The 57,671-nt window shown below is 41.9% G+C and carries 42 protein-coding genes and 1 other annotated feature (2 of these 43 cut by a window edge); of the genes, 14 read left to right on the top strand and 28 right to left on the bottom strand.

Annotated features, from left to right (window positions below):
* Both ACN0T8_RS08625 and ACN0T8_RS08620 read left to right on the top strand, forming a co-directional pair.
* A protein-coding gene (locus ACN0T8_RS08625; RefSeq protein WP_417880224.1) for an ABC transporter ATP-binding protein crosses the window boundary here: on the top strand, positions 1-273 show its 3' portion. It extends 807 nt beyond the left edge of the window; 273 of the gene's 1,080 nt are visible here — the last part of the coding sequence; the start codon falls outside the window, past its left edge; it ends in the stop codon at positions 271-273.
* 33 nt (positions 274-306) lie between these two features.
* Complete coding sequence (locus ACN0T8_RS08620) at positions 307-645, top strand: HopJ type III effector protein (RefSeq protein ID WP_417880223.1); 339 nt, start codon at positions 307-309, stop codon at positions 643-645.
* A gap of 249 nt (positions 646-894) precedes the next feature.
* Here the strand turns inward: ACN0T8_RS08620 and emrD are convergent, their stop codons facing one another.
* The 15 genes from emrD to hemL all read right to left on the bottom strand — a co-directional run bounded on the left by emrD (position 895) and on the right by hemL (position 25,618).
* Complete coding sequence (gene emrD, locus ACN0T8_RS08615; protein ID WP_417880222.1) at positions 895-2,100, bottom strand: multidrug efflux MFS transporter EmrD; 1,206 nt, start codon at positions 2,098-2,100, stop codon at positions 895-897.
* A 374-nt stretch (positions 2,101-2,474) separates the two neighbouring features.
* Entirely contained in the window at positions 2,475-3,887 is a 1,413-nt protein-coding gene (locus tag ACN0T8_RS08610) for a phosphoglucomutase/phosphomannomutase family protein (RefSeq protein ID WP_417880221.1), read from the bottom strand.
* Positions 3,888-4,063: 176 nt separating this feature from the next.
* On the bottom strand, positions 4,064-6,469 hold the full coding sequence (locus ACN0T8_RS08605; RefSeq protein WP_417880220.1) for a GH36-type glycosyl hydrolase domain-containing protein: 2,406 nt from the start codon (positions 6,467-6,469) through the stop codon (positions 4,064-4,066).
* 50 nt (positions 6,470-6,519) lie between these two features.
* Entirely contained in the window at positions 6,520-8,439 is a 1,920-nt protein-coding gene (locus ACN0T8_RS08600) for a beta-N-acetylhexosaminidase (RefSeq protein WP_417880219.1), read from the bottom strand.
* Positions 8,440-8,480: 41 nt separating this feature from the next.
* Positions 8,481-9,380 (bottom strand): BadF/BadG/BcrA/BcrD ATPase family protein, encoded by a 900-nt coding sequence (locus tag ACN0T8_RS08595; protein WP_417880218.1) that lies wholly within the window; start codon positions 9,378-9,380, stop codon positions 8,481-8,483.
* Complete coding sequence (locus ACN0T8_RS08590) at positions 9,373-11,136, bottom strand: glycoside hydrolase family 9 protein (protein WP_417880217.1); 1,764 nt, start codon at positions 11,134-11,136, stop codon at positions 9,373-9,375. The genes ACN0T8_RS08595 and ACN0T8_RS08590 overlap by 8 nt, the downstream gene beginning before the upstream one ends.
* 120 nt (positions 11,137-11,256) lie before the next feature.
* Entirely contained in the window at positions 11,257-12,258 is a 1,002-nt protein-coding gene (locus tag ACN0T8_RS08585; protein ID WP_417880216.1) for an ABC transporter ATP-binding protein, read from the bottom strand.
* Positions 12,259-12,341: 83 nt separating this feature from the next.
* Positions 12,342-13,340, bottom strand: coding sequence for an ABC transporter ATP-binding protein (locus tag ACN0T8_RS08580; RefSeq protein WP_089124852.1), 999 nt, complete (start codon positions 13,338-13,340; stop codon positions 12,342-12,344).
* A 1-nt stretch (position 13,341) separates the two neighbouring features.
* Entirely contained in the window at positions 13,342-14,367 is a 1,026-nt protein-coding gene (locus ACN0T8_RS08575) for an ABC transporter permease (RefSeq protein WP_417880215.1), read from the bottom strand.
* Between the two features lie 2 nt (positions 14,368-14,369).
* Entirely contained in the window at positions 14,370-15,356 is a 987-nt protein-coding gene (locus tag ACN0T8_RS08570) for an ABC transporter permease (protein ID WP_417880214.1), read from the bottom strand.
* 166 nt (positions 15,357-15,522) lie between these two features.
* Positions 15,523-17,205: an ABC transporter substrate-binding protein gene (locus tag ACN0T8_RS08565; protein WP_417880213.1), complete on the bottom strand. Its 1,683-nt coding sequence runs from the start codon at positions 17,203-17,205 to the stop codon at positions 15,523-15,525.
* An 876-nt stretch (positions 17,206-18,081) separates the two neighbouring features.
* Complete coding sequence (locus ACN0T8_RS08560; protein WP_417880212.1) at positions 18,082-21,465, bottom strand: response regulator; 3,384 nt, start codon at positions 21,463-21,465, stop codon at positions 18,082-18,084.
* 287 nt (positions 21,466-21,752) lie between these two features.
* Positions 21,753-22,775: a 16S rRNA (guanine(1207)-N(2))-methyltransferase RsmC gene (rsmC, locus tag ACN0T8_RS08555; protein ID WP_417880211.1), complete on the bottom strand. Its 1,023-nt coding sequence runs from the start codon at positions 22,773-22,775 to the stop codon at positions 21,753-21,755.
* Positions 22,776-22,905: 130 nt separating this feature from the next.
* Positions 22,906-23,991, bottom strand: a complete 1,086-nt coding sequence (locus ACN0T8_RS08550) for an AI-2E family transporter (protein WP_417880210.1) — start codon at positions 23,989-23,991, stop codon at positions 22,906-22,908.
* 334 nt (positions 23,992-24,325) lie between these two features.
* A complete protein-coding gene (hemL, locus tag ACN0T8_RS08545) occupies positions 24,326-25,618 on the bottom strand; it encodes a glutamate-1-semialdehyde 2,1-aminomutase (RefSeq protein WP_417880209.1) in 1,293 nt (430 codons plus the stop codon).
* A 372-nt stretch (positions 25,619-25,990) separates the two neighbouring features.
* Here hemL and erpA point away from each other — a divergent pair, with 372 nt between their 5' ends.
* Positions 25,991-26,332, top strand: coding sequence for an iron-sulfur cluster insertion protein ErpA (gene erpA, locus ACN0T8_RS08540; protein ID WP_086961842.1), 342 nt, complete (start codon positions 25,991-25,993; stop codon positions 26,330-26,332).
* Between the two features lie 123 nt (positions 26,333-26,455).
* Here erpA and ACN0T8_RS08535 read toward each other — a convergent pair whose 3' ends face one another.
* Positions 26,456-27,745, bottom strand: coding sequence for a peptidoglycan DD-metalloendopeptidase family protein (locus ACN0T8_RS08535; protein WP_417880208.1), 1,290 nt, complete (start codon positions 27,743-27,745; stop codon positions 26,456-26,458).
* Between the two features lie 139 nt (positions 27,746-27,884).
* Here ACN0T8_RS08535 and tyrS point away from each other — a divergent pair, with 139 nt between their 5' ends.
* Positions 27,885-29,072, top strand: coding sequence for a tyrosine--tRNA ligase (gene tyrS, locus ACN0T8_RS08530; protein WP_417880207.1), 1,188 nt, complete (start codon positions 27,885-27,887; stop codon positions 29,070-29,072).
* Positions 29,073-29,165: 93 nt separating this feature from the next.
* On the opposite strand, the gene ACN0T8_RS08525 is transcribed toward tyrS, so the two are convergent.
* The 6 genes from ACN0T8_RS08525 to gltB all read right to left on the bottom strand — a co-directional run bounded on the left by ACN0T8_RS08525 (position 29,166) and on the right by gltB (position 38,115).
* Positions 29,166-29,786 (bottom strand): TRIC cation channel family protein, encoded by a 621-nt coding sequence (locus tag ACN0T8_RS08525; protein WP_417880206.1) that lies wholly within the window; start codon positions 29,784-29,786, stop codon positions 29,166-29,168.
* Positions 29,787-29,865: 79 nt separating this feature from the next.
* Positions 29,866-30,708 carry a helical backbone metal receptor gene (locus ACN0T8_RS08520; protein ID WP_417880205.1) on the bottom strand — a complete coding sequence of 281 codons (843 nt, stop codon included), beginning with the start codon at positions 30,706-30,708 and terminating at the stop codon, positions 29,866-29,868.
* A 107-nt stretch (positions 30,709-30,815) separates the two neighbouring features.
* The gene (gene mtnN / locus ACN0T8_RS08515; RefSeq protein WP_417880204.1) at positions 30,816-31,511 is read right to left on the bottom strand and encodes a 5'-methylthioadenosine/S-adenosylhomocysteine nucleosidase; all 696 of its coding nucleotides are present in this window, start codon (positions 31,509-31,511) and stop codon (positions 30,816-30,818) included.
* 58 nt (positions 31,512-31,569) lie between these two features.
* Complete coding sequence (locus tag ACN0T8_RS08510) at positions 31,570-32,007, bottom strand: DUF1499 domain-containing protein (protein WP_417880203.1); 438 nt, start codon at positions 32,005-32,007, stop codon at positions 31,570-31,572.
* Positions 32,008-32,108: 101 nt separating this feature from the next.
* Complete coding sequence (locus tag ACN0T8_RS08505; RefSeq protein ID WP_417880202.1) at positions 32,109-33,578, bottom strand: glutamate synthase subunit beta; 1,470 nt, start codon at positions 33,576-33,578, stop codon at positions 32,109-32,111.
* Positions 33,571-38,115, bottom strand: a complete 4,545-nt coding sequence (gene gltB, locus ACN0T8_RS08500; protein ID WP_417880201.1) for a glutamate synthase large subunit — start codon at positions 38,113-38,115, stop codon at positions 33,571-33,573. The genes ACN0T8_RS08505 and gltB overlap by 8 nt, the downstream gene beginning before the upstream one ends.
* A gap of 603 nt (positions 38,116-38,718) precedes the next feature.
* Between gltB and arcB the strand changes: the two genes are divergently transcribed.
* Complete coding sequence (gene arcB / locus ACN0T8_RS08495; RefSeq protein WP_417880200.1) at positions 38,719-41,085, top strand: aerobic respiration two-component sensor histidine kinase ArcB; 2,367 nt, start codon at positions 38,719-38,721, stop codon at positions 41,083-41,085.
* Positions 41,086-41,173: 88 nt separating this feature from the next.
* Here the strand turns inward: arcB and arcA are convergent, their stop codons facing one another.
* The gene (arcA, locus tag ACN0T8_RS08490; RefSeq protein ID WP_417880199.1) at positions 41,174-41,890 is read right to left on the bottom strand and encodes a two-component system response regulator ArcA; all 717 of its coding nucleotides are present in this window, start codon (positions 41,888-41,890) and stop codon (positions 41,174-41,176) included.
* Positions 41,891-42,480: 590 nt separating this feature from the next.
* Positions 42,481-42,607: a sequence feature (Thr leader region), on the top strand.
* A gap of 33 nt (positions 42,608-42,640) precedes the next feature.
* Between arcA and thrA the strand changes: the two genes are divergently transcribed.
* Genes thrA through thrC form a run of 3 tightly spaced genes read left to right on the top strand, consistent with a single transcriptional unit; the run spans position 42,641 to position 47,363 of the window.
* On the top strand, positions 42,641-45,100 hold the full coding sequence (gene thrA / locus ACN0T8_RS08485) for a bifunctional aspartate kinase/homoserine dehydrogenase I (RefSeq protein ID WP_417880197.1): 2,460 nt from the start codon (positions 42,641-42,643) through the stop codon (positions 45,098-45,100).
* 8 nt (positions 45,101-45,108) lie between these two features.
* Entirely contained in the window at positions 45,109-46,077 is a 969-nt protein-coding gene (gene thrB / locus ACN0T8_RS08480) for a homoserine kinase (protein WP_417880283.1), read from the top strand.
* A complete protein-coding gene (gene thrC / locus ACN0T8_RS08475; protein ID WP_417880196.1) occupies positions 46,074-47,363 on the top strand; it encodes a threonine synthase in 1,290 nt (429 codons plus the stop codon). The genes thrB and thrC overlap by 4 nt, the downstream gene beginning before the upstream one ends.
* 124 nt (positions 47,364-47,487) lie before the next feature.
* On the opposite strand, the gene grcA is transcribed toward thrC, so the two are convergent.
* Positions 47,488-47,865, bottom strand: a complete 378-nt coding sequence (grcA, locus tag ACN0T8_RS08470; RefSeq protein WP_417880195.1) for an autonomous glycyl radical cofactor GrcA — start codon at positions 47,863-47,865, stop codon at positions 47,488-47,490.
* A gap of 332 nt (positions 47,866-48,197) precedes the next feature.
* Here grcA and ung point away from each other — a divergent pair, with 332 nt between their 5' ends.
* Entirely contained in the window at positions 48,198-48,896 is a 699-nt protein-coding gene (ung, locus tag ACN0T8_RS08465; RefSeq protein WP_417880194.1) for a uracil-DNA glycosylase, read from the top strand.
* Positions 48,897-49,024: 128 nt separating this feature from the next.
* Positions 49,025-49,564, top strand: coding sequence for a hemerythrin domain-containing protein (locus ACN0T8_RS08460; protein WP_417880193.1), 540 nt, complete (start codon positions 49,025-49,027; stop codon positions 49,562-49,564).
* A 107-nt stretch (positions 49,565-49,671) separates the two neighbouring features.
* On the opposite strand, the gene ACN0T8_RS08455 is transcribed toward ACN0T8_RS08460, so the two are convergent.
* On the bottom strand, positions 49,672-49,857 hold the full coding sequence (locus ACN0T8_RS08455) for a DUF3545 family protein (RefSeq protein ID WP_417880192.1): 186 nt from the start codon (positions 49,855-49,857) through the stop codon (positions 49,672-49,674).
* A 715-nt stretch (positions 49,858-50,572) separates the two neighbouring features.
* On the opposite strand from ACN0T8_RS08455, the gene ACN0T8_RS08450 reads away from it, so the two are divergent.
* Positions 50,573-52,000, top strand: coding sequence for an alanine/glycine:cation symporter family protein (locus ACN0T8_RS08450; RefSeq protein ID WP_417880191.1), 1,428 nt, complete (start codon positions 50,573-50,575; stop codon positions 51,998-52,000).
* 97 nt (positions 52,001-52,097) lie between these two features.
* Positions 52,098-52,871 (top strand): peroxide stress protein YaaA, encoded by a 774-nt coding sequence (gene yaaA, locus ACN0T8_RS08445; RefSeq protein WP_417880190.1) that lies wholly within the window; start codon positions 52,098-52,100, stop codon positions 52,869-52,871.
* Positions 52,872-52,969: 98 nt separating this feature from the next.
* Here yaaA and srmB read toward each other — a convergent pair whose 3' ends face one another.
* Positions 52,970-54,193 (bottom strand): ATP-dependent RNA helicase SrmB, encoded by a 1,224-nt coding sequence (gene srmB, locus ACN0T8_RS08440; RefSeq protein ID WP_417880189.1) that lies wholly within the window; start codon positions 54,191-54,193, stop codon positions 52,970-52,972.
* A 121-nt stretch (positions 54,194-54,314) separates the two neighbouring features.
* Positions 54,315-55,022: a tRNA1(Val) (adenine(37)-N6)-methyltransferase gene (locus ACN0T8_RS08435; RefSeq protein ID WP_417880188.1), complete on the bottom strand. Its 708-nt coding sequence runs from the start codon at positions 55,020-55,022 to the stop codon at positions 54,315-54,317.
* Between the two features lie 327 nt (positions 55,023-55,349).
* Here ACN0T8_RS08435 and brnQ point away from each other — a divergent pair, with 327 nt between their 5' ends.
* Positions 55,350-56,678 carry a branched-chain amino acid transport system II carrier protein gene (brnQ, locus tag ACN0T8_RS08430; protein ID WP_417880187.1) on the top strand — a complete coding sequence of 443 codons (1,329 nt, stop codon included), beginning with the start codon at positions 55,350-55,352 and terminating at the stop codon, positions 56,676-56,678.
* Positions 56,679-56,763: 85 nt separating this feature from the next.
* Here the strand turns inward: brnQ and fldB are convergent, their stop codons facing one another.
* Positions 56,764-57,282: a flavodoxin FldB gene (fldB, locus tag ACN0T8_RS08425; protein ID WP_417880186.1), complete on the bottom strand. Its 519-nt coding sequence runs from the start codon at positions 57,280-57,282 to the stop codon at positions 56,764-56,766.
* Positions 57,283-57,429: 147 nt separating this feature from the next.
* Here fldB and xerD point away from each other — a divergent pair, with 147 nt between their 5' ends.
* On the top strand, positions 57,430-57,671 hold the beginning of the coding sequence (xerD, locus tag ACN0T8_RS08420; protein WP_417880185.1) for a site-specific tyrosine recombinase XerD. Its footprint extends 655 nt past the window's final position; only the first 242 of its 897 coding nucleotides appear in the window; the start codon lies at positions 57,430-57,432; the stop codon falls past the right edge of the window.

Raw genomic sequence — 57,671 nt, 5'->3', positions numbered from 1 at the left:
TTTGATACGGTACTTGGTGAATTACAGGTAGTCGGTGATGATTCGATAGCGGTAGGACAAGGTTGTGAAATTTTATTAAGGCCGCAGCAAGTATTATTGCAATTGGATGAGAGTAGCGAGAATCGAGTGATTGAACAGCAGTTTATGGGCGATCATTGCCGTTATGTGGTAGATGTACAAGGCGTGCAATTACTTGGTCAATCACATCATTTACTCGAAGTAGGGGAAAAGGTGTCAGTGAGTATAGATTGTGATGGTGCTTTGGTATTCTAGTTTAAATAATTTGGTTTTAAGGAGAAAATGACAATGGAATTAACGGAATTTTTGCATCAAGTGACCACTGAGCCGCTATCGGTAGAGTTTGAGCTGACCATCGCTACGATTGATGCGAACTATAGCTTTACTCCAACCGCCTTTACCAATGGTGAGGTAGAAAATAAAGCAGGGCAAAATAATGGCTCTTGTAAGATCTTTGCCTTCGCTCAAATGCATAATTTAACGCAAGCGCAAACTCTAGCTTGTTTTGGTAAGTTCTACCGTGAAGATGTATTACAGCACCCAGAAAACGATGATCATCAAAATATTCGTAATTTTATTGAGCATGGTTGGGATGGCATAACATTCTCATCGCCAGCGCTGAATTAATTATACCAATCAAATTAATTAGGTGGGCAAAAATTGCGAAGAAAAAAGCCTTGAGAACAAGGCATAAATTTCGATAAGTAGTTGCTCTACAATCAAAATTTATAACGCAGTTATCGAGGCTTTTAACAAGCAAGAATGATCATATCATTAGTGCGATTGGTATTAGCGCGGTTAATAAAAAGCCAGATAAACTAAAGCCGCGTAGAATGATTTCTTGCGCGGCTTTTTATTGTGTTCAGGATTTAGTGATTAGAGCGTGCTACCTAATACATCTGGCGGCATCGGTGTTTTATTGACTCTATGTAGGCCGATGACTGCTAGTAATGACATCGCAAGCATTAACGTTCCTAGTGGAAGCTGGTTTTGTGCTGGTATCATTGCTGCCAATAATGTTGCCATTCCCGCGCCGAAGTTCTGTATCCCGCCTAATAGTGCTCCTGCCGTCCCTGCATGTTGAGGAAAGGGGGAGATAGCACCAGTTGTCGCTGCTGGGAATAACACACCAGCGCCTAAGAAGTAGATAGTTGCGCCACCCACTAAACTTACCGCATTGGTGAAGCCAAATACTCCCGGAATAAATATTACCAATGAGCCAATCGCAATCGCGACTAAGCCGAAGTTAAGCGCTCGTTTTTCTGAGTGTCGAGAAGCAATCCAGCTCGACATTGCCGCTCCTAACAAGTAGCCGGGAATCGGTACAATGAATAGTAAACTAACCGTGGTCGCGGCCAGCTTGAGTTTACCACCAAGTAGTACCCCTGCCGCCGCTTCAAATAATGCCACGCCAGCAAAAGTCGCGACTAGACATAGTAAGTAACCTTGGAATTGACGGTTGCCCATTACATAACGGTAGCTGGTTGCCACTGAATCATAGCGGCGTGATTCTTTTGGTAATGTTTCCGTCATGTGAGTGAACATAATAATGGTCACGCCAATGCTAAATAGAGCTAGAAACAAGTAGCTGCTGCGCCAATTAAATGCTTCCGTTAAGTAACCACCTAATAGCGGAGCCATTAATGGTGAAAACATTAGGCACATGCTGATCAGGCTATTGACCTTATGTAAGTCTTGCCCAGAAAAACAATCACGACTTAATGTTCTTGCCATCGCGCCGCCACAACCAATCCCCATACCTTGGATAAAACTTGCTACCAAGAATAAATGAAAGTTATGAGAAAATAGCGCCAAAATAGAGCCGGCAACGTAGATGACTAAGCCGACTAAAATAATAGGTCGACGACCTAAGCGATCCGATAATGGCCCATAAATAAATTGCGATAATCCATAAGGGATTAAATAGCAGGCCATCACCGCTTGCATTGAGGCTGCAGATACATGAAATTCATGTGCCATGTAACCCATTGATGGTACATACATGGTTTGCGTCATTTGGCCAACAGCCGCCAAAATGGCGATTAAGAAGGTTAGTTTGATTAAACTAAAAGGTGCAGACATGCATCTTCTCCACGATAAATTTAAGTAAGGGAAACGGCCAAATAATTGCCCCTGAATTTGACGTGGATATTAGAACTTAATGATTTCTTCAGCAATAAAAATATGAGTATCTTCACAAGAAGAAAATCAATGTTATGGATTAGTTTTTATAATGGTAATCGAGGCTAGGTCGCTTCGCTGCTAGGTCGCTTCGCTTATTCGAAATAATGAATGCTTTTGCTTTTGCTTTTATCTTTTTCGAGCAACGAGCAACGAGCAACGAGCAACGAGCAGCATAGCGCCCGAGAGTCGAGAAACGAAAAAAGAGATCGCAGCTTTCACCGCGATCTCTTCCAAACCTAGGGACTAGGAACTCGCACCTAGTAACCCTATACCTATAACGCTAAAAACGCTTTCATTTGGGCAACAACACTTTCCGCGGTTTGTTTATCTTCCATTTCCGAAAAAATACGCAGTAGTGGTTCAGTACCAGAGAAGCGGGCGATCACCCAACCGCCATTTTTAAAGTACACTTTCGCGCCATCGTCATAGCTGACTTTTTCGACTTCATATTTAAACTCTGGAAGTAATTTATCAACGTAGATCTTGTTGTACAGCACTTCTTTTTGCGCAGGTTTAAAGGTGCAGTCACCTTCAGCGGTGTAGGCATAACCGTAGCGAGCATAGATTTCATCTAGCATTTCCGACAACTTCTTACCGGTGACACTGATAAGCTCAACTAATAGGCTTGAGGCAAATACACCATCTTTACCTTTGATATGGCCACGAATGGTTAAACCACCAGAGCTTTCACCACCAATCAGTGAGTCATCCGCTTCCATTTGGCTACTAATGTGTTTAAAGCCTACAGGTACTTCAAAGCTTTTTTCACCGTGATCAGCGGCGATTTTATCGAGTAGATGAGTAGTAGCAATGTTACGTACTACCGAGCCTTTCCAGCCTTTGTATTCCAGTAAGTAGTAGTACAACAGCATTAACACTTCATTTGGGTGGATGAAGTTACCTTTTTCATCAATAATACCTAGGCGATCCGCATCACCATCCGTACCAATGCCGATGTCGTAACCTTCTGCTGCCACTAAGTGCTTAAGGCGGTATAGCGTTGCCGCACTAGGGGAAGGCATTAGACCACCAAAGGATGGGTTTTCACCATCGTTGATCACGTCCACATCACAGCGGCCATTGATCAAGACGGTTTGCAGAGCATTCTTTGCCACCCCAAACATAGGATCGATCAGTACGCGTAAATTAGCTTTTTTGATCGCTTCGATATCAATAAAGTTGATCACAGAATCCACAAAGTCGTTCATTGGGTTGATGATTGCAATTCGGCCTGATTCAAGCGCGTCTTCAAAATCGATTCGTTTAACATCGCGATCATTGAGTACCGCAATTTGCGCTTCGATCTTTTGGGTGATCACTTCATCGGCGTCACGACCACCTTCAATAAACACCTTGATGCCGTTGTAGTCGGCAGGGTTATGCGAGGCGGTAATACAAGCTGAATAAGTACAGCCCATTTTATTGCTTTGAAACATCACGATTGGCGTGGGTACAAAGCGATTGATAAAGCTAACCGTAATACCATTAGCAGCTAAAACTTCGGCAAACCAAAGGGCAGCTTTATCAGATAAAAAGCGGCGGTCATAACCAATCACGAAGCCATTATCTACAACACTTTCTTTTTGCATGATATTAGCGACAGCTTGAGCAACCATTCGCACGTTGGCTTGGGTGAATTCCTCACCGATAAAGGCGCGCCAACCGCCGGTTCCAAATTTGATCATTTTGATGTCCTTATAAAAGAGCCGAAAAGAACGGATACTCGTTTCTCGTGGCTCGACTAATTTTGCTTTGAAAATTCCATTCTTTTAAGTTTTCTTCGAGACCCGAGACCCGAGACCCGAGACCCGAGACCCGAGACCCGAGACCCGAGACCCGAGACCCGAGACCCGAGACCCGACTATCCCATCACCACCACAACTTCATTAACACTACCTGTTGCTTGAGCAGGAATTACACCGTCAATCGTTTCGCCATTTAGCGTGATAGATTTGACGCCTTTGCTAACGCTGTTAGGGTTTTCTACTTTGATGTTGAAAGTCGCATCACGCCATTGGCGAGTGACTTCAAAGCCTGGCCAGTTAGTTGGAATACAAGGATCAATATTCAAACCATCAAAGCCTAGACGTACGCCAAGGATAAAGTTGGTGACCGCGAAGTAAGCCCAACCTGAAGTACCCGTTAACCATGGGTGGTTGGCACGGCCGTGATCTTGGTGATCGCGGCCCATCACAAATTGTACGTAGGAGTAAGGTTCAGCAATGCGCTTTTCAATCATGTCGTTTTGATTGTATGGGTTTAGCGCATCATAGAATTTCATCGCTTTATCACCACGGCCAAGTTTAGCTTCTGCTACCCATGCCCAAGGGTTTGGATGCGAGAAGATCGCGCCGTTTTCTTTTACTCCTTGATAAACTCGAGTAACAAAACCGATGTCATCGTTTGGCGTTGCGAATGAAGGTGAATTGAGGTGCAGGCCATACGGAGAGTACAAATGCTCATCTACTGAGTTCATGGCAATTTCGCCACGTTCTTGTGAAACCGCGCCAGATAATACCGCTAATGTATTGGATTCAAGATGGATCTTACCTTCGGTTTGTTGTGCCGTGCCGATCTTGTCGCCATCTTTGGTTAGGCCACGGATATACCAGCCGCCTTCTTCATCCCACAGGTGAGTTTCACATGCCTGACGAACGCCTTCTGCCATAGTGGTGTACTTGTCGACATCTTCCATTTTGCCAAGGTATTTGGCCAGATCGATAAATTCTTGTAGTGCCCAGTAGTGTAAGAAAGACACCATTGATGACTCACCGCCACCTAGGTTTAAGCAGTCGTTCCAGTCAGCGCGTAGACCTTTACAAATACCAGTATTACCTACGTATTCTGCGGAGAAATCGAGGGCCGCTTTCATGTGATCATACACAGAAGCATTGCCGCCATCGGCATAAGGGATTTGCTCATCAAAGAAGGATTCTTCACCAGTCTCCATGACATATTTACAAATGGTTGGAACGAGCCATAAGTGATCGTCTGAACAGGTATCTTCAATACCGTGGATCTTATCTTCATCACTTGGCGTTGGAACAACGGTTGGTGATTTCGATGGTTTGACGTCGGCTTTTTCAGGATCAAACCAGTCAGGATCAAACAAGTGCAGACCATAACCCGCTTTGACTTGGCCACGGAGTAGATCGACTAAGCGCTTGCGAGTCATTGCTGGGTTAGAATGAGGTACTGAAATCGCATCTTGCGCGGTATCACGGTAACCAAGGCCAGTACGACCACCGACCTCAATAAAGGAAGCAAAGCGCGACCACACCACACAGGTTTCAGCTTGGTAAAGTGTCCATGCGTTAATCATGGTATCTAAGCCTTCATTGGGTGATTTTACTTGGAACTTGGCACAACGTTCATCCCAATGCGCTTTAATGCCCGAAAATGCAGCATCAACGTTAGCGAGATCTTGGTATTTAGCGCGTAGTTTTTCGCCATTATTTTTACCGATACCTAGGATGAAAGCAAAACGTACTTCTTCACCAGGCTGGATAACAAATTGCTTATGTAGAGAGCCGCAATGGTTATAACAAGTTTGCGCTGAGTTAGAGCATTTACCTTGCTCAACCGCGATCGGGTTAGCTTCATCACGGTATAATCCTAAGAAGCTATCGCGTTGGCCGTCGTAAGAGTCTGGATCAAAGGTAGAGGCTAGGTAATAGAAACCTTCATAGTCATTGGTGTTGTAGTAAAGATCATATTCGATCACACCTTCACGGTAAGCGGTGCCTGCTGAATACAAAGACATTTGGTGGTTCTGATTATCCGATTGAATATGGCTAAATGAGAACTCAACAAATGAGAAAGCACTGATGGTACGTGGTTTATCTGAAGTGTTTTTAATTACGACATCCCACACTTCCGCATCTTCTCCTTTCGGAATAAACAGAGTTTTAGTCGCGGTGATGCCGTTGTATTCACACTTGAATTTTGAGTAAGACAAGCCGTGGCGAACTTCATAGTTGGCTTCATCTAGGCTCTTTGCCACTGGCTGCCATGAAATTGACCAGTAATCACCGGTTTCATCATCACGTAAATAAACGTAGTGTCCTGGGCGATCAAAGCTGGCATTAGGACGGAATTTGGTTACACGGTTATATTCTGGTGAGTTATAAAAAGAGTAGCCACCAGCATTGTGAGAGATCACCGTACAGAACTTTTCAGTTCCTAGGTAGTTGGTCCATGGCGCAGGTACATCAGGGCGAGTGATGACATATTCACGATTGTCGTTATCGAAAAAACCGTATTTCATAATGTAGTCCTTACTAAAAAATAAACCTTGGAAATGATCTTTTATGCGTTTTATTGCCAAGGGCGAAAATGGATACCTTGGTGTGTCAAAGTGGGTAAATGCCCATTGAGACGCGCTAAAAAATCTTCCCAGTTGCGGTGTTTCTTGTTTGTCCAACACGCCTCTGATAAAGCAAGAAGGCGAGGGAAAAGCATGTGATCAATGCGATCTTGGCTGTCGACGATTTCGCACCAAAGGCCACATTGAATTCCAAAGATATGTTGACGACGAGGATCGTCCTCAGCTAATTCTGATAAAGGTTCGTAACGATAGGATTTTTCTAAAGGGGTAACACCAGCCCAGTTAACTCCAAGTTCTTCGCAGTTATAGTCTTGAACGATATCTAGGTAGGTAAACTGCGCCGGTTGTAAGATCACATCAAAGCCAGTACCTGCACATTCAACCGCCGCTTTTTCACTTTGCCATGAGCAAACAATGGTGTTTTTGCTGACTTTATCGCCGTGCTGCACTTCTTCCCAGCCAATCATTCGTTTGCCTAACGATTGCAGTTTATTTTCTGCATGGCGTAACAAATGTCCCTGTAGCTCTTTAGCATTAGAGTAGCCGTGCTGTTGCATTAACGCTTGGCATTTAGAGCTTTCAGTCCAAACGCCTTCTGGAACTTCGTCAGCACCAATATGAACTAAAGGCGCAGGGAATAGTTGCGCAACTTCTTCGAGCACGGTGTCGATAAAGGTGTAAGTACCTTCAAGCGCCGGAGAGAGAATATTGTCGGTATAGTATTGAATGCTGCGATATTGCGATTGATCATCGGGATCAACCAGCAGTTCAGGTAATGATTTAATCGCTGCGCGACAGTGGCCCGGAATATCAATTTCAGGGAGCACGATAATGTTACGCTCGGCTGCGTATTGAACTATTTCACGGATCTCTTGTTGCGAATAAAACCCGCCATGCTTACCTGATAGATTGGAATATTGCGGATCGATTGGGGTATCAATACCGCGCCATGCGCCAATGTCGGTTAATTGTGGAAAGGCTTTAATTTCAATACGCCAACCTTCATCATCGGTTAAATGCCAGTGAAAAACGTTGAATTTTAATTGTGCTAATTGGTTTATTAAGCGCTTAACCGTATCGACACCATGGAAGTGGCGAGCACAGTCTAGCATCATGCCGCGGTGAGAAAATCGCGGTTTATCTTCAATTAATACACAAGGTAATGATGACTGATTATTATGAACCTGATGGCTTACCCATTGCCAAAGTGAGACGCATCCATGCATAAATCCACTGGATGAATTGGCTTCTAAAATAATTTGTTTTGGCTGAATTTCTAACTTGTATTCACCATCTGTTAAATTAGGTGACACCACAAAACATAAGTTACCTTGATTACTCATCTTGATGGTGGAATCTAAAACTTGGCTCAGCTCTCCTGCAAGCCATGTTAAGGCACTTTTTGCTTGATTGGTGTGTGATTGAAAGACCAAGCTTTGGCTTAAATCAAACTGACCGTCCATAGGCTTTAAGCTTTGTGGTTGAGGAATGATGCCTTGATAGTTGGCGGCAATGGTTGGTAGTGACGTTCGTTGTTTGCTGGCCGACTTTAAGGCGACAGGAGTGAGCGCTACCGCCAAAGATTGCGGTTTATTTGAAATGTTAGTTTGGAGAAACGCATCATCAAAACCATCATCAAGCAATTGAAAAGGCGAGGTATGGCAACCAAACTCCACATAATAATGCGCATTGGCGGCTAAGGTATGATGTTGGTTTGGCACAAAGCGGCAAAAGCTACCGGTTTGAGTGATGCTACCTTGCGTTAAGCTAGTCGGTTGAATATAACGGCGGAAGCTGACATTTAATGCCCAGTCATGTAGATCGTTATCACTTAGGTTATGAAGTGTTAAACCAAAACGTGAGTAATTTTCTTGTTCTTCAAGAACAGCAAGGTCAATTCGATAGTCCATTTTTGCACCTTTTGAGGCGTAATCTATTGTCATTTTATTTATCAACTAAGAACGCTGTTTAACGTATTAAATAAGTTGTGTTTAGGTTGGCGAGCCATCATTAGAGCGCCTTCCATTGCATCGCTTTTGGCTGGAACTAAATAGGTTTTGATTGCTGCAGAAAGCCAAGGTTGAATACGTTCGGCAATACCGCCCATTAAGGCAATCTGTTTTGCGCCTTTGTCTACTAGTGCGTTGAGGTACATTTCAATATCTTGCGCAGTTTGAGTGAGCAAGCTTGCGGCAAATTCATCACCTTGATTAGCACAGGCAAAAATTTGCGGTGAGAACTGGCCGTAATCACATGGACGAGCGGTTTTAGACCAAGTGACGATGGCATCAATATCATGATCAAAATGACTCATAACAACCTCTGTGATTGGGCTAGCAGGGTAGATGCCATCTTGAACCAGTAGGCTGTGTTGAATTAGCCTAAGCCCCATAATCGCACCCCCTCCTAAATCAGAGATTGGAAATTCACGGCCACCGACCACATGTTGCTTACCTTGAGCTAATAAAATGCCGCAAGATCCGGTGCCGGCAATCATGATTGCGCCATCTTCTCCTTGATGTGCTCCTAGGCAAGCGCCATAAGCATCGGTATTGAGTACCACGCTAGCAAAAGGATGTGGCAGCGACATAAATTGCTGCCAGGCGCTTTCTTGTTCAGCTGCCGCTAGAGCAAGCCCTAGATGCATACGAGAGAAGTCTTGTTGGGATAAACCAGCTTGTTGAGCGGCCTGATTGATTGCTTCAATGATGGAATCCATGGCAACCTCAACACCTAACAAGATATTGGCGCTACCGCTTTTGCCTTCACCGAGTAATACTCCATGGCTATCACGAATTCGTGCGCGACATGAGGTGCCGCCACCATCGATACCGACCAATAAATCACTCATGCTTGGTCTCCACTGCTGGTTCTGTCACCGCATATTGTTGCGAGATGATCGCCAATAAATACCATGCGCCATGTGGGATCCATTGCTCACCCCAACGCCAGTTTTGCAGCATGTCATCTTTTTGTGGTTCAGGATTGAATGCGATATCAGCTTCATCATCAAAACCTGCGGTGATGCCATTGCACACGCCACCTTTGGCATTAAAAAAGCCAAGCTCTGGTAGGTAGTCAGGGTTATTGTGACCATGTCCATCAAGCATACACATATCGTATGGGTTCAAGCCTAAAATCCAATCGAGTGCGGATTGAGCGTAGCTTTGTAATTGGCTTTTCAATTGTGGATCTTGCAGATAAGGCTGCACCAAATTAGCCATGGCCGAAAGTGAACCAAGTCGTGCATTTTCACCTTGCCACCAATAGCCAGATTCATTGTTATGCGCAATAAAAAAGGCATCACGTTTGTCACTATCAACGGCTTTCACATATTGGCGAGGGTAGCCAAATGGATTCGCTACTTGCTGGCTAATGGTGAGCTCAAAGCGCACCGCATTTTCAATTACCGATAAAGTGGTTTGACGTAGTTCTTGATCGCTTTCAATCGCTAAGTATTCAGTGAGAGCAATCGTCGGCAGTCCGGCTTCTGCAGAATGAAAGTAAGGTCTTGAGCCATCTTGGTTAGCAGACCAAAAATGCTCGAAGTTCTCATCAGAGGTTTGACGCAACATTAATGCTTGCGACCAGAGACGCGCTTCCGATAAATAAAATGTATCTTGAGTACTACGATATAGCTCAACACTGGCGAGTAGGGCACAATATTCATCAATAATGTTTTCAACGCCATCGTTGAGGTATTGGGTATTGTGCTCAATCAAATGCTGGTAGCCTTTGATTGCACAATCTAGGTAGGTTTGCTGACTGTATTCACCGCTTTCTTCTAATTGAGATGCTGCTGCTAATGCTGCAATCGCGATGCCGCCACCTTGACGAAATCCCGCTTGGTAATCACTGCCTTTATGGCCATCTTGCGTTTCATAGGCGCAAATTTCACGTTGGGCAGTATCTTTACTCCACTTATCAAAAACAGTCATATAGAAGAAGCCTTGTGGGCTTTGCATGCGAACTAAAAAGTCTGCGCCAAATAATGCTTCTTCGATTAAACGAACTTGGGAAAATTTTGCAAAGTTATCGTGATCTTTTGCAAGATTTAACCCTTTCAGCATATTCCACACTACCATTGGGATTTGCTGAGGGTTTAAATAATTAGCATAAGAAAGGTGGCTTAAATATTTGCTGACATCGCCAGAGGCGTCATACCAACCGCCATGTACATCGACGGTTTGCGGTTCTGATTGATCTGAGCTCAATATTGGCGCGTTGCGATCTTGCTTATCATACTTTCCACCGCAGCGCTGAGATTTAAAGTAGTGAAGGAGATCCGAAAAAGTACGCTGCATTAAAAGATCATTTTTGATCTCAAAGTTGTGAGATTGAATAGCGTCAATAGAAAGGCAATAGCGGCCGACTTTTGAAAACGTTGTAAAGTCAATTTGAGCAAAATCGCCATGATGCCAATGATCAACTTTCCCCACGAAAGTGACTGGAAATTCGTCCTCTACTTGCTGACTATCTATATTGATTAATTGAGCAATGAGAGGGCGATCTTGTGTATTGATTGTTGTATTAAAATCTGAGGCAAGTACTACCGCATTTTTGCTGCTAAAGCATGAATAACCAATATGGTTAGTGAGAATTTGCATATCTGCTTCAAGCCTCCTGCCTATAGCCCTGGGTTGTAAAGGCATAGACAACGTTCAAATAGTTTGTTGGCATACCAACCTGAGTAAAGAGGTCAGATTGGTATACGGGTAAATCGAGGATTAATCCTCAAATAGGTAACAGCGAACAAAGTGGTTTTCTGCCAACTGAGTGACGCTTGGCATTTTCTCGCGACACTTGTCGGTCGCGTGTAAACAACGTCCGGCAAATGGGCAGCCAAGGGAATCTGGCGTCCAAAGAGGAATTTCCCCTTTATTACCTTTCAGCTTTTCATGGATCGATTTTTTAGGATCCGGAACCGCAGAAACTAACAGTTGAGTATAAGGGTGCTGAGGATCATGAATGATTTCATCGGTATCCCCCCATTCCACCATGTGGCCGACATACATCACCGACAGATCTTCAGCAATATAACGAGCAGTGGCGATATCGTGAGTGATATAGAGAAGTGACATTTGCTTATCAAACTTCATTTCTTCCATCAGGTTAAGCACCCCTGCGCGGATAGAAACATCGAGCATAGACGTTGGCTCATCGGCCAACACAACCTCGGCACCCACTGCGATATTGCGTGCTAAGTTAACTCGTTGACGTTGACCACCCGAAAGTTGGTGGGGAAATTTTTCTGCCGTTTCTTTTGGCGGGTTAAGACCGACTTGCTCTAGCAGTTCATAGACCCTTTCTTGCAACTCTTTCTTATTGCTGCTTTTCACTTTTTTATGAATAATCAGTGGGCGCGCAATGTGGTGAAAGATATTGTGAGTCGGGTTTAATGAGCCAAATGGGTCTTGCCATACCATCTGTACGCCTTCACGATAATGCATGAGATCTTGGCGTTTAGTAATATCGAGAATATCGCGCCCTTTATATTCAATTGTACCGGCAGTTGGAGCGTACATTTTGGCAATCATTTTGGCTGTGGTGGATTTACCTGAACCGGATTCGCCCACTACCGCTAAACCACGGCTTTTGTACATTTTAAATGACACGTCATTAATGGCACGCATCATAGGTTGTTTTAATGAATTACTGGTGATCGGGAAGTCTTTAACTAAGTTCTTCCCTTCAATGAGTAATTTTCCGTATTTATCTGATGAGCTCATAATTGTCTCCAGCTTCTCGCTAATTCTTGTTTTACTGGCCGTTAGTGACGACTAAACGAAATGTTGATTTCTATCTCGTTTAATTAAACTTTCGCCTGAACAATCGGCTCACCATATAAATGGCAGTTTGATAATCGACCTGGTTCTATTTGACGTAATTGAGTTGGAACATGACGACAAGTGTCATGAACACGCTCACAACGCGCTTGGAAACGACAACCTTCAGGGATTTCTAACAGATTAAGAGGGTTACCAGGAATGCCGGTTAACTTAGTCTTAGGCCCAGTTAATGGTGGGAAAGATGATCCCAACCCTTTGGTGTAAGGGTGATACGGTGATTCTAAAATCTCTTTAGAAGGCGCAACCTCAATTAATTCACCTGAGTACATAATCCCAATGCGATCTGAGAACTCAACCATCAGCGATAAGTCATGGGTAATAAATAAGATTGAGAAACCAAATTCTTCTTTTAACGCATAGATTTTCTGTAAGATTTCACGTTGAACTACAACATCCAGTGCAGTTGTTGGTTCATCCATGATGATCATTTTAGGGTTAAGTGCTAATGCAATCGCAATCACTAATCGTTGACGCATACCACCAGAGAATTGGTGAGGGTAGTCACCTAGACGATCTGGGTGAATATCAACAATTTCGAGTAGACCAGCAGCACGCTTACGAGCTTGATCACGAGTCATATTGGTATGACGCATAATCACATCGCAAAACTGCTCTTCCATTGGTAGTACAGGGTTTAATGCATTCATGGCACTTTGGAATACCATTGACATCTCACTCCAACGGAAGCTCTGAATGCGTTGCTCGCTGTACTTCAGGATGTTTTCACCGTTAAAGATCACTTCACCACCGGTAATAAATGCTGGCGGCTTATGTAGGCGCATTAGTGAGAAAGCCACGGTGGATTTACCACAGCCTGATTCTCCTGCTAGACCAAAGACTTCACCCGGTGCGATATCAAAGCTTACGTTATTTACCGCACGGACATCGCCAGCATCAGTGATGTAGTCAACACATAAATTGCGAATCGAAATCAGCGGTTCTTGTTTATTAGTCGTCGTCATATTATTTATCTCCGCTCCAAACTGCATTTTGTGGTGGCAACTCAGGCTCACGTGCTTTTTGGTCTTGTTCTGCAATCTTCTTCCAACGCTTCATTCCTTTGTGTGAACGAAGTTGCGGGTTCGCTACTTCATCAACCGCGAAGTTAAGCATTGCCAAACCAACCGCTAAGGTAGTCAATGCTAAACATGGGGTAATTAATTCCCACCAAGCACCGACTAGGATGGCTGAAGAGGTTTGTACGTTATAGAGCATGATGCCCCAGCTGATGGTGCTTGGATCGCCAAGACCTAAGAATGAAATGGTGGCTTCCATCATGATGGCGTACATCACAGAACCGATGAAGCTAGCCCCTACAATAGAAATTAGGTTAGGTAGAATTTCCACGAAAATGATTCGGAATGAAGATTCGCCTAATACTTCTGCCGCTTTTACAAACTCTTTTTCACGTAGTGCTAAGGTTTGAGAACGAATAACCCTTGCGCCCCAAGCCCAGGAAGTACAACCGATAATCAATGCAATTGTCAGTGGACCGGCCTCACCGATAAAGGCAGCCAGAACGAATAGGAGTGGGTATTGTGGAATAACTAACATGATATTCATGGAGGCGGTTAAAATATCATCAATCTTACCACCAAAGTAACCAGCCGAAACCCCGATAATGGTTGCCAGGAAACATACCACTAAGCCCGCGCCAAAACCCACACCCAGAGATACACGAGCTCCGTATGCAAGCTGAGACCAAACATCACGTCCCATACGAGTTGTCCCTAAAACATGGTCTTCTTTCTTTGACATGATCATAGTGCGGCGATCATTTGCTAAGTTTTGTGCAACCCATCCATCAGGACTTTGTTTTGCCATGTGAGTAACTAAACTTGGGTATTCGTGTGGATTACCAGTACGACGGTCTGGTTCATGCTTGGTAATTAATGGGGCAAATAGAGCCATTAAGATGAAAACCATTAGGATAACCACGCCAAACATAGCTTTTGAGTTACCTGAAAGTAATTTAATGAGAGCTTTCATGATTATTTGCCTCCCTTACGTAGGCGAGGGTCTAGTACGACATACAACATGTCTGCGAGTAAGTTAAAGAACAGCATGAATAACGTCATGATAAGAAGCTGCCCTTGAAGAACTTGGTAGTCTCGAGCGTTGATTGCGTTGAATAAGACTGAGCCAAGGCCCGGGTAGTTAAAGATGATTTCAACAATAAGCTGACCACCAATTGCCATGCCGAGTGACATAGAAAGTGCTGTCACACTTGGTAGCATGGCATTACGTGCAGCGTAGTTAAAGACCACGCGGTTTTCGTTAAGGCCCTTGCCTTTCGCCATGGTGATGTAGTCTTCATTAAGAAGGTTAATCATGTTGTTACGCATGTTAATCAGAAAGCCGCCAATCTGTACAATGGATGCACAAAATAGAGGTAAAACAGCATGCCAAAGTACATCTTTAATAAATATCCAGCTTGTCCAATCAGGAATATTACCTGCGGTATAGGCATAACCCGTTGGGAACCAACGTAAACCAACCGCAAAGACGAACATCGCGAGCATGGCGATAACCACTTGTGGAACCGCTTGGATGACTAACATTCCTGGTGAAATAAAGGCATCATATTTACTACCACGTTTCCACGCTGCAAAAATACCCAGAATTGAACCGATAGAGAATGAGAAGATAACCGCAGTACCTGCTAGAAATAGTGACCAACCAAATGCACCACCAAGTAGTTTTTCTACTGACAGAGGATAAAACTGGATAGAAATACCTAAATTCCAGCTTAAAATGTTTTTTATGTAGACAAAATATTGCGCGATAATACCGCCATCAACAAAGCCTAAAAGCTCTTTCATTGCAGCGATACGTTCTGGCGTGACTTGAACAGTGGCATTCGCAAACATCATGGTCACTGGGTCGCCTGGCATGGCACGTGGAATCGCAAAATTAATCGTGGCAGCCACGACCAGCGCGATAAAATAAAATCCTAAACGTTTTAAGAAAAATCCCATAACTTACACCTTAACTTTCCCAGATTTTTTGGCCTGACTCTGGTTTCAGGCAGTCTATTTCAGACAAAGAAATCCCCTGACGCCGAGCGCCATACATTTTTGTATCAAGAGAGGAAGTTTAAAGACGGTGCGCTGCTAGCAAATGAGCGCACCGCGGGGTTGCATGTTACTTAACAGGTTTTAGGTCTAGCACTTGTAGTAGACGCTCTGGAATACCAGCCCAAATGTTTGGACGACCTTTCGGGTTTTTCTCATTCCACCAACCTGTGAATCGTTTAGTGTTGTACTGGAACATGTATGCGCCAGACATCACCGGTACGGTCACTTGGTTTTCAGCAATGATTTTCTGGATTTTATGAGCGATATTTAACTGCTCATTTTTATCCGCTGTTTTGTAGAAGCTATTTAACAAGCTATCTAAATCAGCGTTTTTAAAGAAGTGCATTGCGAAACGTGGCATACCGTCACCACTTTGTAGTGCTGAGTTATATGCTGAGTTCCAGTAAGTGTATGGATCTGCACCGTGGAAATAGTTGGTGTAAGCCACATCGTAGTTACCTTCTAGCATTGCTTGGTTATAAACCGCAAATTCAGGCGTACGAGCTTTGGCTTTAATGCCAACATCTTGTAGTTGTTCAACCGCAAGTTGTACTGTGTTGTTAAAGTCGGTCCAACCGTTTGGTGATTGAATCAGTAGCTCGAAAGACTTACCAGATGGGGTATCGACAAACCCATCACCGTCTTTATCGACAAAACCAGCTTTCTTCAATAATGCTTTAGCGCCTTCAACGTTATAAGTGTTGTACTTCTTATATTCGTTGTGAACTTTCTCATCAGACCAAGCTTCAAATGCATAACCTAGACCTGAAGCGAAATCGTTTGGAGTACCGCCACCGTAGAAAGCGATATCGATGATAGTTTGACGATCAAGCGCCATAGAGAATGCACGACGGAAGTCAACGTTAGTCAATGCTTCTTTCTTCGCAGGATCTTTTTCTGCAAAGTTAACCATGAATGCTTGTGTGCCTGATGGCGGGTACCAGTAGTGGTGATTAGGGCTTACTGATGCGTAAGTTTTATCGATATCTGGTACGAATGACGATGTCCAATCAAGCTCAGAGTTAACGATTTTGCCAAGTAATTGGTCATTGTTAGCAATTTGTGGAACACGTAAACAGTCAACTTCTAGGTTGTCTGCATCCCAGTAATTAGGGTTACGACATTGGATGTAAAGCTGTGGTGTAAAGGTATCAATATCTGTAAACGGACCAGTACCTACTGGGTTTTCGTTGGTAAAGCTTGTTGGATCTTTTACGTCTTTCCATACGTGCTCAGCAACAACAGGCACTTTAGAAATTTCGTAAGGTACGTTTGAGTTTGCTTCTGTTAAGTGGAAGACAACTTGGTAGTCACCTTTTTTCTCAACACTCTTCACCCATTTGTTGATACCTGATTGGTCTAGTGCTGGGTATTCTTTTACTAGGTTGAAAGAATAAACCACATCGTTAGCGCTGAATGTTTCACCATCAGACCATTTTACGCCTTCGCGAATATCGAAAGTGACAGTCATTAGGTCATCAGACATTTTGAAGTCTTTAGCAAGACGCATAACAGGCGTATTACCGTGCATTTCATTAAATACAACTAAAGGCTCGTAAATGAAATCTGTGGTTGTATGTAGGTTTGTTGCACCCAAGTATGGGTTAAAGTTACGAACAAATGTAGGGTAGAAGTTTGGTACTACCGTTAGCTCGCTGCGCTCTGCAGCGGTGGCTACCGAAGTAAAACCTGTTGCTGCGACAGAAAGTACTGCTGCTGCGATTGCTGTTTTCTTGATATTGGTAAGCATAGCTGTTCCTTACTTTTGCTTTTGTATTAGCTTAATTAAAAGGAATGTCATCAATTGATAAACACTCGCTTAAGACCTACCTCATTCATGTCACTTTCTGTATTTGAGTGTGATGTTCTGTTACACCCTATGTGACATTTCAGAGTGGCCTGTAGGCCTTTGGCAATACAAGAAAACACCTTAGCGTTGAAACCGTCAATTTCTATTCCCGTTAAAAACGTTAAAATATAGGGGGTTCTCGTTGAAAACGTTAAAATCCGGGTTTTATGGTTAATATTTAATCTTTTTTGTTGCGTGACTCTTGTCACCTTTTATTGGTTTTAGTTGGTATTAAGTGAGTGCTTACTATCTTTATTTTTTATTATTATTATGGTGTTTTATATTTTTTGTTTATTTGTTGATAATGATCACTATTCGATTTGTCTCTTTGTTTTTGTTGGAAAAATAATATTGCCGATTTGTTGTGAGTGGCTTCTCATTACCTATAAAAAATAAAAATAATGATTTTTAAATCGATATTTTGTTGAAATAAACAACAGTACTGGTGGTTTTTAATGTTGTTTATTTTAATTGAAAAATAAGTGTTTGAGCCAGTATTATCAAGAATAAATGATGCTTTAGTGACTCTATATCAATGATAAGTAGGTGACTCTTTATAGGGGGATAGGCTTTCTTTGGCCGGATGAGTTATAACAACTAATGGCTTATTTAGAATAACTGGAATGCAATAGCGATGGGCTTTAAAGAGGAAGAACAGAAGGTCATCATATATGGTGTTCTATAAGTATGGGATCGAGAAGGTGTTTTACCCATCGTAAAATTAAAGCCAGCATACTGATGCTGGCTTTTGTTGTGACAACGGTAGAGGCTATTTTGTTAGGTGGTAATAAGCGTTTGTAGCTTCTCTCTGCAACTTAATAATTGCTGTCGTTGAGGCGTTTCTGATGACGTATGCTGTAAAATATAGTCAATGGTATTCAGCACGGTACGCCAGCGAGGTGTTTTCGGTAAGGTTTCGATTCTTAAGTACTTATCTAACGTTCGGGTTTGTAAAGTACTACGATCAAGGTATACGCGCCATAGGCCACTTTGTTCCGCTAAATTAAATTTAGTTTGGCCGCTATCTGATTCCCAATAATCCAGTGCACAGTTCATCGTCTCGACTAATATTTCACGCATTAACTGCTGTTTATCTTCGCTTTTATTTGACACTTTATCGGCTAGACGTGTGAATTCCCCGCCTAATTCTTTTAATTGTTGGAGTTTGTTTTTATCCCCTTCAAAGGCGTAGCTTGAGAGCGCTTCAATTGCCGTTTCTAGATTATCAATACGTTGAGCATTCACGCCACCGCCTACGTTGAATATATAGATGTATTTTAAGCCAGACCCTTCAGGTAAGGTTAAAATATCGGTCTTGATATGCTCTCGTTTATCTTCAATGAAAATGTCGACTTCACCGCAGAAATGTTCTTGAGCAGTTTTAAGAAATTTCGGTGCAATAATTTCATCGGCTTGGGAGCGTTTAAGCTGTTCTGGCGTACGCCTGAATAACTTGGCTGCTGAATCATTAGCAAAACGAACTCGACCATCCTCTCGAACACAAATGATGGCTTCCGGTGCAGATTCTAGCTGTTCTAGTAAGCGACCTTGAGTTTCCAGCAAGCTAGCCTCTACTTGTTCACGAATTCGTAACTCTTGTTGTAATTGAGCATTTTCAAGGCGGCGAATTTCCGCTTTACTCGCCGTTAAATGCGCACGAATACGAGCCGCTAACTCTTGCTTGTTAAAAGGTTTGGTGAGGTAGTCGTTTGCCCCGCAATCAAAGCCTTTGATCCTGTCACTGGTTTGGCTTAATGCGGTTAATAAAATCACGGGGAGTTGACCATGATCATATTGTTGGCGAATTTCTTGGCAGGCTTCATAACCACTCATGCCCGGCATCATAATATCGAGCAACACCAATTCAGGCTTTTCTTCTTCAATTAATTGGATGGCACTCAGTCCATCACTCGCAGTACGAACTCGGTAGCCTTCTAAGCGCAAGAAGCTATCTAAAATTTGTAGGTTGACCGGTTCATCATCAGCAACGACTAATAGTGGGCCATCTGGATTTTGCGGTAAGGAAGAATCATCAATATTGACAAAGTTATGCGCATCCGGCACCTGAAAGTGACTCTGTAATTCATTTTGTTGATAATGGTCAATTTGCTGCTGGTTTGCGATAGGCAAAGAGAAGCTAAAGGTTGTTCCTACCATTGGCTGGCTACTGACATATAGAGTGCCGCCCATAAGCTCAATTAATTGACGACTAATCGATAATCCAAGCCCTGCACCTTGGCGATAACGGCTTGCATCTTGTCCTGCTTGAATCAGTGGCTCAAAAATATGTTCGAGCTGATCAGCCGGGATCCCTTGCCCCGTATCGACGACTTGAATTCGAACTTTTTGTTCTAGTACGGTTGCCGAGATGATGATCTTACCTTCGGAGGTATATTTAATGGCATTACCGACCAAATTATACAGTACTTGCTCTAAGCGTTGGGCGTCGGCTAATACTAGAGGTAGCTCTTGTGGCGTTTGATTAATAATGCGAATCGGTTTACTACCCAGTAGGTGTTTAGATAACTCTAGTACCAATTGAGTGGTTGCTGTTAAATCAACCGTAGTAGTTTGAATATCAAGATTGCCATAACGCATTTTATGGTAATCCAATAAATCATCAACTAGAGTGGCTAAGCGTTGGCCGCTATTGATGATTATCGAAAGTTGATGCTTTTGATTCGCAGGAATAGGGCCGTTAGATCCTGAGTTTAATGCTTCTGCAATCCCGACCATCCCATGTAGAGGGGTTCTTAATTCATGTGAAGTGGTGGCTAAAAACTCATCTTTTAATTTATTCGCTAGATGTAATTCATCATTTTGTTGACGGATGATTTTGATATTGTCTTCGAGCTTGGTGTTTTGGTCGCCGATTAATTCTATCTTGTCTTTGATTGAACGTTGCATACGAGCAAAGCTAGTAGCGAGTCGGCCTATCTCATCTTTACGATCAATATTAATAATATCTTGTGATAAATCACCAGCGGAGACTCTTTCTGTCACCCAAGTTAATTTAAGCAAAGGTCGGGTAATAAAGTTCGATAGGTAGTGAGAACAGATAAATACCACAATAATGCCAATTAGCATCACAATATAAAAAATATGCTTTAACTGTTGAACGCGCGCGTAGGCATCTTTTTCTGGCAATTCAATGATTAAAGCCCAAGTCTTACCTTGTATTTTAATTGGGGTGTAAGCGGCGATAATTTCTTCATCGAGGCTGTTGGTAAAAGAGCCTACTGCTGTTTGCCCGGCTAACGCTTTTGTGACGACTTCATTACTGGCATTAATTTGCTCGGAAGTGATCCCTTGAATTTTGGCTTGCTGATCGGTGCCAACCAGTAACTTGGTCACATCCTTATTATTGTCTGCTACTGTGTTGGTTAAGGCAGTACTTGGCAATTTAAACATCGCATAACTGTGTAAGTAGCCTTGCTGAATGATCGGCGCGCCAATCCATAGAATCTGTTCGCCATTTTGATTGGAAAAGTCAGACAATATAATAGGGGTGTAGTCTTCGTTATTTTTACGTGACTCTTTAACAGCTGCGATCAGTTGTTGAAAGGTTGTACCTAAAGGCGAATCTTTATACTTACCCGAAATCAAGTTAGTGCCAAATTCATCGTTCTTGTTAACTGAATAAGCAACGTCACCTTCTAAATCAACCAATAAGATATCGGTGAAATCGGAGCGTTTTAAAATATCAACATAAGCCCAGTGGTAACGTTTATGCAGTAATCGATAACGCTCGGTGCTGGCATAGTTAGGTGATCCTGGCAATACTGAGGTTTTTATTTGATCGCCAGAGCCAGGAATATAACGTTGTTGCGCATTTGTGCGAACTTGCTCTGGTGTGTCGCCTAGTTTGTTAAATGCACTTATTAATCCATAAAAGCGTCCGCCGCTTGCATAGGCGAGCTCTGAGCGCACCATGCCCATCACTTCGGACTCTTTAGATTTTAAATAATCGTTAATTTGTTGTTTTTTTGTGTCGCGAACTGAGGTCAAATATGAGGTGCTTTGTTCTTGTAGGTCTTGGGTGTGAGAATGAAGGAAAAACAGACCAATAATCGTGAGAGGGGTAAGACTTAAAACCAGAAAGGCCACCATTAAAGTGTGTTGAAGTCTTTGAAATTTATGAGTCTTATTGGACTTAAACATGATGATACTGCTTGCCTGTTCTAGGTGAATAACTTAAAAAAGCTGACTAAAGTTACTTGAGCTTAGTTTAGCTTAGGTCTAATAAAGAAGACACACTGTAGATAATATGCCTTTTTACTATTTTATGCGCGAATAGTTAAGCAAACTTGATTTTCGACAGTAAAAAAGGTGATCGACCGCTATGAATACCAATAAATTGTCAAAATTGTGGGCTAGGTTCAGATAATAAAAAACGTGATATTTGAGAGTTTAAATATCACGCTATTAGAGTCAATTGAGGTGTGAGGTTATTTCTGAGCGGAGTATATTGAGAATTTGGTATTTTTATCGAGTGTGATGCATTCGCCAAAAGCCTTTTGAATAATCGGAGGGTATTTCAGGAAATTATTGGCCACTATGATCATTTGACCTGCATGGGATAAGTAGTTCGGCGCTTGGGAAAGCAAGTTTTCTGCTGCAGAATAATTGGTATCTAGTCCTGAATGGAAAGGTGGGTTGCTAATTAAGTAGTTATATTTTCCTGTGATATCGGAATAGATATCTGAGGCAAATACGGTTCCTTTTAAGCCGTTTGCTTGTAAGGTTGCTTTACTTGATTCAATCGCAAGCGCACTGATGTCGCACATTTCCAGTGAGATGTTTGGGTTACGAGTTGCCATAACACTGCCGATCACACCCGCACCACAACCAAAATCGAGTACTCGCCCTTTTAATTTAGGTAAGGTTGCTAGTAGTAGTTCACTCCCTTTATCAAATTCACCATGGCTAAATACACCCGGTAAACTTTTAATGGTTAAGGTATCTTGACCTATGGTAATCGGGTAGCTCTTGTACCATTCCGATAGAGTGAAAGGCTTCGCCGGAGTTTGACATTGTCCCCAATAAAATGAACAACGTCTGGCAGAGTCATACTTTTTGATGATGCCATATTGGCTAAACATCTTTTCGATACTTTTTACACCAGATCGGTTTTCACCAATGACACAGATTTCGGTATTGACACCCAGTTTGTCCATCAACATCGCCAGTAAATATTCGGCTTCGGCTTTCGCTTTTGGCCAATATAACAGCAGCATATCTGCCTGAGTGTCGGCTTCTAGCTGCGAACCAAAGTATGATTGTATATTTGGCTGTTGTTCAAATTTTTTATGGTAACCGTAATGGGTAGTGAAAATGGATACCGACTCACAATGATTGGCCAATTCAAGACAAAATAAATCTTCCGCTTCGCCGGCAATTAATACATGTTTGCCGTGAAAGAATTCGAGTTGACGTTGTGCAATTTGGCTTGGCGCTGTGTAAGTGGACATGAACTTTCTACCTAGTAATAAAACAGGCCTGATTTTCTCATAATCAGGCCTGGATACCAATCGAAACAATCGTGTGTGGTTTCTCTACCCAAGTGAATTCAGAATCTTGAAGTGACTTGAGTATATAGCGTTAGCTATTATCTTGCATATTGAGGAAGTGCTTAAATTCTTCTTCGTACATTTTAAATAACACCATGGTTATCGCAAAAATGAGTGGGCCATAGATCAAACCGATCAAACCAAATAGCTGAATACCACCGAGTAGAGCAAAAAAGATCATCAAGGTATCCATGCCTGCACTGCCTTGCATTAACAATGGGCGTAATAGATTATCGATGGAACCAATCACTGCAACTCCCCACACCACAATGAAAATCGCCCAAGTGATCTCTCCGGTGAGAAACAGATAGGCAGCCGCCGGGATCCAAACTAATGCGGTTCCGACGACCGGAATAAAAGAGGCCGCCCCGATCATGGTGCCTAAAAATAGACCGGGTAGTCCAACAATCCAGAATGCCAGTCCACCCACCACCCCTTGGGCAATAGCGGTTAGGAAAGAGCCAAGTACGGCAGATTTGGAGACTTGCTCAATCTCGCTTAATAGACGATCTTCTTGGCTGCGTGATAAAGGCAGAATATGTCGCATACCATCAACCAATCTTTCCTGATCGCGTAGTAAAAAGAACAATACAAACAACATCAAAAAGAAGTTCATAATAAAGTTGGTAGCATCACCCAAAATCCCAGCACTGATAGAGACTAAAGTGCTTCCAAATTGAGAGATGAACTTTGCGGCGCGTTGAGCTAATTGCTGGGGGTCGATATTATCAAAAGGTAGATAATGATTAATGATGCTTAAACCTTTCACTACATAAGGTTGCGCCAATACTTCTTGAATACCGCCATGGGTCGCCCAAGCATAGACGGTTTGCGATAAGTTGGCTCCTTGCTGAACGATTGATGCGAAAATGGCGAGCAAAGGAAGTACGATCACAAAGGTCAGTAATAAGCAGGAAAGAAAAGCGGTACTATTACGGTGATTTGGCCAGCGTAAATTTAATTTATTGTGTAATGGGAACACTAACAAAGAAATAATAAATGCCATGATGATCGAGTTTAGATAAGGCGTGATCAATAAGTAGCAGGCATAAGCAGCGCAAAGTAGGGCAATGATCAGCACCCAATGTGTGGCTGTCATTCTAAATTTTGTGGGCATGGATCTTCCTTGCGTAATAGTAGTCATCAGGAGTATGTTGTTACCAAAAGATAAGCGGTAACATTATCGCTATTATAATGGCGACAATTGGTAATGTGATCAATCGAAGATTTTGAGTTATCAGCTTTGATCAAATAGAGAGGAGTCAAACGATGGGCTGTTGTGATAATAAAAATGGCTGTAAGAGTAAATCGAAAAAGCCGATTCCATGGTTTACGTTGCTCATTTTACTATTGGTTATTCTAGTGGTGTTTAATTGGCATTAATGACTAGTAAATAAAAAAGCGCTAGAGCAACTCTAACGCTTTTCCTTTATTGACTTCTGGAAAGTGAATTACTTATCTTCCGCCATCACAGCAAAGCAACGTTCAGCCGCTTCAATAGTCGCTTCAATTTCACGTGATGAGTGAGCCAGTGACATAAAGCTTGCTTCAAATGCTGAAGGTGCTAGGTAAATACCGTGCTCTAACATCAGGTGGAAGAAACGTTTAAAGCGCTCAGTATCACACTTGGTCACATCTTCGTAGCAGGTAATGGTTTTTTGCTCGGTAAAGAAGAAACCAAACATGCCGCCAACACGGTTAACGGTAAATGGAATACCATACTTTTCAGCCGCTTTCTTTAAGCCTTTCGTTAACTGTTTGGTTCGCTTAGCAAGGCGAGCTTCATTTTCTTCACCTTGTAACTCTTTTAGGCACGCTAGACCCGCCGCCATTGCGATTGGGTTACCTGATAACGTACCTGCTTGATAAACAGGGCCGGTTGGTGCGATATATTGCATAACCTCTTTACGACCACCGAAAGCCCCGACAGGCATACCGCCACCAATGATTTTTCCAAGAGTAGTTAAGTCAGGCTTAATATCGTAGTAATCTTGTGCGCCACCTTGAGCAACACGGAAACCTGTCATTACTTCATCAAAAATTAGTAGTGCTTTGTGCTCATCACAAATTTCACGTAGACCTTCTAGGAAACCATCAACTGGTGGAATGCAGTTCATGTTGCCGGCAACAGGCTCAACAATGATACAAGCGATTTGTTCTGGGTTGGCTTCAAATAAAGCGCGTACCGAGTCTAAATCATTAAAGGTTGCGGTTAAGGTGTGCTTAGCAAAATCAGCCGGAACACCTGGAGAGCTAGGTTGACCTAGCGTTAATGCGCCAGACCCCGCTTTTACTAGTAAGCTATCCGCATGACCGTGATAACAACCTTCAAACTTTAGGATTTTATCGCGACCAGTAAAGCCACGGGCTAAGCGAATTGCGCTCATGGTTGCTTCAGTACCAGAGCTTACCATGCGAAGTTGTTCCATTGATGGCACCATCTCTGAAACTAATTCGGCCATTTTGATTTCAGTTTTAGTTGGAGCACCAAAGCTTAAACCACGTTCTGCTGCTTTGATAACGGCATTGCGAATCGCTGAATTATTATGGCCAAGGATCATCGGGCCCCAAGAACCCACGTAATCAATATAAGCTTTGCCATCGGCATCAAAAATTAATGCACCATCAGCACGTTCAATAAATAGGGGATCACCACCCACACCGTTAAAGGCTCTTACTGGAGAGTTAACGCCACCTGGAATGGTTTGTTGGGCTTTTTGGTATAGTTCAGCAGACTTGCTCATGCTCTATCCTTAAATAATGCTATTTCTTTGCTGCTCTATCGGCTGAAAAGTCAGAGCTCGAGCAGATGAGATAATTTCAGTCGCATTGTATCTAAGCTGACGAGTTTTGCACTTTTTTCACCGAGGTTTTTGGCTATGGTTGGGATTTTCGGAGAAAAGGTCTAGTTTTTAGTAGAAAAAAGCCAATCCTGTTTCTGTTAAGTTACTAGGCTATAGTTTAATTTCGATTAACTCACGATGAATACTTGAACGATAAGGTCAGGTATTAGATAATCAAGTCATCTGAAATTCATTTCAATGATGAAGTGTGTTCTACCCAAATCGTCGTGCCAAGTAGATAACTTGGTAACAACGCTAATGAGAGAGGTCGTCATGAGCGATGAGCAATTACCATTATCTTTTTCTGACACTGCAGCGTCTCGCGTTAAAATGCTGATTTCTGAAGAAGAAAATCCAGATCTAAAATTACGCGTGTATATTACTGGCGGTGGTTGTAGTGGTTTCCAATATGGTTTTACTTTTGATGAGAAGGTAAATGACGGCGATATGACGATTGTTAAGCAAGGTGTAACATTGGTGGTGGATCCTATGAGCTTACAGTATCTAATTGGTGGAGTGGTTGATTATACTGAAGGCCTTGAAGGTTCTCGCTTCTTCGTGAACAACCCAAATGCAACGACAACTTGCGGTTGTGGTGCATCATTTAGCGTTTAACTGCAAAACCTAAACTTAAGACGTTTATAAATAATTCCAAGTAAAATGCCCCGTTGATAATTAAATTAACTGGGTATTTTTTATTTAATGATATACCCAGTCACTTGGGTATATCAGTTTTGATTATTTATCTTGAGCAATTAAACGATGATCGTATTGGTTTAACTTATCAAGCTGCTGCTTGGCAAGTTTAACAAAACGGGTTTTCTTGTCACCGGTTAGCGATCTTGATTGAGGTAAATCCACGGTTCTTGGGTTCTTATGTATGCCATGGACCAAAAATTCATAGTGTAAGTGAGGACCGGTTACGCGTCCGGTACCTCCCAATGTTCCTATGGTATCGCCTTGTTTAACTCGTTGCCCCGTTTTCACTAATCGCTTTTTCATGTGCAAGTACTTGGTTATATAGGTACTGCTATGGCGAATGAATACATAGTTACCGTTAAATTGGTTATAGCCTGCCTTTTGAACAATACCATCACCAGCTGCCCAAATTGGAGTGCCTACTGGTGCAGCATAGTCGGTGCCCCTATGTGGGACCACTTTACCTGTTACTGGATGACGTCGAGTTGGATTAAAGTTTGAAGTGACACGACGAAAATCAATTGGTGAACGTAAAAAAGCTTTTTTCATTGCTCGACCGTCGGGAGTGTAATAGTTACCATCTTCTGGGTTGAGTACCGCTTTAAATGTTGCTCCTTGGTTAGTAAATACTGCTGCTAGAATCTTTCCGCCACCAATATTTTTACCTTCGACAAATTGCTCTTCAAATAACACTTTAAAATTATCACCAGCACGAATATCTAGTGCGAAATCGATATCCCAACCAAAAATACCAGCCAATGACATTATTTGGTTTGCCGTTAAGCCAGATGTCACCGCAGCATTCCAGAAATTAGAAGTAATGGTCGCTTCCGCATGGTTGAAATGTTTATTGATTTCTTTTTTCTCAATATGCGATTGAAAGCCATCTTTGGTTTTTGAAATGCGAAAAGACTCGTAAGCCGAGATTGGTCGGATTAACTGAGTAAACTCATGGTTTTCATTAAAACCAAAAATGAGTTTATCGCCAGGACGTAGGCGTGAGAGTTGATTCTCAATATCTTTATTAGAAGATACTAATTGATAGAGTAATTGAGCTGATAAACCAATGCGATTAAAGAGTAGAGCTGTGCTTTCGCCTGATTTAACCGTGTAAGTTTCCCAGTCTGTAAACACTTTTGGTGGGCCTTGCTGAATAAAGATGTCTTCAGGAATAACCAGTGGATAATGTTTACCTACTTTTAAGCGAGGTTCATGTTGGGTTAACTCTTCCATATCAGGTAAGGAAAACGTCACGATAACGGTTAAAGCACTGATAAATCCGATCAGTACTTTATGAAAAATAGGTAGTTGGCTAATGAATGCGCGCATTATTAAAAAAAATTCTGTTATTAAGGCAATTAATTGCTCGGAAAAATAAGATGAGTCAGTCTAACTGGTTTCCAAAAACAGCGCTATTGCGTATTATGTTCTGATACGTATTTTTACAGAATTGTTGGAGTAAACCTAAATGTCGAGCATTGAAGCGGCACTGGCTGAAATTAAGCGTGGTGTAGAAGAACTAATTCCAGAAGAAGAACTGATTGCCAAATTAAAAGAAGGCCGCCCACTAAGAATTAAATTGGGTGCTGATCCTACTGCGCCAGATATCCATTTAGGCCATACTGTTATTTTAAATAAGTTACGTGCCTTCCAAGAGCTAGGCCACGAAGTAACGTTTTTGATCGGCGACTTCACCGGTATGGTTGGTGATCCAACGGGTAAAAATACTACTCGTCCACCATTGACTCGTGAAGATGTTCTCGCCAATGCTGAAACTTATAAACAACAAGTGTTTAAGATCCTAGATCCTGCGAAAACCAAAATTCAGTTTAACTCTGAGTGGTTATCGGAACTTGGTGCTGAAGGTATGATCCGTTTAGCGGCGAATCAAACCGTTGCTCGCATGCTTGAGCGTGATGATTTTAAAAAGCGTTACTCAAGTAATCAGCCAATTGCTATTCATGAATTTATGTACCCTTTACTACAAGGTTACGATTCTGTTGCGATGGAAACCGATGTTGAATTGGGAGGTACTGACCAGAAGTTTAACTTGTTGATGGGACGTGAATTGCAAAAATCTAATGGTCAGAAGCCACAGGTAGTACTGATGATGCCTTTGTTGGTCGGTTTAGACGGCGAGAAGAAAATGTCTAAATCTGCCCACAACTACATTGGTGTGAGTGAATCTCCGACTGAAATGTTCGGTAAGATCATGTCTATTTCTGATGTGTTAATGTGGAGCTACTACGAGCTTCTTTCTTTCCGTCCATTAGAAGAAATTGCACAATTTAAAGCTGATGTGGAAGCCGGTAAAAACCCACGTGACGTGAAGATTTTGTTAGCCAAAGAAATCATTGCACGTTTCCATAGTGAAGCCGATGCAGACGCGGCGGAGCAAGAGTTTATAAACCGTTTCCAAAAAGGTGCGATGCCAGATGAAATGCCAGAGTTTGAATTTGAATCCGGTATGGCCATTGGTAACGTATTAAAAGAAGCAGGCTTAGTCGGTTCAACATCAGATGCCATGCGCATGATTCGTCAAGGTGCAGCAAAAATTGATGGTGCGAAAATTGAAGATACTAAGTTAGTACCAGAAGTAGGTACTGCGGTGTATCAGGTTGGTAAACGCAAGTTTGCACGTATTACTATCAAGTAATACCGCTTAGTTATATCAATCAAAAGGGAGCCAATGCGCTCCCTTTTTTTGCCTATTGTCTCGCCTTTATTTATATTTTTTATATCAAGCGAATTAGCTTTTCATTGATAAGGTGGGCAGAGATAGGTGCCAACGTATAGCCGCTAAACGAATGCTGAGTGTTGTGGCTACCCCTAGTAAAAAAGCTGGTTGAGATGGGAGGCCAAAATATAAAGCAGCAGTATGGGTGATCCCGCCAGCGATACACGCAGTCGCATAGATCTCACTTCTCAGTACCATTGGGATTTCACGGGCGAGAATATCGCGAATAATACCACCGCCACAGCCTGTTAATACTCCCATAATCACAGCAATCATCATAGAGTCTTGCAGTAATAAGGTTTTTTCCACACCAATACCGACAAACACAGCTAAGCCAATGGCATCGCAAACTGGCAGAAAATACCAAGGCAGTTGTTTGGGTTGTCTGACGAGTAATAGTGTTGCTAGGCAGGTAATAAAAATTACCCATAAATAATTGTTATCGATGATCCAAAATACTGGCGTTGCACCTAACATCATATCGCGAATAGAGCCGCCGCCAATGGCCGTTACACTGGCGAGTACTACCATGCCAAAAGGATCCATTTTCAATCGAGCGGCAAGTAGTACTCCAGAAATAGCAAAGATAGCAGTGCCGAATAAATCAAACAAATACAGTAAAGTGATATCCATGAGGTATGGTCTTCGTTTGGGTCTGAGAAGGTTAAAGTTGGCGCAGATTCTACTGGTAAAAATCGTTCACGCCAAATGGTTATTTTGAACGAACTTTATCCAAATAAGCACACACTTGTTTTATTGCTTTTAGGCTACGCATGGTTGGACGTGATAACCAGTCTGGGTTAACCGACCAAATAAAACTATGTTTAACTGCTGGTATCTGCGTCCAATTTTGCCATGTAGTGTCATCGTTAGTGGCGAGATGGGAATGAAAAATCACCTCAGGTTGCAAAGCGATAACTTGTTCGACGCCAATTTGCGGATAAGCAACACGGGTCGTGGTTAATACATTTTCTCCGCCACAGATCTGAAAAATATCAGTTGGCCAATTAGGGTTAGTGACTGACATCATTGGCTTTTGGCTGAGTTGATAAAAATAGCGAACCTTGGCTTGATCGTGATACTGAGAGCGTAGTTGAGTTAACACAGCTTCAAATTTAGCGGCATTATTTTTCCCCAATGATGAGTCTTCTGCCCACTGGCTGAGTTGTCTCAGATTTTTGGGAATATCATCCAAGCTTTCAATCGATGAGTAGTAGATAGGAATGCCAAATTTTTCTAATTGATCGAGTTCACGAGAGTTTGCATTTTTTTTCCATGCGATCACGAGATCAGGTTGTAGCGCTAAAATACGTTCTAATTTGATGCCTTGATAATTAGCCACTTGCTCAATATCTTTGGTTTTTGGTGGGTAGTCACTAGCCTGGCTTACACCAATCAGTTTATCGCCAAGCCCTGCAGAAAAAGCGAGTTCGGTAGCATGTGGGGACAGGGTTATCACACGTTGTGCTACATGGGGGGAAAGTGGGGCGGCCAATATTTTTGAGGATAAAAAGAGCGTCAGTAACATTAGCGGTGTAACTGTACGAGCGTACATATTTTATGGTTTCCTCATCCTTGAGCTAATATAGCCATGAGAGATTTCATGGCTATATTGATACTCAAGCTATTTGCAGATAAATCACTTGGGTAGCAGCCTGTTACTTATTTCATTTGAGCAAGCATATTGAGCACCATCTCTGATGAACGTTTGGCGGCAAGCGGTAGAAACTCTTCGAAGCTCATTGGCGATTCTTTATCTGCCACATCAGAAATGGCACGCACGACTACGAACGGTGTACGGAACTGATGACAAGTTTGTGCAATGGCTGAGGCTTCCATTTCTACAGCAATCACATTTGGGAAATGCTGACGGATAAACGCTTGTTTTTCTGGCGTACAAACAAAGGCATCACCGGTACAAATTAAACCACGTACCGCATGAGTATCTTTCATACCTTGTAGTGCTTTTTCTACGATCTCAATTAAGGTTGGATCGGCAGTGAAAGCCGCTGGTTGACCAGCCATTTGACCGATTTCATAACCAAATGCCGTGACATCGGCATCGTGGTGACGAACTTCTGTTGAGATCACCACATCACCTAGATTTAAACTTGGATCAAATCCGCCAGCAGAACCGGTGTTAATAATGACGTCAGGTTGAAAGCATTCAATTAATAGAGTGCTACCGATACTGGCCGAGACTTTACCAATACCCGATTGTAGGAGGATTATTGTCACATTATTAATGCTGCCAGTATAAAAAGTGCAACCACCTTTGGTCGTTGTTTCACAGTCAACTAGTGATTCTTTTAGTATCGCAACTTCTTGTTCCATTGCGCCAATAATGCCAACTTTCATAATCTGTTTACTCTATATGGATCAAAGATGGCGGGATTGTAACATAACAGGTTTAATTTTAGGGGCTTGGTTTTAGTAAATTCGCGGCAATTAATTTTTCACGTAATGCTTCTACGCGGCTTTTGTTGACGCCAAAATCAGAGTAACCAACACGAGATTTTGATCGGACTTGAAGCAGTGAACCTTGTTTAACAATATGAAGATCATCAACAAAGCGGAAAATCAGGCTGGTGGACTCTAAATGCAAGCTTTCATCGGTTTTGTTGACCGTTTTGCTTCTCTTTAAGGTCAGTGCCACTTGCTCTATTTCATTGATAGTGGTCGCTTCTGAAATGAGTTCAAATGGGGCAACTTGATAATCACTTCTTAGCTCTTGAGTGGAAACACAGTTAGGTTTCGAGCTGCATAGTAAATCGGGATTATTATCTTTCATAGCATAACTCTGAGTACAACCAGTAAGTAATATAACCATAGCTAAGGTGCTGAGTTTTCGCATCTTTAATTACCTTTTTAATTCTAATACCTTGATCTAATCATTGTCAGGATACGAAAAAGCCCCGAATCAACGGGGCTTTGGGTATCATATTATTGAGTTGCTTACGCAGATTTCATCAAAGAATCGGCTCTTGCTTCTAGGTGTGAGTTACCCATTAGGTAAGCATCCACAGCACGAGCACATTCACGACCTTCATTGATACAGCGAACAACCAGTGATTGACCGGTACGCATGTCACCTGCTGCAAACACACCTTTTTGATTGGTAGCGTAACCTTCGGCTGCGACATTGCCTCGATCATCAAGTTTGATGTCCAATTGGGCAAGTACGCCGCTTGGCTCTGGATGTAAGAAGCCCATAGCTAAGAAAGCTTTGGTACATGGAATGACTCGCTCAGAGCCTTCCACTTCTTTAAATCCTGGGCGTTCACCTGGTTTCGCGTCATCCCATACAATATCTGCAATGCGTAATTCTTTCACATTACCGTTTTCATCGCCGATAAACTCTTTAGTCAAAATATTCCAATGACGTTCACAACCTTCTTCGTGAGAAGTGGTGGTTTTCATGATCATTGGATATTGAGGCCAAGGTTGGTTAGCTGGGCGTTGCTCAGGTGGAATCGGCATGATTTCTACTTGAGTAATGCTTGCTGCACCATGACGGTTAGAAGTACCTACACAGTCAGAGCCAGTATCACCACCACCGATAACCACAACATGATCATCTTTAGCGTGAATTTCTTCACCTTTTAGATCCATGTTGTTAGCGCGACGGTTGTTTTGACCTAGGAATTCCATCGCAAAATGGACGCCTTTTAGCTCGCGGCCCGGAATTGGTAAATCACGAGGAACTGTAGAACCACCAGTAAGCAGTATTACATCAAATTCTTGACGCAATTGCTGAGCATTGATGTTAACGCCAATATGAGCATTAACTTCAAATTTAACGCCAGCTTCTGCCATCAAGTCAATTTTACGGTCAATGACCTCCATGCTGAGTTTAAAGTCAGGGATGCCAAAGCGTAGTAAACCACCGACTTTTTCATCACGCTCAAATACGGTCACTGAGTGGCCCGCGGCATTGAGCTGTTCTGCTGCTGATAAACCAGCAGGGCCAGAACCGACAATCGCAATGGTTTTTCCTGTGCGTTTACGAGGTTTACGTGCTTTAGCAAAGCCTTCTTTATAGGCGCGCTCAGCAATGTTTTTCTCGATATTACAAATCGTAATAGGGTCTTGGTTAATACCCAGTACACAAGCGGTTTCACATGGTGCAGGACACACGCGACCAGTAAATTCTGGGAAGTTATTGGTGCTGTTTAGAATATTCCAAGCCTCTTCCCAGCTATCACGGTATACCGCATCGTTAAATTCAGGAATGATGTTCCCAATTGGGCAGCCGCTATGACAAAACGGCACACCACAATCCATACAGCGAGAAGCTTGAGTATTGATTTTTTCACCAAACTCCTCATCGAGTACGAACTCTTTATTGTCTTGTATACGAACACTTGGATCGACTTTTTTCGGTAGTTCACGTCCGTGCTCTAAAAATCCAGTAGGCTTACCCATTGACGGCCTCCAACTCTTCCTTGTTTGCGGCTTGTTTGCGCTTTTGCAATACAGCTTTGTAATCACGAGGCATAACTTTTGCCAAGCTTGCTAGGTTGTTTTCAAAATCAGCTAAGAAGTTTTGCGCCACTGTACTTCCAGTGTACTCAACATGCTTGGTCAGCATATCTTTAATGAACGCTTTATCTTCAGCTTCAATTGGATCGACATCCACTAACTCTGGGTTGAGCTTCTTATCGAAATCACCATCTTTATCCCACACATAAGCCACACCGCCACTCATACCAGCAGCAAAGTTACGGCCTGTTGAGCCAAGGATAATGGCTGAACCACCAGTCATGTACTCACAACCATGGTCACCAACGCCTTCAACAACTACGTGTGCGCCAGAGTTACGAACGCAGAAACGTTCACCAGCCATACCACGGATAAAGGATTGACCTGACGTTGCACCGTAGAAACATACGTTACCAACTACGATGTTGTCTTCAGCCACCACTGTCGAACGGCGATCAGGGTAGAGTACTAATGTACCGCCTGATAGACCTTTACCCCAGTAGTCATTGGCATCGCCTTCCACTTCAAACTTAACGCCTTTCGCAAGGAAAGCACCGAATGACTGACCAGCAGAACCGGTGAACTTAACGTTCATTGGTTTCGGTAGACCTTGGTCTTTATATACTTTCGAAATTTCATTCGACAGCATAGTACCCGTACTACGGTCGGTATTGATGATAGGGAAGAGTGCTTCTACTGCTTCACCTTTAGTTAAAGCCGGTTGAGCCGCTTCAATTAACTTACGATCCAGTACTGCTTCTAAGCCGTGATTTTGTGGTTTCTGGTTGTAGATACCATCTTCAGCACGAGGCGGTTGAATATGTAGTACAGGGCTAAGATCGAGGTTCTTATATTTCCAGTGTTGGATATCATCACGTACTTTAAGTTTGTGAGATTGACCAACCATTTCATCGATAGTACGGAAACCAAGTTCTGCCATTACTTCACGTAAACCTTCTGCCATGTATTGGAAGAAAGTCACGACATCTTCTACGCGGCCATCAAAGCGCTCACGCAAGGTTTTGTTTTGTGTTGCGATACCAACTGGGCAAGTGTTTTTGTGACACTTACGCATCATGATACAGCCTTCAACCACTAGTGCGGCCGTTGCCACGCCCCATTCTTCTGCGCCAAGTAGTGTAGCGACAGCAAGGTCACGAGGTGTTTTCATCTGACCATCAGACTGAACAACGATACGGTTACGTAGGCCGTTTTTCAGTAGGGTTTGGTGGGTTTCGGCTAGGCCAAGTTCCCACGGTAAACCAGTGTGACGGATTGAAGACATAGGTGATGCACCTGTACCACCATCAAAGCCAGCAATGAGAACGACATCCGCTTTTGCTTTTGCAACGCCTGATGCAATGGTACCTACCCCTGCTTCCGATACGAGTTTGACGTTGACACGACCGCCGCGGTTCGCATTTTTCAGATCGTAGATCAACTGAGCTAAATCTTCGATAGAGTATATATCGTGATGAGGTGGTGGGGAAATTAAGCCAACGCCTGGAGTCGAGTGACGAGTCGCCCCGATCCAATCATCTACTTTATCACCTGGTAGTTGACCACCTTCACCTGGTTTCGCGCCTTGAGCCATCTTGATTTGTAGCTCATCAGCGTTGGTTAGGTAGTAAGACGTTACACCGAAACGACCAGAGGCTACCTGTTTGATTGCTGAACGTTCCCAGTCACCATTAGCCTTTTTCTCAAAGCGAATTGGGTCTTCACCACCTTCACCAGAGTTGGACTTAGCGCCAATACGGTTCATTGCAACCGCGAGGGTTGAGTGAGCTTCGTAAGAAATCGAACCAAAACTCATTGCACCTGTGGCAAAGCGTTTCAGAATATTTTCAATGGGCTCAACTTCCTCAAGTGGGACTGAACCTGCTGGGTTTTTGATGAAATCTAACTGGCTACGTAGTGTTGCTGCGTTATCACCTTGATCATCAACCGTTTTCGCGTATTGCTTAAACTGCGCATAGTCTTTGTTGCGCGTTGATTGTTGCAACAATGAGATGGTTTCAGGGTTGAACAAGTGTTTTTCACCACGTTGTTTCCATTGATAAACTCCACCCACATCCAACATTTGAATTGGAATCTCGCGGGTTGGGTAACCGACACGGTGACGGATCAACACTTCGCGTGCGATATCGTCAATGGTTAAACCTTGAATACGAGAAACGGTACCAGTGAAGTATTTATCAACGACAGATTTACTAATACCAAGCGCTTCAAAGATTTGTGCGCCATGGTACGACTGTAGCGTAGAAATACCCATTTTAGAGAAAATCTTCAACAAGCCAGCATTGATGCCTTTACGATAGTTGTTGAAATAGTCTTCAGTTGGGATTTCCGGATCAAGTTTTTTCTTCTTCTGAAGATCAACAATCGTTTCTGTGACCAAGTATGGGTTAACCGCATTGGCACCGTAACCGACGAGAGTTGCAAAGTGGTGCGTTTCACGAGCGTCACCTGTTTCGATCACGATGTCACACTTCGCCCGTAAGCCTTTACGGATTAAGTGGTGATGTACTGCGCCAACCGCCAACATGGCTGGAATTGCCGCATGGTTCGAGTTGGTTGCACGGTCAGTTAACAGAATAATCGAGTAACCATCTACCACTGCATCTTCTGCATATTGGCAAATACGTTTTAGTGCACGCTCTAATTTACCCGGCTCTTCGGTGGCACGGAAAACGATGTCTAATGTTTTTGCTTGCAAGTGCTCATTATCGATCGCACGTAGTTTTTCAAGTTCTTCATTAGATAAAACAGGGGACTCTAGCTCGACTTTTCGACAGTGTTCAGGCGTTTCAGTTAACAGGTTATGGTCACGACCTAGGTAGGTATTAAGTGACATGACCATACGCTCACGAATCGGATCGATTGGTGGGTTAGTTACCTGAGCAAATAGCTGCTTGAAGTAGTGCGATAAGTGCTGAGATTGGTGTGACAATATTGCTAATGGCCAGTCTGCACCCATTGACATAAGAGGTTCATAACCCGTTTCTGCGAGTACATGAATAATGTCGTTTACTTCTTCGCTAGTAATACCAAACGCCTGTTGATGTTGTAGCAAGCGAGCAGGAGAAGGTTGATGATGCATATTATCGGCATCAGGCAGAGTTTTTAGAGTGAGTAGGTTGTCTTGAACCCATTGCTCATAAGGTTTAGCAGTAGCAATACTATCTTTTACTTCTTCATCAGAAATAATACGACCTTGTTCTAGATCGGCAACAAAGATACGACCAGGTTGCAGGCGACCACGGTACTCAATGTTCTCTGGTGCGATTTCAACCGCCCCAGACTCTGATGCCATTACCAAGAAATCATCTTTGGTTACGGTATAGCGAGAAGGACGTAAACCGTTACGGTCTAAGGTTGCACCTACTTGGACACCATCGGTGAAACAAACAGAAGCCGGGCCATCCCAAGGTTCCATGATGTTGGCATGGTATTGGTAGAACGCACGACGAGCTGGATCCATGTTTTTATTTTCTTGCCAAGCTTCAGGGATCAGCATCATTAACGCGTGTGGCAAGCTACGGCCTGAAAGAACAAGAAGTTCTAGCGCCATATCAAAGTTAGAGGAATCCGAGCTACCTTCTTGGCAGATCGGCAACAACATGTCGATCTCTGCTTTTGAGAATAATTCAGATTCTAAAATGGCTTCACGTGCCTTCATCCAGTTTAAGTTGCCGCGTACGGTGTTAATCTCACCATTGTGTGCAATGTAACGGAATGGTTGTGCAAGACGCCATCTTGGGAAGGTGTTGGTTGAAAAGCGAGAATGCACAAGTGCTAACGCTGTCACCATAGTTGGGTTTTGTAGATCTAAAAAGTATTGAGGAACTTGATCTGTGGTGAGCTGCCCTTTATAAACCAAAGTCTTGTAAGACAATGAGTTGATATAGAAATCATCACCAATGTTAGACACGGACTCAAGACAGACGCGAACTGTGTAGTTGCGTAGCACATAAAGCTTACGTTCAAGCTCTGCTGGATCCACGCTTGGGCCACCAGAAATGAAAACGTGTTCAAATTGAGGTTCGGTGCTGAGTGGATCTTCGCCGATCATCGAATTATCGACTGGTAAAATACGGTATCCTAAAATTTCAAGATCAAGGCGCTTAGCATTGCGTTCTAAAATATCGCGACACTGTTGGCGTTTATGCTCATCTTTAGGGAATAGAACAACACCAACCCCATATTTTTCAAATGATGGGAGTTTGATACCGAGTTTGACGGCTTCTTCTAAAAGAAATTCATGAGGTTTTTGCAGTAAGATACCTGCACCATCACCACTACAAGGGTCACAACCTTGACCACCGCGGTGTTCCATGCGGGCTAGCATATCCAGCGCCTGTGTTACCACAGCGTGAGATTTACGGTTTTTTAAGTGAGCAACAAAACCGATCCCACAGGCATCATGCTCCAGCTCAGGAGTGTACAATCCTTGTGTACTTTGCTCTCTACTTACCATAGATACATCCTTCCAAGTTAAATGGCAGCTTAGCGAATCAGCGTCTATGCTTATCGACACGGCTACTTTGTCCTTTTATGTACTTATAATCTTCCTTACTGACATTGCTCGGTCTAGTAAGTGCGATTCCTTTCAATTATTCGCAGAAAAGTATTTGCGAAAAAAGTTGTTTCTTAGTTCCTTTTGGAAGTGATACAAAACACGAGTGGTTTTTTATTCTTCCATTAAAGGAAATGCTAGCGATTTATTCTTAAATGTTGACGTGACATCTATCACGAAAAACACAGCATCGTGCCTTCATCCTACATTTTTGTACTATGTAATTCCAACGAAAGTTACATAAAAATGACTAATTTTTTTTTCAGGATTTGCATATTAAAAGACTAAAGGACTGACTCGTGTGAGTAATATGCTGTTTTTGTGAATATATATTTACTTTCTCTTTGATCTTACTGAGATGGGAATTGGAGTTATATCCTTTATTGTTATCCGAGCTTCTCAGTTATACTCAATTTTTGCTTAAAAAGGTGTTTTGTATAGACTGAGCTTGTTCTTGCTTAGTTATATCTTGCTCTGCATTCTTTTCAGGAGTTTGAGTTCATCATGAATGTGTTAAAAAACCTTGCCCAGTATTATGTGGATTTATTAGTTAAACTGGGAATGGTTAAATTCTCTATGCTGCTGGCGTTGGCCTTAGTGTGCTTTTCAGTTTTATTACAAGCAGTCGTTAGCTTAGTGTTGACTGGGCGTATAGAAAATATTGTGATTATTCGCTCGGTATTTTTTGGTTTATTAATTACGCCTTGGGCGGTGTATTTCTTAACAGTTGTGGTTGATCAACTTGAAGAGTCTCGACAACGTTTAACTAAAATGGTCGATAAGTTGAAAGATATGCGTCAACGTGATCATCAGTTAAATATAGAGCTGCAAAATAATATACATAAGTTGAATCAAGAAATTAATGAAAGAAAGAAAGCGGAAGAAGCTCGTTTAGAGGTTATGCAAGATCTTGAAAATGAGGTTTACCAACGTGAAAAAGCACAAGTGGAGTTGGCAGAGCGTACCGCTTTATTACGCTCATTTTTAGATGCTTCCCCTGATCTCATTTATTACCGTAACACTGAAGGCCTGTTTTCCGGTTGTAACCGAGCTTTTGAGGAGCTAGTTGGATTAACAGAATCTGAACTGGTTGGGTTATCAATATACGATGTCTATAAAGATAATTCGACCCATCAACAAGTAGAAGATACGGATAAAACGGTTTTTCTAGAGAATCGAGAATTGGCCTACGATCTATGGCTTGAATACCCTGATGGTAAAAAAGCGTACTTTGAATTTCGTAAATTGCCTTTTTATAATAAATCCAACCAATTGCTTGGTTTGGTTGGGTTCGGACGAGACATTACTGAGCGGAAGGCAGACCAAGATGCATTACTTAAAGCCAGCCAAGATAAAACCAAGTTTATATCAACGATTAGCCATGAACTAAGAACGCCGCTAAATGGCATTGTCGGTTTAAGTCGTATATTACTTGATTCAAAGCTCGATCAAGAACAAAGACAATATATGCAGACAATCAATATCAGCGCTATTACCTTAGGGCATATATTTAATGATGTGATTGATCTTGATAAGTTTGATCGTAAAGAATTAGAGCTTCTTCCTACCGCAACAGACTTCCATAGTTTTATTACTGATATTGAAACTATTTCCAGTTTAATGGCTGAACAAAAAGGCCTGATGTTTGAGCTCGATCGTCTAACTGAGCTTCCGCCTGCGATCATGGTAGATGCGACTCGATTGCGCCAAGTGTTGTGGAATTTAGTTAACAATGCGATGAAATTTACCAAGCAGGGTGGCGTGACTATTAATGTCAGTGCCGATGTAGACGGGGATGTTGCCAACATTGAGTTTGAAATCGAAGATACCGGTATCGGTATTCCAGATCATGAAGTCGATAATATCTTTGATATGTACTATCAAGTGAAGTCAGGTAAAGATAATTTACATGCAGTCGGTACCGGAATTGGTTTAGCTGTTTCTCAAGAGTTTGCTCATCGTATGGGAGGTGAAATTAGTGTCTCAAGTGAACTAGGGTTTGGTAGTACTTTTGTGGTGTCGATTTGTGTGCCTATCACGCAATTAGAAGAAGCTATTGGTCATATGGAATCTCAACCTAACCTACGTATTTTTATGGTGGAAGATATTGAGTTAAATATTACGGTGGCTCGCTCTGTATTGGAAAACTTAGGGCATAATCTTGATGTGGCAATGTCAGGAGAAGAGGCGCTTAGATGCTTTAAACCAGAAGATTATGATTTGGTCTTTTTAGATATTCAATTGCCCGATATGACAGGCTTTGATATTGCTCAGCAGCTTCGACAAACGTATTCCCAGCTACCACCATTAGTCGCTTTGACTGCCAATGTTATGACAAACAAACAAGAATACATTGAAAATGGCATGGATGGTGCGATCAGTAAGCCATTATCGATTAAGGATATTAATCAGGTAGTGGGGGATTTTTTTGGAAGTAAATCTTCTGGGGCTAAATCTGTCCCTAAAATAGAAGTAAACTCACCAAATATGGAAAGAGGAAGTCAGCAAGAGAAAACTCAACGATCGGTGATTGACACTGAAATGTTGCTCTCTTATCTTGATATCGTTGGTAAGCAGCCGGTTTTAGATAGCCTATTGATGTTTGAACAAACCATTCCTGATTATATGCAGCAGCTTAATCAGTATTTAAGTGTTGGTGATGATGAGAATTTAGTATCTGAAGCGCACAAAATAAAAGGTGCGGCGGGCTCGGTTGGTTTGCAACGCATTCAGCAACTCGCTCAGCTCGCTCAAACACCTGAAGCAGAAGGATGGCGAGAAAATGTCGCAAGCTGGATAGAGAAAATGAATCAATATTACCAGCAAGATATTAATACCTTGAAGCAATGGATAGGGCAATATACTAAGTAACTTAGATATAGTTATAAAACAAAAGGCCCCGCACTTTCTTTAATAAAGAAGTGCGGGGCCTTTTAGTTGGTGAGTGTTTTAAGCTTGATTATTCGCTTAGTTCACCACAGAAACGATAACCTTCACCGTGAATTGTTGCGATGATTTCAGGAGTATCAGCGATTGATTCAAAGTGTTTACGAATACGACGAATCGTTACGTCAACAGTGCGGTCGTGTGGTTTCAATTCGCGGCCGGTCATCTTCTTCAATAGATCGGCACGAGTTTGAATTTTGCCTGGGTTCTCACAGAAGTGTAATAATGCGCGGAACTCAGAGCGCGGTAGCTTATAGTTTTCGCCCATAGGGTTAATTAATGAGCGGCTATTGATATCTAGCACCCAACCGTTGAATTCATATTTTTCAACCGTACGTTTGTCTTCTTGTGCATCACCACTGTGCATAGAACGTTGCAATAAGTTACGAGCACGAATAGTTAATTCTCGAGGATTAAATGGTTTTGTTATGTAGTCATCAGCTCCGATTTCTAAGCCTAATATTTTATCAACTTCGTTATCGCGACCGGTTAAGAACATAAGCGCAACATTCGCTTGCTCTCTTAGCTCACGAGCCAGAAGTAGGCCATTTTTACCTGGTAAGTTGATATCCATAATCACCAAGTTAATTGAGTTTTCGGATAAAATCTGGTGCATGTTGTCACCATCAATGGCCTCAAAAACAGTATATCCTTCGGCTTCAAAAATAGTCTTCAGAGTATTACGTGTGACCTGTTCATCTTCAACGATAAGAATTTGTGGGGTATGCATAGGAGTACCTAAATCATGACTTTAAATGGTTTATACCCTTCGTACTTGAAGTCGCATCTTTATTGACGGCGTTTATTCACCCCAACCACATGGGCGAGCTATGCTCATGGGGATTCATTAACTTGTCACCTCTATGCAATTCCAATTACCTTGAGTACATTAATTCTAGATAAAAATAACATTTTGCTAGCAACTATATTTACATCATGGGAGTCATTAGCATTAAAACAGTTTACAAACACAGCTTTAATATAGATAAAACAGAAATAGTAGCTGAATTGTTGATTATGGGTTTGAGTCTACAGTCTTAACAGCTTGCTAACAATAAGTGAATATAGCCTAATTCTCGGTTTGTTGATTTGCATCAATCAGTTTGAAAGAAGAATGTTAAATCTCAGTGACCGTTATTCTATTTATGATTATTTTATTTAGAGATAGATAGGGAGCTGGAATTGATGAGAGATGACTATTTTGTGTCTTTAGTCTGTATTTTTGAGCAAAATGAGAATAAAGGTAACTTTTCATTGACTCTTGGTCTTTAAATCGGTAAATGTAGAGATAGTTGATAACAAATAAGACATAGACTATGACGTTTTTAACCAGCACCACCATTATTATGACCTCAATTATGACCGACACCATTAATGTTGGGGCAGGCTGGTAAGCGAAAGTTTTCAAAAAAAGGCCTGTATCCCACCAGATACAGGCCTTTTTTTATGCAAATTTAGAAGTGAAATTTTGGAGGAAGGGATGCGAGTACTAAAATTTGGAGGGTCTTCACTGGCCGATGCTGACCGATTTTTAAGGGCAGCAGATATTATTATTAACAATGCTCAACAAGAAGATTTGGCCGTAGTGCTATCTGCTCCGGGTAAAACGACCAATAAACTGGTTGCTGTGATTGAAAATACGCTAAAGAATGGTGAAGCAGAGTTATTAATTAATGACTTAGAACAATCATTTTATATTCTTTTCGAGCAAATCAAACAACAAGTCGAAGGATTGGAATACTTAGCGTTTGATACTCAAGTTAAGACCTCAATGAAGCAACTTCGTCAATATGTGCATGGTATGACGCTATTGGGAATGTGCCCCGATCATGTCAATGCGCGCATCATCAGTAAAGGTGAGCGTATTTCGATTCAATTAATGAAAGCGGTTATCGAGGCGAAAGGTAAACTAGCGAGCTTAATTGATCCGGTTGAATATCTATTTGCTAAAGGCGATCATTTAGAAGCTATGGTTGATGTCGATATCTCGACAGGAAATTTCCAGCGTAAACCTCTACCAGCAGGTCATATAAATATCATGCCTGGCTTTACTGCCGGTAATGCTAAGGGAGAGTTGGTTACTTTGGGCCGTAATGGCTCTGACTACTCTGCAGCGGTCTTGGCAGCGTGTTTACGTGCCGATTGTTGTGAAATCTGGACGGATGTAGACGGTGTTTATAACTGTGACCCTAGATTAGTTGAAGATGCACGATTACTGAAATCGCTAAGCTATCAAGAGGCGATGGAGCTATCTTATTTTGGTGCTTCAGTACTTCACCCTAAAACCATCGCTCCTATTGCTCAATTTCAAATCCCTTGCTTAATCAAAAATAGCTTTAATCCTCAAGGCGCTGGTACCTTAATTGGTCAAGATACTGGTGAAGATAATCTTGCGATCAAAGGAATTACCACCTTAAGCCAATTGACAATGGTCAATGTTTCAGGTCCAGGTATGAAAGGCATGGTTGGCATGGCGAGTCGCGTATTTGGTGCAATGTCGACATCGGGTGTTTCTATTGTCCTGATTACTCAATCATCATCGGAATACAGCATTAGTTTTTGTATTGAAGGGCAAGATAAAGAGAAAGCCGAGCAAGCCTTGCAAGAGGGTTTCGAGCTTGAGTTAAAAGATGGCCTACTTGACCCGATTGAATTTACCGATAATGTTGCGATTGTAACCTTAGTCGGTGACAAGATGCGTACTGCCCGTGGTGTGGCTTCTCAATTTTTTGCTTCACTTGCTGAGGTGAATGTGAATGTCGTCGCCATTGCTCAAGGCTCTTCAGAGCGTGCGATTTCTGCTGTTATTCCAGAAGATAAAATTTCAGTCGCCATTAAAGCTTGTCATGAGAATCTATTTAATTCTAAGCACTTCTTAGATGTATTCGTGGTTGGTATTGGTGGTGTTGGTGGGGAGCTGGTGGATCAATTCCAGCGTCAACAAGCCAAATTGGCAGAAAAAGGCATTGTAATTCGAGTGTGTGGTTTGGCTAACTCGAAAGGACTACTACTTGATAGTGATGGTTTGCCGCTAGAAAATTGGCGTGACCGTATGGCGCATGCCAGTGAGGAGTTCAGCCTAGCGCGTATGATCGCTTTGGTACAACGTAATCACATCATTAACCCAGTACTCGTTGATTGTACTTCGAGTGAATCTATCGCCAATCAATATACCGACTTCTTAGCCGCAGGCTTCCATGTGGTGACACCAAATAAGAAAGCCAATACTGCGAGTATGAGTTACTACCACCAACTACGAGAAACCGCGAGAAGCACTCGTCGTAAATTGATGTATGAAACAACTGTAGGAGCGGGTTTACCGGTTATTGAAAACCTACAAAACTTGATCTCAGCGGGTGATGAATTAGAAAAATTTAATGGTATTTTATCCGGTTCGCTATCTTACATTTTTGGCAAGCTAGATGAAGGTATGACGTTAAGTCAAGCAACCAATATCGCCAATGAAAATGGCTTTACTGAGCCGGATCCTCGTGATGATCTCTCTGGTATGGATGTGGCGCGTAAATTGCTAATCCTTGCTCGTGAAGCGGGTATAGAACTTGAACTCGATGATGTGATTGTTGAACAAGCCTTACCACCGGGCTTTGATGATTCAGGTAGTGTTGCTGAGTTTATGGAGCGTTTACCACAAGCAGATGCTTATTTTGCAGACCTTTCAGCAAAAGCCGCTCAAGAGGGCAAAGTATTGCGTTATGTTGGCACGATTGAAGACGGTCAATGTAAAGTGAAAATAATTGCGGTGGATGAAAATGACCCTATGTACAAAATTAAAGATGGCGAGAATGCACTAGCCTTTTATAGTCGTTATTATCAACCAATTCCATTGGTGTTACGTGGTTATGGCGCAGGTACTCAAGTGACCGCAGCAGGCGTATTCTCTGATGTGATGCGTACTTTAGGTTGGAAATTAGGAGTTTAATTATGTCAATGTCTCAACCTCAAAGTGTCGCAGTGTATGCTCCGGCCTCAATTGGTAATGTCAGTGTTGGATTTGATGTTCTTGGCGCTGCTGTATCACCGATTGACGGTACTTTGCTTGGTGACCGAGTTTTAGTTAAACCATCGGATGCATCATTTGATTTGAAAACTGCAGGAAGCTTTGTCGCGAAGCTTCCAATCGATCCGAAAGAGAATATTGTCTACCATTGCTGGCAAGTCTTTTCCCGTGAATTGGAAAAGAAAAATATTCCTTTATTGCCACTGGAAATGACACTAGAAAAAAATATGCCGATTGGCTCAGGTTTAGGCTCTAGTGCTTGCTCCATTGTTGCGGCCTTAGATGCGTTAAACCGTTTTCATCAGCAACCATTAAATGAAATGGAATTACTGGCGTTAATGGGTGAAATGGAAGGGCAAATTTCTGGTGGAATTCACTACGATAATGTTGCGCCTTGTTACTTAGGTGGCTTGCAACTGATGCTGGAAGAGCTTGGTATTATCAGCCAAGAAGTCCCTTGTTTTGATGATTGGTATTGGGTAATGGCTTATCCGGGCATTAAAGTGTCGACAGCAGAGGCACGCTCGATTTTACCTTCTCAATATCGTCGCCAAGATATTATTGCCCATGGTCGTCATCTTGGTGGCTTTATTCATGCGTGTCATTCAGGGCAACCAGAGCTCGCAGCTAAAGTGATTAAAGATGTGATAGCAGAACCCTATCGAGCTAAGTTGTTGCCAGGTTTTGAGGATGCTCGTCAATACGCGATGTCGGCAGGCGCATTAGCCTGCGGTATTTCTGGTTCTGGTCCAACACTATTTACTATTTGTAGTAAGAAAGATGTGGCAGAACGAGTTGCACATTGGTTAAATGAAAATTACATACAAAATGATGAAGGTTTCGTGCATATTTGTCGTTTAGACAAGGAAGGTTCGAGAGTAACAGGAAGTGAACTATGAAGTTGTACAATATAAAAGAAAATGATGAGCAGGTCTCTTTTGGCCAAGCTGTACGTCAAGGCCTAGGTCGTAATCAAGGGTTATTTTTTCCATCAGAATTACCTAAGTTTGATGATATTGAATCATTATTAGCGGAAGATTTTGTTAGTCGTAGTAGTAAAATTTTATCGGCATTAATTGGTGATGAGTTAACTGCTGAACAAGTAAATCAACTGGTCTCGGCGGCTTTTCAATTTCCAGCACCGATTAAATCAGTCAAAGATGGCGTTTACGCCCTAGAGCTTTTCCACGGTCCAACATTGGCTTTTAAAGATTTCGGTGGCCGTTTTATGGCGCAATCTTTGGCGGCTGTCACTGCTGATAAAGGCCAGAAGATTACCATATTAACAGCGACTTCTGGTGATACTGGTGCGGCGGTTGCCCATGCTTTCTATGGAATGGAAAACATTAATGTGGTGATCTTGTATCCAAAAGGAAAGATCAGCCCATTACAAGAAAAACTATTTTGTACTCTAGGTGGTAACATTCACACAGTGGCGATTGATGGTGATTTTGATGCATGCCAATCATTAGTAAAGCAAGCTTTTGATGATCAAGCGTTACGTGAAGAGATTGGCCTTAACTCTGCCAACTCAATCAACATTAGCCGTTTAATGGCGCAAATATGCTACTACTTTGAAGCTGCCGCTCAAATGACAAAAGCTGAGCGTGATAATTTAGTTATCTCAGTGCCTAGTGGTAACTTTGGTAACTTAACTGCTGGCTTACTGGCTAAAGCGTTGGGACTACCGATTAAGCGCTTTATTGCCGCAACCAATGCCAATGATACAGTGCCTCGTTACCTTGAAACCGGTAAGTGGGATCCAAAACCAACTGTTGCGACAACTTCTAACGCGATGGATGTTAGCCAACCAAATAACTGGCCGCGCATTGAAGAACTATGTCGCATTAAAGGTTGGGGCTTAGATACTCTAGGTAAAGGTATGGTAACTGACACACAAAGTGCTGAATCCGTGGTTGAGTTGAATAACCTTGGTTACTTATGTGAGCCGCATGGTGCGATTGCATACCGAGTGCTAACTCAACAGATTCAAGAAGGTGAAACCGGTTTATTCTTATGTACCGCGCACCCAGCTAAATTTAAAGAAGTGGTGGATGAAATACTGGATACAGATATCGATGTTCCAGGGCCATTAGCAAAACACGGTGCGATGGCATTGCTTTCTGAAGATCTTGCGGCAGATTTTGATTTGCTGAAAGAAGTGTTGAGAAGAGGGCAAGGTTAACCGTAGCTCGAAAGCTCGTTACTAGTCACTCGAAAAAGAAAAGCTCAAAAGAGGTTAAATTCTTTTGAGCTTTTTTATTTATATGAATTCCGAGCTACGAGAAACGTAAACCCGAAAATCGTTATTACATAGACTCTGTAAACGTACGAGCGATAACGTCGCGTTGTTGCTCAGCCGTTAGAGAATTAAAACGTACTGCATAACCAGAAACACGAATAGTTAGTTGTGGGTAATTTTCTGGGTGTGCAACTGCATCTTCTAGTGTTTCTCGAGAAAGAACGTTTACGTTTAGGTGTTGACCACCTTCGATGCGTGGTGCAGTTTCAATTTTTACTTCACGGTATTCGATGTTGCCTAGAGAATCAGCAGCAACGACTTGATCTGCTTCAAAGCCAGCTTCAGCGGCAACACAACGTGCTTCATTTTTGTCGCTATCTAGTAACCAGATAGAGTTTAATAAATCGTCGTTTGCTGCTTTAGTAATTTGGATACCTTGGATCATGCCCATCTCCTTTGTCACCTAAGTGGAATTAAATATGATGTTATTTTCGAACTAAATGATGATGTCATTATATACCCAATAACCACAAAATTAATATTGATTTAAATCAATAAACCACCAAAGTCAGATTTCATTATTGGTGTGTTTTTTTGCTGTAAATCAAGAAAACCAAAAGAAATAAGGGTTTGTAAGATTATTTTAAACTGTAAAAAATAATTGAAGTGCAAGTGTGTGGTTAATTTACTACGAAAATAACCGCATCCTTGTGGTTCGTCTTGCGCTCTCCTCGCGATACAATGACAAAATTAACTGAAAGTAAGGATAGGGATTAAATGATGTCAACGTGGGATGATGTGATCGAAAATGAAAAACAACAAAGCTATTTTAAACTGCTTGAAAGCTTTGTTGCGAGTGAGCGAGCTCAAGGTAAAAATATATACCCTGAAGAGAGTTTAGTTTTTTCAGCATTTAACCATACTCCATTTGATCAAGTAAAAGTGGTGATACTAGGACAAGATCCTTATCACGGGCCTAATCAAGCGCACGGTTTGGCTTTCTCGGTACAAGTTGGGGTTAAAACGCCGCCTTCTTTAGTTAATATGTATAAAGAACTGGCACAAGATATAGAAGGCTTTACTATTCCAGGGCACGGCAATCTAGTGTCTTGGGCCAAACAAGGTGTGTTGCTATTGAATACGGTATTGACGGTGGAACAAGGTAAGGCGCATTCGCATTCTAAGTCTGGTTGGGAACAGTTCACAGACCAAGTGATTGTAGAATTAAATCAAAATCATAGTGGATTGGTTTTTTTATTATGGGGAGCTCACGCGCAGAAAAAAGGCGCATCCATTGATACTTCTAAGCATCACATTTTGACCGCTCCTCACCCGTCTCCTCTTTCAGCTTATCGTGGTTTTTTTGGTTGTCAGCATTTTTCTCAAGCCAATACGCTTTTATTACAGCAAGGTAAGTCGCCAATAAACTGGGCTTCGGTAAGTTTACAACAAAATGAACAATTTGAATTGATTTGAGCTTATTCTGGGTTTGGCTCACAGAAAATGAACATGAGCTATACTGATTGAACAATATTTGACCATGGACAATAGCGAAGGAAAAGTATCACCTATAGTGGTGGTAGTTGACGGAGTAGGAGGGAGCCATGCTAAGAAATATTATAAGTCGTGAGCACAACTATATGGTGCGATTGCTGGTTATTTTGGACCAGAAACTTAATTTATTAAAACAAGAGAAACCAATTAATTACCTGATTATTAATGATATTATTTCTTATCTTCAACAGCATTCGGAAATGAGACACCATCCAAAGGAAGATCTTATCTATCATTATTTCTTAGAGCATTATGGTGATAATCATAATATTGCCAATTTGCTGGAAGATCATAAAAACTTATCGGAAACGACCAAGGGGTTTTCTGATTTACTGGAAATGGTGTTGCAAGATGCGGTGGTCCCTAATGATGTATTTAGTGAGCATTTAGAGAATTTTATCTATCAACAAAAAAAGCATTTAGATTTTGAAGAGCGTGAAATTTTACCTACCTTAAAGAAGCAGTTTACTGAGCAGGATTGGTTAGCGGTTGAAAAATTGTGGGGTAGTGAAGATAGAGATCCACTCTTTGGACAAAGTATTGATAAAGAATACCAACGCCTGTCTGAATACATGAAGTCTGATATCTAAGTCTAGATTGATGAAAAATAAAGCAGACACATTTCAAGCGTGTCTGCTTTATATTATGTAATTCTGAAAATGATGACATTTTAGTTTAAAAGTTAAAAATCCAAAGTTTAAATATCAAGGTCTTCTAAATTGTACTCGCCAAAGTAATCCAGCTCTTTCAATTCCTTCTGTAGTTGGCGTCTATCTTGAATCGCTTCAATTTCGCGCCACTTTCTCTTTGTCGGCTTAGTCTTGTGAGCACGATAAGGGTTTGGTTCCATTGCCATGATGTCTTCTAATTGGAAGCTGTCCATCTGTAATCCCTCTTTGTTGATACTGAATCCTATTCAGAACTTTATTGATATCACACTTTTTAAGAGGTTAACCTTGATGTATTTCTCATTTGTTTCTAAAAGATGAAATTTTTGTGTCATTCTGCTGCTTGATTCATGATTTAATTTTGAGCAAAAAAACGCCTTTTAATAAATAATTTTTGTAGGAAAACATGGAGAGTTGAGTAGCGATAGGTTGCAAGTGTGTTAATGATGTTAATGGTATATTTACTTGACTTGCGAGTTAGATATTTAAATTGAATTACCAAATAATAATCGATCAGGTGTTCGAGTAGAGACCTTGATAACTCTTGGGTTCACACTATTTACCTATTTTTAACAAATGTACGAAATTGGATTTTTATTTCTTAAATTACATAGTCAAAAGTTTGTCTTTCATGTGAAAAAACAGCTTAATTATACCAAAAAATTACTATCTACTAGTGTAATAATGCATAACTATGAATAAAATTTGATATTGATTTTTGACGCGTAGCCCTGCATTATCCTGCCGGTCATTATCAGTTTTGTCCTTACTTTAGGTGTTAAAATTGCATTTTGATGTGCCTTTTTCTTTAAACATAATAAAAGTAATGAATATATAAAGAGATAAGGTAAACACTCAAATGACTTGAGTGTTGAGGGAGCTCACTCTCATGGTGAGGGTAAATTAATTATTAATTTAGGTGAGGTTTGCGTGACGGATCTAATAGCTTTATTAAATGATCTTCTTTGGGGATCTATTCTGGTTTACTTATTGGTTGGGGTTGGTGTGTATTTCACAGTACGTCTTGGCCTTATTCAATTTCGCCACTTTACGCACATGTTTTCAGTGTTAAAAAACAGTCGTAAAGCAGATGCATCTGGTATTTCATCTTTCCAAGCGTTTTGTACCAGTTTAGCTGCGCGTGTTGGTACTGGTAACATGGCAGGTGTTGCAGTTGCTTTAACCGTTGGTGGCCCAGGAGCAATTTTCTGGATGTGGCTCATCGCTATGGTTGGTATGGCAACCGCATTTGCAGAAAGTACTTTAGCCCAGTTATACAAAACCAAAGGTTCTGACGGTACTTATATTGGCGGTCCGGCTTATTACATGGAGAAAGGTCTAGGCATGCGCTGGATGGGCATCCTTTTTTCAATCTTCCTGATCATTGCTTTTGGCTTGGTATTTAACGCGGTTCAATCAAACTCTATTGCGGATGCGATGCATACCGCTTTTGCTTGGAATAAAGCAATGGTCGGTGGTGTATTGGTTGTGCTTTCAGGTTTCGTTATCTTCGGTGGTATCCGTAAGATCGCTCGTACTGCGGAAATTCTTGTGCCAATTATGGCAATTTTCTATCTAGTGTTAGCAGTGATTGTTATCTTGATGAATCTAGATAAAGTACCCGGTGCTTTAGCGCTTATTTTTAAGAGTGCTTTCGGTTTGCAAGAAGCCGCAGCTGGTGGTGTAGGTTACGCTATTATGAATGCGATTAAGACGGGTGTTGCTCGCGGTTTGTTCTCGAACGAAGCCGGTATGGGCTCAGCACCAAATGCGGCAGCGGCAGCAACGCCATATCCACCACACCCAGCATCACAAGGTTATGTACAAATGCTAGGTGTGTTTGTTGATACGATTGTTATCTGTACAGCAACAGTATCAATTATTTTGTTATCTGGTGAATATGTGCCACACGGTGAAGTTACAGGTATCATCTTGACGCAAAATGCATTGAGCTCTCAAGTTGGTGCGTGGGGTAAAACCTTCGTTGCTATCGCGATCTTCTTCTTTGCATTCACATCAATCATTGCTAACTACTCTTACGCAGAAAGCAATATTGTGTTTATCTTTAAGAAATCTCGTCATGCTAAAAACATCTTCCGTGTCATTGTACTTGGTATGGTGATGTTTGGTTCATTAGCGACACTACCAACGGTATGGTCTCTTGCTGATGCTTCAATGGGCTTGATGGCGATTGTTAACTTAGTGGCTATCTTATTGTTGTCTGGTATCGTTATTAAACTAGCCAAAGACTACAACAAGCAATTAGATGAAGGTAAGTTACCGACATTTGATGCGAAAGATTTCCCTGAACTGCATTCTCAAATTGAAGAAGGTGTATGGGGTAAAGAGTTGAAGTAATAACTTTGACCTATACCACTAATAGTAAAAGCCATGCAGCGATGCGTGGCTTTTTTGTTATAATGATCAACATTATTTCAGAACACATGGATTGAATATGCTGATATTGGTTTCTCCTGCAAAAACACTTGATTATGAATCTTTACTTCCTACTCAAAAGCACACTCAACCTGATTTAACCGAGCACTCTGCTGAGTTAATTGAAGTCTGCCGTCAGCTTACGCCTGCAGGTGTGTCCAGCTTAATGAAAGTCAGTGATAAGATTGCTGGGCTTAATGTGGCTCGTTTTGCTCAATGGAGCCCTGAGTTTAGTTTTGAAAATGCACGTCAGGCGCTGTTTGCTTTTAAAGGCGACGTCTACACCGGACTAGATGCGAATAGTTTGTCAGAAGCGGATATCGACTATGCTCAGTCTCATTTAAGAATGCTGTCGGGCTTGTATGGTTTATTGAAGCCACTTGATTTAATGCAGCCATATCGCCTAGAAATGGGCACAAAGCTTGCGAATCCACGTGGTAGTAACCTGTATCAGTTCTGGGGCGATATCATTACCGATAAAGTCAATGATGCGTTACAAGCACAAGGTGATGAATGGTTAATTAACCTAGCGTCGAATGAGTACTTTAAAGCGGTGAAACCTAAAGGTGTAAAAGGTAAAATTATTACCCCTGTATTTAAAGACTGCAAAAATGGCACTTACAAGGTGATCAGTTTCTACGCGAAAAAAGCCCGCGGTATGATGGCGCGTTACATCATTGAAAATAAAGTAGAAGATCTGGATACGTTGAAAGCATTCGATACGGCTGGCTATTACTTTGTGGCGGCAGAGTCTACGGAAACCGAATTGGTGTTTAAGCGAGCAGAGCAGTAATCTGCATTTCTTGTTGCCTGAAAGCGTAAACTTGAAAACGTAAAAAAGGAGCGAATAGTCGCTCCTTTATTGTTTGGAAATGGTTTAGCAAGAATGTCTTACTTTTTCTTCTTTTTCACTGCTGTTTTCTTCTTCGCAGCAGGCGTTTTCTTTTTCTTCTTCTTAAAGGTTGCCTTTTTGCTTTGTGGGCGAAGGTCTTTAATGTAACGCTCTTTAATTTCATCTTGAGTGTAGCGCATTACACGATCAATCATCGGTTGGTCATGGGCTTCAATTAAAGAAATCGCATTGCCTTTTTTACCGGCGCGGGCAGTTCGCCCAATACGGTGTAGGTAAACATCAGCAGTTCGTGGCATATCGTAGTTAATGACATGGCTCACATCCGGTAAATCGATACCTCGCGCTGCTACATCGGTAGCAATTAATACATTCACTTCACCATCGCGGAAACGTTGAATAGCATTGTTACGGCGATCTTGAGGCATTTCGCCTTGGATCCATGAGCAAACGATTTGTGCGCTTTCTAGCTGTCCACGAAGCTCTGCGAGACGCTCACGGGTTTTGACAAAGATAATACTGCGCTCTGCTTGTTCAGTAAGAATATTTTTTAGCAGCGCTAATTTATGTTCAGCGTGATCGGCACGGTGATACCATTGGGTGATTTTTTTGCGTTCACGTCGAGAAGGATCTGCTTCCACTTTAATTGGGTTCTTTAGTAGATCTTCCGTAAAACCTTCAACACCGCGGCCTTCTAAGGTTGCAGAGAAAAGTAGCGTTTGTTTACGCCAGCGACATTCTGCCGATAGACGGTCAACGACTGGACCAAAGCCCATATCTAGCATGCGATCCGCTTCATCTAAGATCAGCCATTCAATCGCACGGCAATCAAAACGTTCAGCTTCGATGTATTCCATTAAACGGCCAGGCGTTGCAACCACGATATCTTGAGTGGTACCTAAAATATCCGCGTGTTCTTGATACATCACGCCACCGGTAATAGTGAAGATGTTTAAGTTGGTATTTTTTGCCAGTGCGCGAGTTTGGTCAGCCACTTGCATCGCCAGTTCACGAGTTGGCGTTAAGATTAATACGCGAGCCGGACCGGCTTTCTTGCGCGGGAAATCTTGTAAAAACTGTAGAGCAGGAAGTGCAAATGCAGCCGTTTTCCCTGTACCAGTAGGAGCTGACGCTAAGACATCCTTGCCATCAAGCGCTTGTGGAATGGCATCCGCCTGAATTTGAGTCGGGCGCTCAAAGCCCATTTCTTCAATGGCTTCAATAAGGTTTTGGTCTAAATCGAGTTCAGCAAAAGTTCTGATCACGTCATTTCTCCAACAAGCCATTTGGCTTTAGGTTCAGGGTTTATTAACGGTCGCGCATTATATACCCAAGTAACGGCAAGATGCGAGTTTCAGTGAGAGATCTCTTATTTTATTACCATCACTACATCTTGAGATAAAAATCGCGAGTCAGTTGAATAAATGGTTCGCTATAACCGTTAGCTTGGTGAATCGTTAATTGGCTATTCTGACATTCGGTTTGAACGCGAGTTAAGGTGAATAATAGTCGATAGCCGGGTTTATGCTCAGTGGTATTGACTTGGCAGAGTCGCTCTACAAACCAGCCTTGCTCTAAGGCTAGTTGAATAAACGCTTCGCCTTCTGTTTTCGGTAAAATAAAACTCGCACTGCCGGCTGGTTTTAATAATTTAGCACAAGCGTTAAGCAACTCACTGTGTGGCAAAGTCTGTGTGTGACGTGCGATTGCTCTGGCTTGCCAATCGGAAGTAGCACCCGAATTGAAGTAGGGTGGGTTACAAATAATATGATCAAATTTCAGGTTTGATTCTAATTGCTGAGCCGCGCTCTTGATAACTCGAATTCTTTTGTTCCAAGGGCTGTTATCGATATTATATTGCGCCGATTTAATTGCATCCTCATCAATATCAATCGCGGTAATCTGACTTTGTTGGTTTCGTTGGGCGCACATTAACGCTAGTAATCCAGTACCGGTTCCAATATCAAGTATTGAACTGTGGTTGGATATTTTAGCCCAGGCACCGAGTAATATCCCATCAGTACTGACTGCCATGCCGGAATGACCACCGTAAATTGAGAACTGCTTAAAATGAAAGTCTTTAGTTTTATTCATAATATCAATAGCTTTGGTGTAAGTGACTAATTATTGGTCTTAATATGGTTTTTTATGCTTATTTGTAATTCTGTTGTTTTTATTTTGTTAAGTTATTAATTCTTTGTTTGATGGTCATCAGTAGAGATAAACACTGCTTTTGTGTTTTAATTTTGTTATTTTATGGTGTTTTATTGCTGTTTGCTTGCGCGTTGGCTCTAATTTGTTCATTATCTTGCTCCTTATATTCAGGTAGAGTTTTATACCCAACTCGCCTCTTGAAGTCACTTGGGTATATGTTTTGTTCTTCTGAAATGCAATTCATTACTAATATATTAAGGGTTTATTTTGAACCAAAAGTTAAAAATAACCGATATTTGGGCCCTAGGCTTCATGTTGTTTGCGTTCTTTTTAGGCGCTGGTAATATCATCTTCCCCCCACTGGCTGGTCAATTAGCTGGCGAATCGGTGTCTTTTACTATGTTGGGGTTTCTTAGCACTGCAGTAGGTCTACCTTTATTAGGTATTATTGCCATTGCGCTAGTCGGTGGCGGTTGGGATAAACTGACCCAAGACTTACCTAAAAAAGCGGCGACAATTGTTGCTGTACTTTTCTTTATTATCATTGGTCCTGCTTTTGCTGCGCCTCGTACCGGGCTTGTAGCATATGAGATGGGCTTGAAACCCTTTATTGCTGAACCATCACAAATACATCTCACTATTTTTTCAATCGTCTTTTTTGCTATTGCGATGGGGTTTGCTTGGTCTCAAGGTAAGCTGTTAGATGTGATTGGTAAGGTGCTGACTCCGGTTCTGTTTTTAGGGTTAATCGTCCTCTCTGTAATGGTATTCATTAACCCTCAAGGTGATATTGTTGCTGCACAAGGTCGCTATGTAACCCATGCATTTAGTAGCGGTTTCCTTGATGGTTATAACACTATGGATACTTTTGCTTCGCTGATGTTTGGTACTTTGATCATTGAAGCTTTACGTAACAAGAAGATTACTGATAAGCGTGCGGTAACTCGTTATGTAACCTATGCGGCATTTATTGCAGCGGGTGGTTTGGCTTTGGTTTACATTTCATTGTTTTACCTTGGTGCGACCAGTAATAGTATTGCGGCTGGCCTTGATAACGGTGGCGCAATTTTAAGTGTTTATGTTCAAGCTCTATTTGGTACTGAAGGTCAGTTCGTTTTAACTACCATTGTATTATTGGCTTGTTTAACGACTTCAATTGGTTTGATTTCCGCTTGTGCCGATTACTTTAGCTCATTAACACCAATTAGCTATAAAGGATGGGTTATTGTCGTCGGTTCAGTATGTGCATTAGTGGCGAACGTTGGTTTAACGGAATTAATTGCCTTATCTATACCGGTATTATTTGCTTTGTACCCAGTGGCGATTGCGATTGTATTCCTAACTCTGGTTCGTTCTCGTTTACCAAACCGTGCTTTGGCGTATCGTTTTGTTGTTTGCTTATCTTTATTATTTGCTTTGATTGATGCAGGTAAAGCAATCGGTATTGATATGTCAGTATTCAACTTCTTGCCGTTGTTTGATTACGGTATGGCGTGGATGTTGCCAACATTGGTTGCGATTGCGGTGATGATGTTTGTCCCAAAGTGCGAACAGCAAGCGAATGAAGTAGCTGAGTTAAGCGAAGATATGGCTTAATCGGTTAACAATCTAACAAGAAAAAGGCTTAGTAGATTCAAATTGCTAAGCCTTTTTTGTATTCGAATGTGTTTAAACGATAAAATTATAAACTGTCGTGATACTCAACAAGGATTTGTTCGCACCATTGCTCGATACGTTCATCGCTGAGTTCATATTGAGAATCTTCATCAAGCGCTAAGCCAACAAAATGCGTTTTATCTTCAGTAAGGGCTTTTGATTGTTCAAACTCATAGCCTTGGTTGGGCCAGTAACCGAGAAACTTAACTCCCGTTGTTATTAGTTCGTCGTGCAGCATCCCCATCGCATCGAGAAACCATTCGCCATAGCCTTCTTGATCGCCTAGACCGAATAATGCCACGTACTTGTCGTTTAGAGATAGCCCATCGAGTTGCTGCCATACTGCGCTCCAATCTTCTTGTATCTCACCGAAATCCCAAGTGGAAATTCCTAAAATAAGGAAATCATAATCTTGAAGTGTTGAGACTGGGGTATCTTTAATATTGTAGATATCGACCAGATCTTCGCCAATTATTGCGCGGATTTTTTCCGAAGCCATTTCGGTGTAACAGGTGCTTGAACCGTAGAATAATCCAATCTTCATAAGTCTTTTTAAACGTTTGATGAATTTGTGGTTAATTCTAACGATAAAGCTGCCTGCTTTACATGCTTTCAGTAAAATTAGTGGCAATTATGAGTAAGCTACCGTAGTCTCAGCATGGATATTCGACATTAAGTGAGTGAATAGGTGATGCAGTCTGAATTAGCTCTGGTAGAGCGTTTTCTTGATTCAATTTGGCTAGAGAAAGGCTTGTCAGAAAATACCTTGCAGTCTTATCGACATGATCTCGATAAGTTGGTGGGATGGTTAAGTCAGCAATCGATGAATTTGTTAACTGTAACAACTGATGACTTACAAGCCTACCAAGCTTGGTTATTGGAGCAAAATTACAAGCAAACTTCTCGAGCACGTATGTTGTCTGCCATGCGTCG

Source organism: Vibrio sp., from assembly GCF_048266485.1.
GTDB lineage: Bacteria > Pseudomonadota > Gammaproteobacteria > Enterobacterales > Vibrionaceae > Vibrio.
This window is presented reverse-complemented; position numbering and strand designations above follow the sequence as displayed.

What these genes read in the sequence shown, in the direction of transcription:
- thrB (WP_417880283.1), top strand. Translation starts at nt 45,109, where the DNA reads ATGTCTCAACCTCAAAGTGTCGCAGTGTATGCTCCGGCCTCAATTGGT.
- ACN0T8_RS08565 (WP_417880213.1), bottom strand. Translation starts at nt 17,205, where the DNA reads ATGCTTACCAATATCAAGAAAACAGCAATCGCAGCAGCAGTACTTTCT.
- ACN0T8_RS08580 (WP_089124852.1), bottom strand. Translation starts at nt 13,340, where the DNA reads ATGACGACGACTAATAAACAAGAACCGCTGATTTCGATTCGCAATTTA.
- ACN0T8_RS08510 (WP_417880203.1), bottom strand. Translation starts at nt 32,007, where the DNA reads ATGCGAAAACTCAGCACCTTAGCTATGGTTATATTACTTACTGGTTGT.
- ACN0T8_RS08520 (WP_417880205.1), bottom strand. Translation starts at nt 30,708, where the DNA reads ATGTACGCTCGTACAGTTACACCGCTAATGTTACTGACGCTCTTTTTA.
- ACN0T8_RS08620 (WP_417880223.1), top strand. Translation starts at nt 307, where the DNA reads ATGGAATTAACGGAATTTTTGCATCAAGTGACCACTGAGCCGCTATCG.
- ACN0T8_RS08610 (WP_417880221.1), bottom strand. Translation starts at nt 3,887, where the DNA reads ATGATCAAATTTGGAACCGGCGGTTGGCGCGCCTTTATCGGTGAGGAA.
- ACN0T8_RS08505 (WP_417880202.1), bottom strand. Translation starts at nt 33,578, where the DNA reads ATGGGTAAGCCTACTGGATTTTTAGAGCACGGACGTGAACTACCGAAA.
- ACN0T8_RS08550 (WP_417880210.1), bottom strand. Translation starts at nt 23,991, where the DNA reads ATGCCCACAAAATTTAGAATGACAGCCACACATTGGGTGCTGATCATT.
- ACN0T8_RS08535 (WP_417880208.1), bottom strand. Translation starts at nt 27,745, where the DNA reads ATGCGCGCATTCATTAGCCAACTACCTATTTTTCATAAAGTACTGATC.
- gltB (WP_417880201.1), bottom strand. Translation starts at nt 38,115, where the DNA reads ATGGTAAGTAGAGAGCAAAGTACACAAGGATTGTACACTCCTGAGCTG.
- arcB (WP_417880200.1), top strand. Translation starts at nt 38,719, where the DNA reads ATGAATGTGTTAAAAAACCTTGCCCAGTATTATGTGGATTTATTAGTT.
- erpA (WP_086961842.1), top strand. Translation starts at nt 25,991, where the DNA reads ATGAGCGATGAGCAATTACCATTATCTTTTTCTGACACTGCAGCGTCT.
- ACN0T8_RS08590 (WP_417880217.1), bottom strand. Translation starts at nt 11,136, where the DNA reads ATGCAAATTCTCACTAACCATATTGGTTATTCATGCTTTAGCAGCAAA.
- tyrS (WP_417880207.1), top strand. Translation starts at nt 27,885, where the DNA reads ATGTCGAGCATTGAAGCGGCACTGGCTGAAATTAAGCGTGGTGTAGAA.
- ACN0T8_RS08575 (WP_417880215.1), bottom strand. Translation starts at nt 14,367, where the DNA reads ATGAAAGCTCTCATTAAATTACTTTCAGGTAACTCAAAAGCTATGTTT.
- ACN0T8_RS08605 (WP_417880220.1), bottom strand. Translation starts at nt 6,469, where the DNA reads ATGAAATACGGTTTTTTCGATAACGACAATCGTGAATATGTCATCACT.
- ung (WP_417880194.1), top strand. Translation starts at nt 48,198, where the DNA reads ATGATGTCAACGTGGGATGATGTGATCGAAAATGAAAAACAACAAAGC.
- ACN0T8_RS08570 (WP_417880214.1), bottom strand. Translation starts at nt 15,356, where the DNA reads ATGGGATTTTTCTTAAAACGTTTAGGATTTTATTTTATCGCGCTGGTC.
- ACN0T8_RS08460 (WP_417880193.1), top strand. Translation starts at nt 49,025, where the DNA reads ATGCTAAGAAATATTATAAGTCGTGAGCACAACTATATGGTGCGATTG.
- thrC (WP_417880196.1), top strand. Translation starts at nt 46,074, where the DNA reads ATGAAGTTGTACAATATAAAAGAAAATGATGAGCAGGTCTCTTTTGGC.
- ACN0T8_RS08435 (WP_417880188.1), bottom strand. Translation starts at nt 55,022, where the DNA reads ATGAATAAAACTAAAGACTTTCATTTTAAGCAGTTCTCAATTTACGGT.
- fldB (WP_417880186.1), bottom strand. Translation starts at nt 57,282, where the DNA reads ATGAAGATTGGATTATTCTACGGTTCAAGCACCTGTTACACCGAAATG.
- ACN0T8_RS08525 (WP_417880206.1), bottom strand. Translation starts at nt 29,786, where the DNA reads ATGGATATCACTTTACTGTATTTGTTTGATTTATTCGGCACTGCTATC.
- emrD (WP_417880222.1), bottom strand. Translation starts at nt 2,100, where the DNA reads ATGTCTGCACCTTTTAGTTTAATCAAACTAACCTTCTTAATCGCCATT.
- hemL (WP_417880209.1), bottom strand. Translation starts at nt 25,618, where the DNA reads ATGAGCAAGTCTGCTGAACTATACCAAAAAGCCCAACAAACCATTCCA.
- yaaA (WP_417880190.1), top strand. Translation starts at nt 52,098, where the DNA reads ATGCTGATATTGGTTTCTCCTGCAAAAACACTTGATTATGAATCTTTA.
- rsmC (WP_417880211.1), bottom strand. Translation starts at nt 22,775, where the DNA reads ATGTCCACTTACACAGCGCCAAGCCAAATTGCACAACGTCAACTCGAA.
- grcA (WP_417880195.1), bottom strand. Translation starts at nt 47,865, where the DNA reads ATGATCCAAGGTATCCAAATTACTAAAGCAGCAAACGACGATTTATTA.
- ACN0T8_RS08455 (WP_417880192.1), bottom strand. Translation starts at nt 49,857, where the DNA reads ATGGACAGCTTCCAATTAGAAGACATCATGGCAATGGAACCAAACCCT.
- ACN0T8_RS08600 (WP_417880219.1), bottom strand. Translation starts at nt 8,439, where the DNA reads ATGGACTATCGAATTGACCTTGCTGTTCTTGAAGAACAAGAAAATTAC.
- ACN0T8_RS08585 (WP_417880216.1), bottom strand. Translation starts at nt 12,258, where the DNA reads ATGAGCTCATCAGATAAATACGGAAAATTACTCATTGAAGGGAAGAAC.
- thrA (WP_417880197.1), top strand. Translation starts at nt 42,641, where the DNA reads ATGCGAGTACTAAAATTTGGAGGGTCTTCACTGGCCGATGCTGACCGA.
- arcA (WP_417880199.1), bottom strand. Translation starts at nt 41,890, where the DNA reads ATGCATACCCCACAAATTCTTATCGTTGAAGATGAACAGGTCACACGT.
- ACN0T8_RS08560 (WP_417880212.1), bottom strand. Translation starts at nt 21,465, where the DNA reads ATGTTTAAGTCCAATAAGACTCATAAATTTCAAAGACTTCAACACACT.
- mtnN (WP_417880204.1), bottom strand. Translation starts at nt 31,511, where the DNA reads ATGAAAGTTGGCATTATTGGCGCAATGGAACAAGAAGTTGCGATACTA.
- ACN0T8_RS08595 (WP_417880218.1), bottom strand. Translation starts at nt 9,380, where the DNA reads ATGAGTGATTTATTGGTCGGTATCGATGGTGGCGGCACCTCATGTCGC.